Origin of the sequence: Parabacteroides goldsteinii, from assembly GCF_020091425.1 — a bacterium.
Taxonomy (GTDB): Bacteria; Bacteroidota; Bacteroidia; order Bacteroidales; family Tannerellaceae; genus Parabacteroides; species Parabacteroides goldsteinii.
The window spans coordinates 2,479,872-2,537,542 of the sequence record NZ_CP081906.1 but is presented as its reverse complement, the minus strand read 5'-3'; the positions used below and the strand labels follow the sequence as shown (position 1 = coordinate 2,537,542).

The window sequence follows — 57,671 nt, the reverse complement described above, 5'->3', positions numbered from 1 at the left end:
CGCCTGCCAGGGGATAGAATGCGAACTTGTCGGCTACATGGAATAAATAATGCAGGTTTACATTGATATCCCACATGCTTACATAATCTTTTTTGAAGAAATAGGTAGCTGACGGCTCGATACGGAGAGCATCGGTAAAACTGTACTGAAACTTGGCTCCGACCCCAAAATTGCTGTAACCGCTTTTTGTGCCGTAAGACAGGTTAAGACCTGCTGCCATATCTCCTTTTTCCTGTGCCTGAATGGCAAATGCTGTAAAAAGAGTTAGCATCAAAAACAAAACTTTTCTTGAAATAGTCCTTTTCATAATGGAAGAAATTAGAAGTTTATCCTACTCGTAAGCTTTTCGGTTCCGCTGTTTTTAACTCGATAATTATGAGCACAAAGAGAACATAAAAGAACGAGAGCTCCTAATAATCGGAGCCCGGGTTAATTTGAATGCACTGCATTCGGACTAAAAAGTTTCGTTTTTCTGCGATTTGAGCCATTGGGCGGGAGATTTCCCTTCCGCTTTCTTAAAGGCAAGAAAGAATGTCGAACGGGAACGGAAGCCGCATTCTTCGTAAATGCTGTCTATCGTATAACCGGAAGTTTCGGGTGAAAGTAATAGCTGCCTGGCTTTTTCCACGCGCATCGCGTTTATAAGCTCAAAGAAGTTGCATTTCATATAGCTGTTGACGGCACGTGAAAGCATCTTTTGCGGGATACCGGTTTCTTTGGAAAGCATTGCCAGTGAGAGGTCGTTCCGGAGAAATGCTTGAGAGGTTTCCAGGTACTCGGTTACCCGTTTGCAGATTTCCTGCATTTGTATTTCATCCAATATGGGAGAGGGGGTATTCTCACTGTTGTTTTCTGTGGCCGACACTTCTTCGGTTGTGGAAAGTACGGCCGGATGTGCTATAGAGTTGTATGTCAAATAGCTCATAGCTATAACATTCAGTATTTGTATCAGCCAGGCGTCCGTCCGGGGCCATATCACGTAGCAGGTCATGACGATAACAAACAGGGCGGCAAACAGGTACATCAGTTTCGGTATCCACTCTTTTTGCAGGTATTCCGCATCAGACCAGTTTTCTTTGATATAGTGTCTCTTTTTATGAAGATAACGGAAAATGGCTGCAAAATAAAGGAACATCTGGAATAATATGATAAGCGTATTGAGATCGCCGACCCACATATCGTCGCCGCTCATTTCATATATAATATTATCCATCCGTTCTTGTGTAGACAGCGAAAGTACGATGATAACGGAAACGGCTGCAGGAATGAAGTGTAGCAGTTGTATCGGTCTGAAGCGAAAGTCCGTATCGAAATTTCTGAGAGTGAAAAGCCACAGTAGAGGCATCAACATTGTATTGACAGAGTAACTGATGGGAAACATGAACAGGGTGATCTCGTGCCAACCCAGCATACGGCTCATATTATAAATGTAGACCGGAACGTTTGGAAGTACGATAATGGCTGCCGCGTATCCGTTCTCTCCCCGGAAGCGGGTGGCAACCAACAAAATTATTGCCAATATGATCAGTATGGTAATGCAAGAGGAATTTATTGTCAATATGAATTCTGTGTATCCCATTATCTATTCTGTTTTTTGGGTTGATTTAAGCCATTGTTTGCTCTGTAATCATATTAGTCTTTACGTACAAAAATAATTATTTTTTTATGTAAAAGATATATTAAGCTTGATTTACAATAGATAAAAAATGAGGATACACCTGTGAAGGCATATCCTCATTCATATATTTTATTGTTTATGTTGCTTAATAAGCCCGTGCAAACAATACGCGTTGTGCGGAAGGTTTGCCGGTAACCATACACTTACCCGGTGTTTTATCGCCTTCCAATGGGATACAACGGATAGTTGCTTTGGTTTCGTTCTTGATCAGTTCTTCTGTTTCGGGAGTACCGTCCCAGTGAGCCATGATGAACAGGCCTTCTTCGATCTTTTCTTTGAACTCTTCGTAAGTATCGACAGTTACCGTGCAAGCTGTACGATGATCAAGAGCTTTCTGGAAAATGTTCTGCTGGATTTCTTCCAACAGATTCTGTACGTATTCTTCGATACCGTCGCAAGTGATGGTTTCTTTTTCCAGCGTATCGCGGCGCATTACCTCGATCGTGTTGTTTTCCAAGTCGCGTCCGCCCATAGCCAGACGTACGGGAACACCTTTCAGTTCGTATTCTGCGAACTTCCATCCCGGTTTTTTGTTGTCTGCATCGTCAAACTTAACGGAGATACCCATCTTCTTCAGTTTGGCAACGATACCGTTTACCTTTTCGCTGATCTGAGCTAACTGTTCATCGTTGCGGTAGATCGGAATAATCACAACCTGGATAGGAGCGAGGTGCGGAGGCAATACCAGACCATTATCATCCGAGTGAGACATGATCAGGGCACCGATCAGACGGGTTGAAACTCCCCATGAAGTAGCCCAGGCATAATCACTCTTGCCTTCTTTGTCGATGAAAGTAACATCGAAAGCCTTACCGAAGTTCTGTCCCAGGAAGTGGGAAGTACCTGCCTGCAAAGCCTTTCCGTCCTGCATCATCGCTTCAATAGTGTAGGTATCCAAAGCGCCTGCGAAACGTTCGCTGGCAGATTTTACACCTTTGATAACCGGCATTGCCATATAGTTTTCAGCAAAGTTTGCATATACTTCCTGCATCTTCTTTGCTTCGATTTCTGCTTCTTCACGGGTAGCGTGAGCCGTGTGACCTTCCTGCCACAGGAATTCTGCGGTACGGAGGAACAGGCGTGTACGCATTTCCCAGCGCATCACGTTTGCCCATTGGTTACATAGGATAGGCAGGTCGCGGTATGACTGAATCCAGTTACGGTATGTGTTCCAGATGATTGTTTCAGAAGTCGGACGAATGATCAGTTCTTCTTCCAGTTTAGCTGCCGGGTCGACAACTACACCTGTACCGTCATGGTTTGTTTTCAGACGATAATGTGTAACAACAGCGCATTCTTTGGCGAAACCTTCCACGTGTTCGGCTTCTTTGCTTAAGAATGATTTCGGGATCAACAGAGGGAAGTAAGCGTTTACGTGTCCTGTTTCCTTGAACATATCGTCGAGGATACGTTGCATCTTCTCCCAAATAGCGTATCCGTAAGGCTTGATAACCATACAGCCACGTACAGCAGAATTCTCTGCCAGATCCGCTTTAATAACCAAATCCTGGTACCACTGAGAGTAGTTTACACTTCTCTTAGTCAGTTCTTTCAGCTCTTTTGCCATTTTCTTTAATTCTATGTTGTTTTCAATGATTTTCGAATAATGTCGGGCAAAGGTACAAAATATTTAGATTGAGTTCCAATATGCAAGACTGATATTAGAATATATTCTGATACGGGTATAAATTTCCATAGAAGAATGACACTTTCCGAATGATTCTTCCTTCTATGGTAAAAAGTGTTTCTACCTATAGAAACAACAGTTTCTTCATAATGAAACAACTGTTTCTATAGGATGAAACAAACAAAGGCTGTCACCTTTTCAGGGACAGCCTTGGCGCTTATTTAGATAAGAGTATTTTCTTATTCTTATTTATACGGTTCGCCCTTTACAGCAGCGATACCCGGAAGAACTTTACCTTCGATAGCTTCCAGCAAAGCACCACCACCTGTAGATACATAAGAAACCTGATCTGCGATACCGAACTTGTTAACGCAGGCAACAGAGTCGCCACCACCAACAAGAGAGAATGCACCGTTCTTTGTAGCTTCAACGATAGCGTTACCTACTGCACGTGAACCGTCAGTGAAGTTATCGAATTCGAATACGCCTGTAGGACCGTTCCAAAGGATAGTCTTTGAGTTTTTGATAACGTCAGCGTAGATTTCGATAGTCTTAGGACCGATGTCAAGACCTTCCCATCCGTCAGGAATTTCGTTTACGTCAGCATATTTAGTGTTTGCGTCGTTACTGAAAGCGTCAGCAATCTTAGCGTCTACAGCCAATACCAGGTTTACACCTTTTTCTTTTGCTTTCTTCATCAGGTCAAGAGCCAGATCCAACTTATCGTCTTCAACGATAGAGTTACCGATCTTACCACCCATAGCCTTTGTGAAAGTATAAGTCATACCACCTGTTACGATCAGGTTATCTACCTTACCCAGCAGGTTTTCGATGATTTCGATTTTAGAAGAAACTTTAGAACCACCCATGATAGCAGTGAACGGACGAGTGATGTCGCTCATTACTTTATCGACAGCTTTTACTTCTTTTTCCATCAGGTAACCGAACATCTTATGGTCAGTATCGAAGTAGTCAGCGATCAGCGCTGTAGAAGCGTGAGCACGGTGAGCTGTACCGAATGCATCGTTTACATAGCAGTCTGCATAAGAAGCCAGTCTCTTTGTGAATTCTTTCTGGCTTTCTTTAACGGCTTTCTTGGCAGCTTTCTTTTCATCGTCTGTTGCGTCTTCAGCCAAACCTCTTGGTTTGCCTTCTTCTTCAGCATAGAAACGAAGGTTTTCCAGCAACAATGCTTCGCCCGGTTGCAATGCAGCAGCCTTAGCGCCGGCTTCTTCGCCGATACAGTCGTTAGCAAACTGAACTTCTACGCCCAGCAGTTCAGAAACGTGTTTCAGGATATGTTTCAAAGAATATTTATCTGTAACGCCTTTCGGACGGCCCAGGTGTGAACCGATAATTACACTGCCACCGTCTGCCAGGATCTTCTTAAGAGTAGGAAGAGCGGCACGGATACGAGTGTCGTCTGTGATGTTGAAGTTTTCGTCCAATGGAACGTTGAAGTCAACTCTTACAAATGCCTTTTTGCCGGCAAAATTGAAATTGTCAATTGATTGCATAACTCTTGTATTTAAATTTCTGTATAAAATGTCTTTCTTAGCGCTCGCAAACTTACATAAAAATATTTTATTTCAGTGTTACATTTACATAATAATTCGGTCTATTTAGCATCCGAATGACATCTTTTGGTTTTGTCTATATATAATGTATAGATGCTGAATAATCTGTTGTCGTAAACAGGAGAGGGCCTTAGGGTAAAAAGATGGGAGATCTTGTGTAATAGATTTTTTTTAACACTTTTAATAATTGCTAATAATCACAGTTTATATATTTGTCACCAGCTAATTAAGTAATCATTTTTGTATACTCTATAAAAATCATTATGAAAATGCAAATTAACTGTTTAAACCTACTATTGGTACTGTTATTGGGTGTTATCCCTTGTAAGATCCACGCTACGGACACAAAAGAGAGCGTGATGTTGTACACTCCCTACACAAAGATTTCTGTTCCACCGGGAGAGTCGATTGATTACAGTGTTGACGTCATCAACAAAAGTGACGAAGTGAAGAATGCGACGATTTCCGTGGAAGGAATGCCCCGGGGATGGAGTTATGAGGTGAAGTCTGGAGGTTTTACAATCAGTCAGTTGTCAGTTCTGCCGGATGAAAAGAAAAATTTCTCTTTAAAGGTCGAAGTGCCGGTGAAGGTGAATAAAGGTACTTATAATTTTACGGTCTCTGCCGACGGAATGGCGAAACTCCCGCTTACGATTACTGTCTCCAAGCAGGGAACTTACCAGACTGATTTCACGACTACACAGCCGAACATGGAGGGAAATTCCAAATCGACATTTACATTCAACGCAACGATCAAGAACCGTACAGCGGAGCAGCAACTCTATGCTTTGACAGCCGATGTACAGCGGGGATGGAATGTGGTATTCAAGCCGAATTATAAGCAGGCAACATCTGCACAGGTAGAACCTAATGCAACCCAGAATATAACTATCGACGTCAACCCGCCGGCTAATGTTGCAGCAGGAAGTTATAAAATTCCTGTTCATGCCTCTACGGGTTCCACTTCTGCCGATCTGGACCTGGAAGTGGTAGTTACCGGTTCTTATGAAATGGAATTGACTACTCCGAGAGGTTTGCTCAGTTCTGATATTACAGCCGGTGAGACGAAACGGATCGATTTGGTTGTGAAAAATACCGGTTCTGCCGAACTAAAAGATATAGAGCTTTCTGCCAGCAAACCGGTAGACTGGGAGGTTACTTTCGAACCGGCAAAACTGATGAAGCTGGGAGCCGGACAGACTACAAACGTTGTTGCTACGGTAAAGGCTTCTAAAAAAGCACTTCCCGGAGATTATGTAACAAAGATGACAGTCAAGACTCCGGAGGTAAATGCTACAACCGATTTTCGTATTTCCGTAAAAACTCCGATGATATGGGGCTGGGTTGGTGTTCTGATCATTGTTTTGGTATTGGGAGGCGTCTATTATCTGTTCCGCAAATATGGAAGGAGGTAAGCCATGGGTCAACCAGTTATTGAACTTACCGGACTGACAAAAAAGTATGGTGGTTTTACTGCGGTAAATGATTTGAACCTGACCATTAATAAAAAGGACATATTCGGATTACTGGGACCTAACGGAGCCGGAAAGTCTACAACGATCCTGATGATGCTGGGACTGACTGAGCCGACTTCGGGTTCTGTGAAAGTATGTGGCGTAGATTCTACTACGCACCCGATAGAAGTAAAACGGATAGTTGGCTATCTGCCGGAAGATGTCGGGTTTTATGACGACATGACCGGGATAGAAAATCTGGTATATACAGCTCAGCTGAACGGTATTCCGAAGAAGGATGCAAAGGAAAAAGCTGTTCAATTGCTTGAAAGAGTCGGTCTGATGAATGAAGGGAATAAGAAAGCCGGTAAATATTCGCGGGGTATGCGTCAGCGTTTAGGCTTGGCAGATGTCCTGATTAAAGATCCGGAAGTAATTATTTTGGACGAACCGACATCAGGAATAGACCCTGCCGGTGTCCGTGAGTTTATGGACCTGATTCATCAGCTGAGTCATGAAGAAGGGCTGACGGTGCTGTTCTCTTCCCATCATCTGGACCAGGTTCAGCAGGTCTGTAACCGTGTCGGTCTGTTCAGCAGTGGTAAACTGTTGGCCGACATTGAACTGACGGAGCAACAGAAGAAAGAGCACGGACTCGATGATATTTATAATCATTATTTCGAAGGAGGTAAAGGTCATGAATAGAATATATCATCCCTTTTGGGTAATTGTGAATAAAGAAGTCTCCGATCATGTGAGAAGCTGGCGTTTTATTATCATGATCGTCCTTATTGCATTGACTTGTATGGGGTCGTTATATACTGCTCTGACTAATATCGGAGACTCTATCAAGCCTAATGACCCAGACAATGCGTTCCTTTTCCTGAAACTGTTTACCGTTTCGGATGGAACTTTGCCTTCTTTTGTTGTCTTTATCAGTTTCCTGGGGCCTTTGCTGGGGATTGCGTTAGGATTCGATGCGATCAATTCTGAACAAAACAGAGGTACATTGAGTCGTATCCTGTCTCAACCTATCCATCGTGATTACCTGATTAATGCCAAATTCGTCGGGGCATTGATTGTTATTGGCATTATGTTGTTCTCCCTGGGATTTCTGGTGATGGGATTCGGATTGATAGCGATCGGTATTCCTCCGACGGCGGAAGAGTTTTTGCGGATGGTGTTTTTTATCATTGTCAGCATCTTCTATGTTGCTTTTTGGCTGAATCTGTCGATATTCTTTTCCATACAGTTCCGTCAGGCTGCGACATCCGCACTGGCTTGTGTGGCCATCTGGTTATTTTTCAGTGTGTTCTATAATATGATTATCAATCTGATAGGGAAAGCACTCAGTCCTTCCGGATTTGCCAGCGATTACCAGATAATCAGCTACCAGCGCTTTATGCTTAATCTGTTGCGCTTCGCGCCGAGCCAGTTGTTCAGTGATGCAACGACAACCTTGCTGATGCCTTCTGTCAGAAGTCTGGGACCGTTGACGATGGAACAGGTGCATGGGGCTATCCCCAGTCCGTTGCCTCTGGGCCAGAGCCTGATCGTTGTCTGGCCGCAGCTGACAGGGTTGATTGCAGCGACAGTTGTTTGTTTTGCCTTGTCTTACGTTTCTTTTATGAGAAGGGAAGTTCGTTCCCGTTAATCCGATTAATATCAGAAAAGGCTCTTACCTGTGTTGGGGATAAGAGCCTTTCTTTAATAATTATATCTTTGTTTATGCAGTTTCCAGTTTGAACCGCAGGCGTAACCGTCCGTCAGTATAATCGTAATTCAAGAGTTTAAACCGCCCTATTTCAGAAGTGTTGCTGACATGTGCACCAATACATGCACAGGCATCATAATCTCCGACACGAACAATACGTAATGTCTCACTCGCATCTTCCGGTAATTTACTGAGATCGACAATGGCTCCGGCTTCCGCTTTCGGAATAAATTCGATCGTTACAGGCAGATGCTGTTCTATTACTTCATTTATCCGGCGTTCTACTTCTGCCATCATTTCAGCGATAGGCGCTTCCGATAATTCATAATCGCACTTGCTCTTTTTCCTTTCTATATGGGCATTCTTCGAACGCGGACAACCAAACATGCGAACCATCGTCTGATTTAAAATATGTTCGGCTGTATGCATCGGTGGATATTCAGCCTTATTATGTTCGTTTAATTGAATTTCTTGTTCCATCTTAATTATTTTGATTGATGAGGTTTACTGCAACTTGTTTGAACTTGTGTGATTTTTACACAGGTTGATTTATTATTATTTCAACTCCAACTCCTTCCTCAGTAAACTATATACATTTATATCCGTGTATTCACCGGAAGAAAGTAATTCTCCGTCACGTTCCGTTCCTTCCAGTGTGAAGCCTAAACGTAGAGGAATGGCGTTGCTGGGTTGATTGCCCACGGCACATCGTATCTGGATGCGGTTGAAATCTTTTTCAAAGAACGCCCATTGGCAGAGATAATGGACGGCCCGTGTAATAACACCTTTTCCCCGAAACTCAGGAAGCAGCCAGTATCCTATTTCCGTACGATGGTTTGTTCGGTCTGAGAAATGAAAACCGATCAGACCACAGATCGCAAAGCCTTTTTCAATGATATATACGACATCCCGTTCTTTATAAGGCACTTTTAATGTAGATTCCAGGAATGACTGTTCATCCGCAACACTGTTTAAACCATCGACAAACGGTAACCAGATCCGTAAATCCTCACGATGTTTATCTATCGCTTCGTATATGATTTCTGCATCTTCATAAATAGCTTCCCGGATCGTATAACCCGGAATCCCGAAAGAAGAGGAGTGGGGGCGGATGCTTTTTTCAAACGCTTTGCGTTTATCTCCCCTGTAAGAAACTTCTCCAGAGTAACTGAATCCCAAAGAATCTATTAAGCGGAGCATATACTGATTGTCGAAATTGGTGTCGATGCGAAATGCATAGATGCCCTTGTTACGGCTTACTTCTTCCGCCTGCAACATAAAACGTTTCGCCAATCCTTGATGTTTCATCTCATCGGCTACGGCCAGTCGGTGAACCACCATGTAAGGAAGATCGTTTGTCCATTTACCGTCGATTTCTTTGTAGGCTGGCTCTCCGTCGAAAGAAATAACGCCATAAGTGACAGTTATATTTTCTTTATTGCAAAAGACATATCCGTTTCCCGATTGAATATCTTTGGCAATGTTTTCAAGTGCCGGATAATTCTCATCCCATTGATGGCTGTTCAACCGTCGCATTTGCGCTTTGGCTTGTCCGATGATTTCCCAGATACGTGCTATATCTGCTTCTTCTGCTTTCCGGAATAGTAAATCTGAATTGTCCATATTATATCATTATATTTCAGTGGATGCAAATATAATGATATATTTCGGGCAACAGGATATTTTTTGAAGAAGTGGCGCTCAGAAAGAAAAAGAGCCTGTCTATCCGGAGTAGGATAAAGACAGGCTCTTCCTGTTTGATTGATAATTAGAATTCGTAGTGGAAACCGAAAGTCAGGTCTTCAGAACTCAGGCTGATACCGGATGTACTGTTGGCATATTTATAATCATCGCGATAACCGGCGAATCCGTATTTAGCGACAAATGTCAGGTTCTTGCATATTTCAAGTGCAATACCCGGCTTGATACCGATTTCGAAACCGTTGACGCTATCGTAGCTTTCTCTTTTATAGGTAGAGATACCAACACCACCGTCCAGGAATAAACGGACAATACCTTTTTCGAAGAATGAAAAGCGGGCATAAGGAGCAAAATTAAACGCATTAGCTTTGTTCTCGTCCGATTTGAAATGTGTATAACCGATCTCTGCTGCAATAGCCCAGTTTTCGTTCAGGTTATAACCGACTTCTGGTGCAATAGAAAAATTGGTAACATCGGCATTCTTGTCGTGAGTAAGATTAAATGAACCACCTACATAAACCTGTGCATCAGCACTGATGATTGCCATAAATGCAACCACCAAAGTAAAAACTAACTTTTTCATCTTTGCTTGTATATTAAACGTTATATGTAAACGGGCGCAAAGATATACAAAAATAAACATATGTTGTACGGCATAAATATTTTATTGTTTGTCTTGCTAATTACAGAATATCCTTAACTTTGCCGCCGTAACAATTAACAAAAAGCATTATGTCAGTTGCAAAGAGGGATTTAGATGATACAAGAAAGGTGACGACACATCGCCTGATGGAAATGAAACAACGTGGAGAAAAAATTTCTATGTTGACGGCTTACGATTATTCTATGGCTAAACTGATCGATCAGGCTGGTATGGATGTTATTCTTGTCGGCGATTCAGCATCGAATGTAATGGCCGGTAATGTAACAACGCTTCCTATCACATTGGATCAGATGATTTACCATGGTAAATCGGTTATGAAAGCAGTACAGCGTTCGTTGGTTGTAGTCGACCTGCCTTTCGGTACATACCAGGGGAACTCCAAAGAGGCTTTGGCTTCCGCTATCCGTGTTATGAAAGAGACGCATGCCGACTGTATTAAACTGGAGGGAGGTAGTGAAATAAAAGAATCTATCGAACGTATCCTTTGTGCAGGTATTCCTGTGATGGGACACTTAGGTTTGACTCCGCAGTCTATTAATAAGTTTGGTACTTATACCGTCCGTGCCCGTGAAGAAGCAGAAGCACAGAAGTTGATTGACGACGCTCATTTGTTGGAAGAGATCGGATGTTTCGCCATCGTGCTGGAAAAGATTCCGGCAGAACTGGCTGCACGTGTTGCTTCCGAACTGAGCATACCTATTATCGGTATCGGTGCCGGTGGAGGTGTAGACGGTCAGGTTTTGGTTATGCACGATATGTTGGGAATCAATATGGGATTCTCTCCGCGTTTCCTTCGCAGATATGCCAATATCGGAGAAGAAATCACTCGTGCTGTCCAGGCATACATCGAAGATGTGAAGACACAGGACTTCCCGAATGAGAAGGAACAATATTAGAAATAATTGAATTATCAATTTATAGTGACGGGAGTAACTATTTCCCTTCTTGAGAGGGGAACCAGTTACAACCAGTTGCTATAAATATCTGATTAATTTATGAAATCTCATCTACTGATCGGAGCCGCATCGTCAGGAAGCGGTAAGACAACATTTACACTCGGTTTGCTTCGGGCGTTGAAGAATCGGTATGGAAAAGTCCAGCCGTTCAAATGTGGTCCGGACTATATCGACACGCGCCATCATAAAATGGCCGCCGGTTGTCCTTCCGTCAATTTGGATAGTTTCATGATGTCCGAACAACATATATGTGATTTGTATCGACGCTATACTTCGGTAGCCGATTATGCGGTAACCGAAGGCGTGATGGGCCTTTTTGACGGATACGATGCTATGCAGGGAAGTAGTGCTGAAATCGCGCGTACATTAAATATACCTGTCGTCCTGATCGTAAACGCAAAAAGTACAGCCTATTCCGTTGCCCCTTTGCTGTACGGTTTCAAAAACTTCTATAAAGAGATAAACATTGTCGGAGCCGTTTTCAATTTTGTAGCTTCCGAAACTCATTATTCCTTTTTGAAACAAGCCTGTGAAGATGCCGGTGTCGAAGCATTAGGATACCTTCCCAAACAGGCCGACGTAGAGATACCGAGCCGCCATTTGGGCTTAACCCTGGATGAGACATTTTGTTTTGATACATTTGCCGACCGTGTAGCCGCCCTGGTAGAGAAACATGTCGATATCGACAGGCTATTGGCATTGACCGCCTGCCAACCTGTTTCTAACTCTCATATGGTTCAGTTTGAACAAACGCTGCCTTCTCCTTTGAAAATCTCGATCGCTCGTGATACCGCCTTTAATTTTGCGTATGAGGAGAACATTCAATTGCTGCACAGGCTGGGAGAAGTTACCTTTTTCAGTCCGCTTCACGATTCCGTATTACCGGAATCCGATTTTGTATACTTGCCCGGAGGCTATCCCGAATTATACCTTCCCGGTTTATCATCAAACCGTTCCATGCTTCAATCTGTCCGCGATTATGCAGAAGCAGGAGGGAAGCTACTTGCCGAATGCGGAGGAATGATGTATTTATGCAATAAAATAAAATCGTCGGATGGGAGTAGTTTTCCGATGGTCGGTTTACTGAACCAGTCGGCTACTATGGAGCAAATGAAACTTCGTCTGGGATACCGTACATTATATTATAATGATTATGTAATGACCGGACACGAGTTCCATTATTCCCGTATTGAGCCTCAGAAAGAGGAACTGCCTTCCATCGCTACCGCCTGCACAGCCAAAGGAAGCCCTGTCGCTACCCCTTTATACAGATATAAGAACGTCTTAGCCGGATACACCCACCTTTATTGGGGCGATCCGTCAAGAAACCAATGGTTTATCGACTATCTGAACGGACTTATCTAGCCATTGCCAACACTTTCATCTCTTTCGGCATCTTTTCGATCGCATATCTTAACGAAGTACGCGGCATATCCGCTTTCTTAGCCATCACATAGTCGAATACATCTTTCTGATATGCTTCACTGGCAGCCTTCAACATCCATCCGTAGCCTTTTTGTACCAAATCATCCGTATCATAGAAAAGAGTATCGGCAATTTCAAATATATCTTTCAGGAAAAGGCCCTTTCTGGCAGGGATAATCAGTGTGACGGCAGCTGCCCGTTTCATCCACCGGTTCTCAGAATGCGCCCACTCTTTCAAACGGGAAATATAGTCCGGATACATCTCAACAAAAGTACCGACCGTATGATTACATAATGTATCGCAGGAAGCCCAATTGGATACATACTTGTCCACCCACTTTTCGAAAACGTCAAAATCCTCCGGTTCATACTGCGCATGAAGATAATAAGACCAATTACATGCAATATAAGATTCTTCCGAATATCCTGATTCCCACAAAGTTTCACAAAGAGTAAATATCTCTTTCTTAGGAAGTTCTTTGATTAATGCATAAAACTCCTTACTGATCTTATTAACCGTGGGGATTCTCACACCGTGGTACAAAATTTTTTCCTTAAAGAAACCCTGGGCATTCTGCCGGGTCTTTTCGTCGATATTGTCAACCAGTGCCTGGCGTACTTGTTCAATGACTGTTTTCATAAGAGGATATGATATATTTACTACAAACATACATATTTTTCTTATATATGCTCGTTTTAATAAAATAATCCTTATTTTCGTGTAAACTAATAATTCAATGCCATGGTCAATACTATTTTTCTTGGAATCGCAGTTGTTGCTTCCGCCATATTTCTGATACAGTTCATCATGTCTATCTTCTTTGGAGACCTGGATACGGACACGGATATTGATGTCGATCTCAGTAGCGCAGTATCTTTTAAAGGATTAACCCACTTCTGCATCGGTTTCGGATGGTATATGTATATTGCCAAAAGTACGGCCATCTCTACTTTCCTGATCGGCATCCTGATCGGGTTGCTCTTCGTTTTTATCCTATGGTTTCTCTATAAGAAAGCCTATCAGCTTCAAAAAGAAAACAAACCGGAAAAGACAGAAGCCCTGGTGGGCCGGGAATGTACGATCTATGCACACGACGGAGTTCGCTATATCGTTCAGGTCGCCCAGAACGGAGCCTTGCGTGAGGTGGAAGTCCGTTCTCTGGAAGGAAAAAAGTACCAGACCGGCGACCGTACGTTGATCTGCAAGGTTGAATCAGGAACAATTTATATACAATAAATAATAAACTCAACTATTAAATTATGACACAGGAAATGTTAATCATGGTAGCCATCCTGGTAGGGGTTATCATTCTTTCTTTTATCGGGATATTGTCCCGTTACCGTAAGTGTAAGAGCGACGAGGTGTTGGTAGTGTACGGTAAGACATCCGGAGAGAAATCAGCTAAACTCTATCACGGTGGAGCCGCTTTCGTATGGCCTATTATTCAGGGATACGAGTTCCTTTCCATGAAACCTCTTCAGATTGATTGTAAACTGACCGGTGCCTTGTCCGCGCAGAATATCCGTGTAGATGTTCCGACCACCATTACGGTAGCGATCAGTACCGACCCTGAAGTGATGCAGAATGCAGCCGAACGTCTGTTAGGTTTGCAGCCGGAAGACAAGCAGAACCTGATTACCGATGTTGTGTATGGCCAGATGCGTCTGGTTATTGCCGATATGACGATCGAAGAGTTGAACTCCGACCGTGATAAATTCCTTTCCAAGGTACGCGACAATATCGATACGGAACTACGTAAGTTCGGTCTTTACCTGATGAACATCAATATCAGCGATATCCGTGATGCCGCCAATTATATCGTCAACCTCGGTAAAGAAGCTGAAAGCAAAGCCCTGAACGAAGCACAGGCCAATATCGAAGAACAGGAAAAACTCGGTGCCATCAAGATTGCCAATCAGATTCGCGAACGTGAAACGACTGTTGCCGAAACACGCAAAGATCAGGATATCGCTATTGCAGAGACAAAGAAACAACAGGAAATATCAGTTGCCAATGCCGATAAAGAACGTATTGCCCAGGTTGCCGTTGCCAATGCCTCGAAAGAGTCGCAGGTAGCCAAAGCCGAAGCAGATAAGAATATCAATATAGAAAAAGCAAATACTGAAAAAGAAAGCCGTATCGCAGAACTAAATTCCGATATGGAAATCAAGAAGGCCGATGCCGGAAAGAAAGCCGCTGTCGGACGAAACGAAGCGAATAAAGAAGTAGCCAAGTCTGATGCCGAACTGGCAGTAACCCAGGCCGAAGCAAGCAAACAAGCCGGTGAAGCAGCAGCCCGTTCGGAAGCCTCTGTGCAAGCTGCCCGCGAAATCGCCCAGCGCGAAGTGGAAGAAGCAAAAGCCAAAAAGGTTGAATCAGCCCTGAAAGCACAAAAGATCGTTCCGGCAGAAATCGCCCGTCAGGAAGCCATTCTGCAAGCTGAAGCAGTGGCCGAAAAGATGATCCGCGAAGCCGAAGCGAAAGCAAAGGCAACTTTGGCCCAGGCCGAAGCCGAAGCCCGTGCCATCCAGATGAAACTGGAAGCCGAGGCCGAAGGTAAAAAGAAATCATTGTTGGCTGAAGCCGATGGTTTCAAGGCAATGGTTGAGGCAGCCGAATCGAACCCGGCTATCGCTATCCAGTATAAGATGGTAGACCAGTGGAAAGAAATTGCCGGCGAACAGGTGAAGGCATTCGAACACATGCAGCTCGGTGATATCACCGTCTTTGACGGTGGCCAGGGCACAACCGGTAATTTTCTGAACCAATTGGTTAAAACCGTTGCCCCGAGTCTCGGCGTATTGGATAAATTGCCTATCGGCGAAACCGTAAAAGGAATCATTCGTCCGGAAGAAAAAGACGAAAAGAAAGATACAACGAAGAAGTAATATGAGAATTTACACCAGGGGAGGAGATAAAGGCCGTACCGGTATCCACGGCGGCGAACGGGTTGATAAAGACGATATCCGTATCGAAGCCAACGGTACGCTTGACGAAGTGAATGCACAAATCGGTATCGTGCGGGCTTTATTACCTCCCGAACATGAATGGCAGGATGTCTTAGGTAAAATACAACGGGAGTTGATGGTTGTCATGTCGCACGTGGCAACCCCTTCGGCTATCCGTGATAAGAACCCTAACAGTTTATCGGAGGACCTTGTGTCCTTCTGTGAGCAACAAATAGATCTACTTACCGGACAGATGCAGGATAATGGTTTCTTTATCCTGCCTGGCGGTACCCTGATCTCCGCCCATTTGCAGTTGGCACGTACCATTGCCCGTCGAGCCGAACGTCGTTTATGGACATTATACCGGAAAGATCCGCTTCCGGAAGAAATCATGCAGTTCGTGAATCGCCTCTCAGACCTACTTTTCACTATGGCTCGTTACGAAATGTTTCAACAGGACCATGCTGAAGAACGTTGGAACTCTTTCCTCTATAAAAGAAAAAAGAAAGAGTAATCCATATCCGGCAATAGTTAAATTAAACTCTAAAATCTTGCAAATTCACGATTGAAAAGTGAATTTGCAAGATTTTTTTATTTTTCAGAAGTATATAACCTCTCTTTTTGAAGTTTGCCATCATCGGAACGTCCACTTTCCTTATGAAAATAAACCTATTTCTGGAAATCTCATCTTTTTAATTACTTATAAAAAACAGTGTATTATTGCCTTACTTATTGTATGAAATTAATGTTTTAGGTTTTGACTGAAAAATGACTTTATTCATATAAAGAATATGGCTTAAAGTGTGTGTTAATATGCAGTATACTAGATTTTTATATGTAATAGGTACTGACTAGAAAAAACGATCGTTTTAGCTAGTCATCCTGTTCGTGAGTACACTTTATGTGACTGACGAACCTTGTCATATCAAAAAACTAGTATTAATTAATGGCTTATTTATTGACAACCCTGTCTTTAGTCTTATCTATATTGCTCTCAGCCCTGATAATTCCGCGTATCCTGGTTGTCGCTTATCGAAAAAAACTATTTGATATACCTAATGAACGAAAAGTTCACGACGAAATAATTCCCCGTTTAGGTGGTATTTCATTTGTTCCTACAATCCTGTTTTCACTCTCTTTTGTGACCGGATTACGTTATCTGATCGGCTTCGAAATAGCCGAAAACAGGCTCCATTTTATCATTCCCGAATTTTTCTTCCTGATCTGTGGTCTCACGTTATTGTATTTATCCGGTATAAAAGACGATCTGGTCGGACTACGTTATCGGACAAAATTCTTTATACAAATCCTAGCCGCCTCCATGTTCCCTCTGGCGGGATTATGGATCAATAACTTATACGGGTTGGCAGGTATTCACGAATTGAGTCCGTATATAGGAATTCCTCTTACGATATTAATGACAGTCTTTATCATCAACGCCATCAACCTGATTGACGGTATCGATGGCCTGGCCTCCGGGTTAAGTATTATTGCCCTAAGTGTTTTAGGAAGTTTATATCTTTATTATAGCCAGTGGGTATATGCCATGTTTGCTTTTTCGGCATTGGGCACATTACTCCCATTTTTCTATTATAACGTCTTTGGGAAGGCGGACCGTTGTACGAAGATCTTTATGGGCGATACCGGTAGTTTGACATTAGGTTATATGCTGGCATTTCTTACGATCTCTTATGCAACAGTCAATCCGCAGATACATCCTTATTTCGAAGGAGCGATCATTGTTGCTTTTGCCCCGTTGATAGTACCGGCTTTCGATGTTTTTCGCGTCATGTTGATCCGCGCCCGAAATCATAAACCATTGTTTATCGCCGACCGGAATCATATTCATCATAAATGCCTGGATGCAGGTCTGACATGTAAAAAAGCAGTGGTATGCATCTTAGGACTGGCTTGTGTCTTATGTGTTTTGAATATGGCACTGATTAATACGATCAATAACAATCTGATTCTTTTTCTGGATATTTTGTTATGGTCTGTATTGATAGGCTGGTTGAATAAATCAATAAAAATAAAGAGGTGATATTTTGATTTTAATGGTTTATTTATATAGCTTTGTAAAAAATCAATAACGAAATGGCAAAACAATCGCATCCATATAAATCAAAAGAAAATATTCACTCTTCGAAGTTGGAGGAACCTTCTGCAGCTTATGTTTCTGCTGACTTGCGGGGCACTTATCTGGATATTGTTTCTGAAGATATGTTTAGAAGTGCCATATCCAAAGCTGTTTCTGATTTCGATAAAGGATTGGTCATATCCCATAACCAGATAGATGAATTAGTGAAGGTTCGAATGGGATGGAAATAGTTTGGTCATCTTTTGCTACCGAAGGACTTTTCTCTATATTAGAATATGTAGAGACTGATTTTGGAAGCCGTGTATCCCAACGTGTATATACTGATATAATGGGATATATTGAAACCTTAACTAAGTTTCCTAACTTGGGTATTCATGATGATATATTTTCTACTGAAACTTTAGAGGTTCGTTATCTGATTTGTAAGCAAAATATAATTTACTATTTGATCTATAAGGAGACAATATACCTTTTGTCGATAGCAAACTCCAACCAGTCCTCTGACCGTATACGTAAAGTGATAGCAGACTATTTACGATTATATAAATAAGTTTTCCAAGAGGTTGTGTCAAAACGCTGGCACAACCTTTTTTTATGCACAAAGCCCAGACTTTCACAAGCCCGGGCTTTGTTATTACCCAAAGTTTTTGTATCTTTAGGCATAAAGTTTTTCATTATGGCAAAGTTACATTTTCGTCCTTACATTCCCAACCAAACAGTTCTTTTTCCCGGAAGAATTGATGAAAACATAGCAGCGAACGATCCGGTTCGCATAGTTAATACTGTTGTTGATAATCTCAATCTTGACAATTTCAAGAAGCTTTATAAAGCAACCGGTCGTTGTCCTTATCATCCTAAAATGATGCTTAAGGTGATTATCTACGCCTACATGAACAATATCTATTCGTGCCGCAAAATAGAGAAGCTTCTCCTACGTGACATTCATTATATCTGGCTTTCCGGTAATGAACATCCGGATTTTATAACCATCAACCGTTTCCGTAATCGTGTAAAAGAAGAGATAAATAATGTATTCACGCAGTTGGTTCTTGTCCTTGTCGACAAAGGTTTCATCAGCCTTGACGTAGAGTATATTGACGGTACCAAGATTGAGTCCAGAGCCAACAAATATACTTTTGTCTGGCGCAAGACAGTCGAAAAGAACCGTACAAAGCTGATGGATAAGATCCGCATTCTCCTGGAGCAGGTGGATGAAGCCATAGCCCAAGAGAACTCCGCCAAAGACACACCCGTAGAGTTCACTCCCGCCATGCTCTCAGATATAGTGAATGAACTTAAAGAGGTGCTGGAACACCAGCCTGTAACAAAGGACAAGGAACAAAAGAAAGTCATCCGGGAAAAGAAGAAACAGGTCCGGGAACTTGAGGAGTACCGTGACAAGTTGATGGAATACGACAACCATCTTGACACTCTTGGAGAACGCAACTCCTATTCCAAGACCGATCCTGATGCCACCTTCATGCGCATGAAAGAGGACGCCATGAGAAACGGACAGACCAAGCCCGGATATAATCTGCAAATAGGTACCCAGAACCAATTCCTCATAGACTTCCGACTGTTTCCCAACCCAACCGATACACTGACCCTCATACCTTTCTTCCACTCCTTTGAGCAACGCTATAACCGCTTACCGACTGTCGGTGTGGCAGACTCCGGTTACGGCTCGGAAGAAAATTACCGGTTCATGCAAGATAATGGGATAGGAGCCTTTGTTAAGTACAACTACTTCCATAAAGAACAGCGTCCCCGTTATACCCCCAATCCATTCCATGCGGAGAGTCTCTATTACAATGCGGAAGAGGATTATTACGTTTGTCCTATGGGGCAGCACATGAACCGTATAGGAACCAGGCGTGACAAAACAGCTAGCGGATACATCACCGAAAGTGCCCGGTATAAAGCACAAAGATGTGAAGGGTGTCCTTTACGTGGCAGTTGCTTTAAAGCCCGGGGGAACCGTATTATAGAAGTCAACCACCGGTTAAACCAATACAAACGGCAGGCACGGGAAAGGTTACTCTCGAAAGAAGGCATCAGGCATAGGGGAAGGCGATGTATAGAACCGGAAGCAGTTTTTGGACAAATGAAACACAACATGGCATACAAAAGGTTCCGGCATGTGGGAGAAGACAAGGTTACAATGGACTTTGCCTTCTTTGCTATAGCTTTTAATATCAAAAAGATGTGTACAAAACTACTAAAAGCAGGAAAGAGAAGGAGTACACACACTATATTTATCTTTATCAGACCACGTGTGGCTCAACATACGACGAATATTAAGCCTTATTACCTAATTACTGAAAAAATAGTCGCATAGACAAAAAAAGAGGAACGACTATTTTTAAGATAAAAAAGGAGATGTGCCTTAGTTTTGACACATTTACCTTTGTAATCAAACAATAATGAATATAGCAATTGTAGGAACAGGCTATGTAGGCCTGGTCACGGGAACCTGCTTCTCTGAAATGGGAGTAGATGTCACCTGTGTGGACATAAATGAAGCAAAGATAAAAGCTTTGCAGGGAGGTGTAATGCCTATCTATGAACCCGGTTTGGAAAGCCTGGTCCTGAAGAATGTGGAAGCCGGTCGGTTACATTTTACGACCGATCTGACCGCTTGCCTGGATAATGTATCTATTGTTTTCAGTGCTGTCGGAACTCCTCCGGATGAAGATGGAAGTGCCGATCTGAGATATGTCCTGGATGTAGCACGCACTGTAGGGCGTTCTATTAATAAATATACGCTACTTGTAACAAAGAGTACTGTTCCGGTCGGAACGGCTCAAAAAGTAAAAGCTGTCATTCAGGAAGAACTGGATAAGCGTGGAGTGGCTATTCCCTTTGACGTGGCATCCAATCCTGAGTTTCTGAAAGAAGGTGCAGCCATTAAGGATTTTATGGCACCTGACCGGGTAGTTGTTGGTATTGAAAGCGACCATGCCCGTAAACTGATGGAACGTTTATACAGGCCTTTTGTATTGAATGGTTATCCTATTTTATTCATGGATATTCCTTCTGCGGAGATGACGAAATATGCAGCGAATGCTATGCTGGCTACCCGTATCAGCTTTATGAATGATATCGCTAACCTGTGTGAAATAGTTGGTGCTGATGTGGAATGTGTTCGTAAAGGTATTGGAAGTGATACTCGGATCGGAAAACATTTTTTGTATGCCGGCTGTGGTTATGGTGGCAGTTGTTTTCCAAAAGATGTGAAAGCATTGCTACATACCGGAAAAGAGAACGGTTATACGATGCGTGTTATAGAAGCTGTAGAAGAAGTGAATGAAACTCAGAAAAGCATTGTTTTTGAAAAAGTAAATAAACTCTTCAATAATGACCTGAAAGGCAAGATTGTTGCTATCTGGGGATTGGCATTTAAACCGGATACGGATGATATGCGTGAAGCTCCGGCATTAGTGGTTATTGATAAACTGATAAAAGCCGCAGCGATAGTAAAGGTATACGATCCGATCGCTATGGATGAATGTAAACGTCGAATAGGAAATCAGGTGGAATATGCCAAAGATATGTATGATGTAGTAGTTGATGCAGATGCATTATTGCTTATTACTGAATGGAAACAGTTTCGTTTACCAAGTTGGAAATGTATAAAGAGATTGATGCGAGGAAATATTATGATTGATGGGCGAAATATTTATGATATGAAAGAAATAGAAGAGGAATATTTTGTCTATTCGAGAATCGGACGGAAATGAAACGAATATTAGTAACGGGCGGAGCCGGTTTTATCGGTTCCCATCTATGTGAACGTTTGGTGGAAAAAGGTAACGATGTGATTTGCCTGGATAATTATTTTACCGGCAGTAAGGATAACATTCGCCACCTGTTGCAGTATGATAATTTTGAGTTGGTTCGTCACGATGTAACATCCCCCTATTATGCCGAGGTCGATGAGATCTATAACTTGGCATGTCCAGCATCACCTCCCCATTATCAGTATAATGCAATTAAGACAATGAAAACCTCCGTTTACGGAGCAATGAATATGTTGGGATTGGCTAAACGAACGAAAGCAAAGATTCTCCAGGCATCGACCAGTGAAGTGTATGGCGATCCGGCTATTCATCCACAGGTTGAATCTTATTGGGGAAATGTGAACCCGATCGGTATCCGCAGTTGTTACGATGAAGGCAAACGCGCAGCCGAGACATTGTTTATGGATTATCATCGACAGAATGGTGTACGGATTAAAATCATTCGGATATTTAATACATATGGCCCAAATATGAATCCGAATGATGGACGGGTTGTCTCTAATTTCATCATGCAAGCATTGCATGGAGTGGACACAACAATCTATGGAGATGGCCTTCAAACCCGTAGTTTTCAGTATGTGGATGATTTGATAGAAGGGATGATTCGCATGATGGCTACCGGAAATGATTTTATAGGCCCGGTAAATCTGGGAAATCCTGGAGAGTTTACAATGTTGGAACTGGCAGAAAAAGTGATTGAATTAACAAATTCAAAATCAAAGATTGTTTATTGCCCTCTACCAGGTGATGATCCGAAACAACGGAAGCCGGATATAGCATTGGCTAAAGAGAAATTGGATTGGCAGCCTACAATACGATTGGAGGAAGGGCTAAGGAGGACGATTGGGTATTTTGTGGGAAAAAAGTTTACGTTAAAAGGAAAAATGAATATTCCTAAATATGGATACCTATTGGAATATTCTTAAAAATTTGAGTTCGGATATGAAGTCAGAGCTAATATCCCGGCTTTCAAAATCATTGCTAAGCAAACAAGTTTTGTAAATATAGGAACTTCTATAAAAATTAATTTTGCTTTAAATCTGGTTAATACATTGCAGGTTTAATTTATATATTCTATCCACTGAATGAATACCTATTTGGATATTGTGTATGTTGATATGTGCGTAAATGCCATAACTAAAGTAGTTTCAGATTTTGAGGTTTGAATTCTGTATTGTTGTGGATTAGATGAAATAAATGAATTAGATGATGAACGTTCTGATAATAAAGAATTTATTTGCTAATGTTTATGGTGTAGTTGTTAATCTCGTATTTCAAATATTATTGGTACCATTATATATTAATTATTGGGGGAAATCTTTATACAGTGATTGGATTGTGATAACATCGTTAACAGCTTTCTTTTCGATAACAAATATTGGATTGAGTACTGTTACACAAAATGTATATTCAATTGAATACCTAAATAATAATATAAAGAAGTGTAATTCACTTATAGTTAATAATGTTTTGTTAGTTTCTCTTGTATTTATATTTTCATTGATTATAAGTGTTATTGTGTTATCAATTATTGATTTACCAATACTGTTGCATTTGTCGGAAATGAATAGATCTTTGGCTAATTTTATATTTGTTTCATTTTTGATATATGTCTATATATCAATGTATGGAGCTATTTTAGATTCTTTATTTCGTGCTAAATCAAAATATCATATAGCTACATTTATATCAATTACTTCCAGATTGATTGAAGTTTTGATAATTATTTTTTGCGTTAGCTGTAATGTGTCAATCTATTTTATGGTTTCATTGTATTTATTGCCAGGGTTATTTCTTTTGTTGTATAAATATAAATTGGCAAAGAGTTTTATTCAATTCTCTATTAATAAGAAATATTATGATTGGTCTTTGTTTAAACAATTAATAATTCCTTCTGTTTCGTTTATGTCTATTCCGGTTAGTTATTCAGTTTTAATACAAGGTTCTAATTTAATTGTAAATTATTTTTTTGGACCTAATGCTGTAATACTTTATACAACAACACGGACTTTGTCTAATTTTATAGCAACTCTTTTGAAGACAATTAAACATGCTATATGGCCTGAATTTACGATCGCTTTTGGTCGAGGGGATAGTAAGGAAATGAATAAACTATATAAAACATCAGCTGTCATATCAACATTTTTTGCCATATTAGTTAGTATTATTTTGTTTTTTTACGGTGATTGGATATATTCTATGTGGTTACATAATAGCGTTGTATTTGATGCATCGTTAATGCTTTCATTTGTATTAATCATAATTGTTCATTCTTTGTGGGAGTCAGGAAGTGTTGTTTTGGAATCTACAAATAATCATGTTGTATTAGGATTATTATTTGTTAGTTTATCTATAGTAACACAATTACTTGCATATATAGTTTTGACTAAATATAAGTATATTGATATATTACCTTATAGTCAATTATTGATGGAGATAATAATATTATATTATGTAATAGGGAAAATAAAGAAAGTGATTTATGGAAAAGAATATAAAAATTAATGTTGTATCTTTTGGGAGAAGATGGTTATTGGATGTTGCTAGAGAGTTAGAAAAGCAAGGATATGAAGTTGCTTTTTATACTGCAGTCCCATATAAGCGAATGAAGAAGTTTGGATTAAAAAAAGAATCTAGTAAGTCAATATTTTGGATAATGACCCCTTTTATTTTGTTAAGTAAAATGTTTCCTGTATTTGGAATGAAAGTAATGAATTCTGTTTTTGATTACTTTGTATCTTTATATATGCGTAATAGTGATATTTATATTTCAGATGTTAATATTCATAAGAAGAGATGTTTTCGTGTTGCGAAAAAGAAATCTAAATTTAGATTATTAGAATCAGGTTCTACTCATATATTAAATCAAAAAAAACTATTAGAGAATTATCTAATCTCGAAGAAAATTCCAAATGATAAAAGATATTGTATTAAAAAATCAGATTTAGAAGATGAATTGAATCAATATAAAGAATGTGATTATATATTAGTTCCTTCAAAGATTGTTAAACAAACATATGTAGAAAATAATTATCCTTTCAATAAATTGTTCTATAATCCTTATGGTGTTGATTTATCAAAATTCTATCCTTTGAAATTTTCAAAAAAAGAATTTGATATAATAATGACGGGTAGCTGGTGCTATAGAAAAGGATGTGATCTTATACAACAATTATGCTTAAAACAAAACTATTCATTTTTGCATATAGGAAAAATTATGGATATGCAATTTCCTGAAAGTGCAAATATGAAGCATATTGAAGCTGTAGATCAAAATACTTTAATAAAGTACTATGCTAAAGCAAAAATATTCGTTCTACCTTCTCGAGAAGAAGGTTTAGCTTTAGTTCAACCTCAGGCTATTGCATGTGGATTACCTGTTGTGTGTTCTAAATTTACAGGAGGGAAGGATATTGGAGAAGTAACAGATTTAAAGGAATGGATATTTGAGATGAAAGATTTTTCGTTAGCAGCTTTAGAAGAAGTATCAAAAGCTTTAATATTTTGTTCATTAAATAAAGTGTTTAATAGAGATCAATTAGATAATATTTCTTGGGAAGCATATGGTAGAAGATACTCAACGTTTATTGAACATCTATTTAAGAATTGTTAAATTATGAAAAAACCTTTGATTTCTGTTATTGTTCCTATTTATAATGTTGAATTATATTTGGAAAGATGTATTATAAGTATTATTTCTCAAACAATTCATGATATTGAAATAATTTTGATAGATGATGGATCTACAGATAAATCAGGTGTGATAGCTGATAGATATGCATTAAAAGATGATAGAATATTAGTTGTTCACAAACCCAATGGAGGATTGAGTGATACTAGAAATGCAGGAATAAAATTAGCAAAAGGAGAGTATTTGTCATTTATTGATTCTGACGATTGGATTGAGTCCACAATGTTGGAAAGCATGTATGAGAAAGCTTGTTTGTACAATGCCGATATAGTAGTTTGTGGTGTTTGTACAGAATTTGTAAATGAAAATCGCATTGCTGAATATAAATCAATTGATAGATTATATGTTGAAAATGATAATATAGGAGAATTGTTTTGGAAATTGTCCAAAAAGAATATTTCTAATTATATGTGGAATAAAATATATAAATCGTCTTTGCTGTCCAATAATTCATTGTGCGTTGAAAATTTAGTACCTATGGAAGATTTGTTTTTTAATCTTAAAGCTTTCAAATGTGCAAAATCAATATATGTGTCTAGTGGCTTGTTTTATCATTATATGCGCCGTGACAGTTTTACTCTTTTATCTTCTTATTATTCTAGACTTGGATGTGTATATGATAAGATGATAAATTCCTGGAATATGTTTTTTGATTATTTTAATCTTAAAGGTCGATTATATGACGAATACATTTTAAGGTTAAGAAGCTTAAGAGGTCTTGCAATAACACTAAATATTTATAAACAAAATTCTCCTTATTTGAATGATAAACAAAATAGATTGCTTATTATCAATAAAGAAATATATGGGGGTGAATTTTCTATTTCAAATACGATTAAATCGAAGAGTTTTATTGAGTCTATTTATTTGTATTCTGTAAGAAATTTTTCACCATATATGTTTGATATTGTGTTTATGAATTTGTTTAGATTGAGATATTCTTTTAGATTATTGTATTACAAAATACGCTCTAATTTAATAAAATATATGATATTATGATGATACGATTAATAGTATCTATTATAACTATAATTGTTTTTTCAAGGAATATATTTATTGAGATTGAATTTCCTGTTTATTTATATTATTCATGCTTTTTATTTGTATTTATTATATCTATATTGAAAGGTGGTATAAAAATAGATAGAACAATGCTATATTTTATCTTTTGGGCAATAGTTTCATTAGTGCTAAATAACGTTTCTCCTATGTTTAAAGCAGAAGAACGTTTGTTAAGTTTTGTTGTTGTGGTATCTTCGATTTCTTCCTTCTTAAATTCCTCTTTTTTATATAGTTATAAATTTCGTTTAATCAATCTTATGAATTTAGTAATTGTATATGTGGTAGTCATATCGTTTATTGGATATTTATTGTCTATTTCTAGTTTTACTGGTAGAAGTGGATTTAATGGATTGGTTAATCATTCTTTATTACTGGGCTATATGTCTGGTGTGTCTACAATAATCTGTTTTGTTAATTACTTGTTTTCAAAACAAAAGATAGATAAAATTAAATATCTATTCCTAATATTAATTAGTCTTTTAGTTTGTCTGATTAGTGCATCAAGAACTGCATTTGTTTCTATTATAATTTCTTTGTTTCTTATGATTTATGTTCATTACAAGAATAGAGTTATGTCTATATTTAAGGAATTGTATGTTTTTATTATAATTATATTTATATCTACTCCTTTGTGGATTAAATTTTCTCAGAATATATTGGAAAAACATATAGCTCGTTCAGAGGGAGGTAGTGCATTAAGTGGTAGAGATATTATGTGGTTGGATAGATTTGCAGACTTCCAAGAGAGCCCTTTTTATGGTGTTGGATTTGCTTCTATGAGCAATATGTTTTATAGTAAATTTTCAGATGATGGAGTGGTAGAACCCGGATCTTCATGGCTTTTTGTATTATCAACGATGGGTATTGTGGGACTTGTACTGTTTTCAATTATGATCTTTAAACCTATATGGTATGTACTTCATACTTCTTCCAATGGAGCGTTAAATTTGTTTGTATTAGGAATATTGTCTTATTGTGCATTGCATATGGGGACTGAAGGCTATGTTTTATCTTCTGGGGCCTTTTGCTTTGTTTATCTTTGGTTATGTATTGGGATTTCAAAATATGTGAAATAAATAATTAAAAATCATGTAGTTTAAATTGAATGAAAACAATCTTAATACTCTATTCCGCATTCATGCCTTACAATCTTATTGTAGTAAAGGAACTAATACAGATGGGTTGTACTGTCCATATAGTCAGATGGACGAAATGTAATACCCCCTATGTTCCTTCCGAATTACCGAATGTGAATTATTATGATCGTAATACATTTGCAAATGTACATTCTTTACTTCACAAAGTGCGAGAAATAAAGCCTGATTTGATTTGGGTTTCGGGTTGGATTGATAAATTATATTGCAGAGTAGTCGGTTTATATCGAAAGGAACATGATATACCGGTTGTCGTAGGGAGCGATACCCAGTGGCGGGGGGGAAAGCAATGGTTGAATGTTTTCTTTTCTCCTTTTAGACATAGGCGTTGGTTTAGCCATATTTTTGTGTCCGGTATTTGGCAGTATGAATATGCTCGTAAATTAGGATTTGATACTAATCATATTCTTATGCATAATTTATCGGCTGATGTATCAACATTTATGTCTGTTGATATTAACTTAAAGCAATATCATTATCCTCATAAACTTTTATTTATCGGACGTTTTGTTGACGTTAAAGGTTTATCTTTTCTTCTTGATGCGTGGAAATCTATTCCGGATAGAAAAGGTTGGACGCTTACTTTAGTAGGGAACGGCCCATTACGTGATACCTTGAATGGTTTTCCGGATGTGGAGATCAAAGATTTTATGTCACAAGAACAATTAGCGACCGAAATGCAAAACTCCGGAGCTTTTATCCTTCCTTCTATCTTCGAGCCATGGGCTTTGGTCCTGCATGAAGCTGCTGCGGGCGGATTACCTATTCTTGCTTCCAATTGTTGTGGGGCAGTTCCTTATTTTGTATTGGATAATTATAACGGGCGTTTGTTTACTCCGGGAAATATCTCATCCATTCGTGAGGCGATTCAATTATTGATTACTACCTCCGACGAAGATTTGATACGCATGTCATACAAAAGTCGTGAATTATCCAGACGCATTAATCCAGAGATTGTAGCACAAACATTATTAAGCGTAATATAATATGAATAGACTCCTTACTGTAATCCGTTGGATTATTCGACAACCTCTGAACAGAGGTAATAAGCAAAAAGCCCTAAAACGCTTTTTGCAATGGCAGCTAAATGTCCGTATAAATCCCTATCCAATAATTTTACCTTGGGTAAATGGGGTGAAGTTGATCGTAAAACGCGGAATGACTGGGGCTACCGGAAATTTGTATGCCGGTCTGCATGATTTTGAAGATATGTCATTCCTTTTGCATTTGTTGCGTGATGAAGATATGTTTATGGATATCGGCTCTAATATCGGTAGTTATACGATTCTTGCTTCAGGAGCGATCAGGTGTCGTAGTATTGCGATAGAACCGATTCCATCTACCTACGAACATTTGAAGAATAATATAGCTGTCAATCGGATGGAAGATCGCGTAGAAGCTCTTAATATAGGTCTGGGAAGTAAACATTCAACGTTATTATTTACTAATACTCAGGATACAGTAAATCATGTAGCAGTTGATGGAGAAAAAGATACAACCGAGGTTTCTGTACAGACGTTAGATGGAATCCTGAAAAGTTGTACTTGTCCTTTATTGATTAAAATAGATGTGGAAGGATTTGAAACAGAGGTTTTACTTGGTGGTAAGAATACGTTGAATAATCCGGATTTGAAAGCAGTCATTATAGAATTGAACGGATCGGGTGCACGATATGGCTACAAAGATGCAGACATACATGCTATGTTTATAACAGCAGGTTTTCGTCCTTATGCGTATGAGCCGTTCACTCGCCAATTGACAGAACTAAATGCATATTCGGACGAAAGTAATACGATTTATATTCGGGATGTGGATTTTGTAAAGAATAGAATATGGGTATCTGATGCATTTAAGGTTTTAGGTTTGGAAATATAAATATCATACTTATGGAAGATGCATTATTTTGGTTAAAGAACAATCTGTTTAGAAAAGCTGCAATGCGACAATATAAGAGAGCTATATTGTCGGATATATTATCTGATGAAGAATTGAACAATATCAATTGGATGAAGAGAAAGGCTATTGTAATGCATGCTTATAACCATTCCCTTTTCTATAAACACTTTTATGATGATCATCACTTTAATCCATCCATGTTACAAAAAGAGGCTGATTGGGATATAGTTCCAATATTGGAAAAGAAAGATGTTAGGACATTTCGTGAAGAGATAAAAGATAGTAGTATTTCCCAAAAACAAGTTGGAATTGCAACCACAGGAGGATCTACAGGAATGCCTTTGAAAGTCTATATAGACAAACGTTTTCATTTTGAAATATTGGGTTGGCGTGCTTTTCGTTGGTGGGGAGTTTCTCCAGCTGATCATGTTGGAATTATACATCGTTCCGTGCCATCCACTTTTTTAAGCAAATTGATAAATCGCTGTATGTGGTGGCCTACTCGCAGGGCATATTTAAATGCTTCTTCCATCATGGAAGAAGATATTAGAGTATTTGTGGATACTCTAATATCACAGCATACTAAATGGATTGTGGGATATGTTGGAGGTATAGAAAAAGTGGCCGATTATATTCTTGCAAATAACATTCAAATAAATTCTGTTCGTTTGGTTTGGTCTACATCTGCTCCTTTATTAGATTTTGTCCGTAAAAAAATAGAGAAGGCCTTTCAGTGTAAAGTAATGGATCAATATGGGTGTAATGAAGTAGCAAACATAGCGATTCAATGTCCATTATGTAATGGTCTTCATATTAATTCCGACTTTATCCATGTTGACATAGTGGACCAAGAGGATAGACTTTTGGAAGCAGGCAAATATGGTGAAATTTTAGTTACAAATCTAGAAAGTAGAGCTTTTCCGTTAATAAAATATAGATTAGGGGATAAGAGTAAATATATGTTGGAAAAATGTTCTTGTGGATTACCTTATCCTTTATTGGAATCAATAACAGGCAGGACTTCTGATTCTGTATGGACTCCCTCAGGTATTATTCTTGAAAGCATTTATCTTACCTCGATTTTTGATGATTATACTGACTATGTGCAAAATTTCAGAATTTTGCAAAAATCAGATTACTCTGTAATAATTGATATTGTTATTGATAAGGAACAACAATCTGAAATTGAGAATGTAATCCAAACAATTAAGAATATATTATTGTCGAAATCTAAAAATGAAATACCAATTATTATAAAGTGCGTTGATAAAATAGAAGATGATCGAGGTAAAAACAGATATATAATTAGTAAAGTAGCCTTGAATTTGAATAAATAATGAAGATCCTACACTCAATCCCATCCATGGGCGTATTATTCGGTGGTCCGGCTTTAAGCACATTGTTGTCTGTGCAAGGAGAAAGGTCAGTTGGGCTTTCTTCTGTTGTTTTGACATACGATGTAGATAAAAGAAAGGACCGTTTGATAGATTCTTCTTCGTTTATCTACTTGGTTGCACGTCCTAAAGAGAGGCGGTTTGCCTATTCATCCTCTTTTCGTAAGGCATTGGAAGATGAATCGGCTGATTTGTATCATATTCAAGGGATATGGCAATATCCGTCTGTCTGTACGGCTTCGTGGGCAAGAAAAGAAAATAAACCCTATGTGATTACTTTGCGGGGCATGCTGTATCCGCAGTGTTTTGAGAAGTCTGCATGGATAAAGAAATTATCGTTGTGGTTATACTTGAAATCTGATCTGCAAAGGGCGGCATGCTTGCATGCTACTTGTATGGAAGAGATGGAACATTTACGAAATATGGGTATTTATGCACCTGTTGCTGTTATACCTAATCCGATTCGGACTTCAGGCCTTCAGGATAATATTATTCTACCTGACGGATTGCGGATAGGCTATTTAGGACGTATCCATCCTCGTAAACGGGTAGAACGGATTTTTTATGCTTTAGATGCTTTGCAGGATAAGAATCTAGAGATTCTGGTTATCGGTGATGGAGATGCCGCGTATATACAGTTCTTACGGGAAGAAGCCAAACGCTTACATTTGGATCGTATGACTTTTACCGGCTTTTTAAGTGGTGAAGAGAAAGAGAAAGCATTGAAATCACTTTCCTATTTAGTTGTTCCCAGTGATTTTGAGAATTTTGGGAATATTGTTACAGAGGCATTGGTAAAAGGCATCCCTGTTATCGCCTCCAAAGGTACACCCTGGGAAGAGCTGAATACGCATCGTTGCGGTTGGTGGGTGGATAATGATGTGGATACTTTGGCGGCTACGATTAGGGAGGCCTTGAATACTTCCGAAGCCGAAAGGATCGCAATGGGTGAGCGGGGGAAACATCTGATTCAGGAGAATTATTCCGTAGAGATGGTTGCCGGAAAGCTGAAGCGATTGTATGAGTGGATACTGTATGGAGGCGAGAAGCCGGAGTTTGTTTATTTGAAATAACTGAATCCGAGTTTACCGAGCCATCAGTATACATCGGATTATTGGGAAATTATCCACTCAAGAAAGAAAAGATTCCGTTTTTCATCTGGTTACATATATATTGGTTTATACAACCGGAAATTACTCAATGAAAACAAATCTATCTAAATATGATAACTCTTGGTATGATCCAGGAGCTGGTCTTGTCAAAAGGACGCTTTGGTTTATAGTCAATGTAGTATTCTTTCAATGTCCTTTGAATCCATTTTCTTCTTTGAAAGTTTTTTTACTACGACTATTTGGAGCGAAAATAGGAAAAAACGTATGTATAAAGCCTTCTGTAAATATAAAATATCCATGGCGATTATTTGTGGGTAGTAATGTTTGGATAGGAGAAAGTGTATGGATTGATAATTTAGCTGATGTTGTGATAGAAGACAATGTTTGTATTTCACAAGGAGTAATGTTACTTTGTGGGAATCATAATTATAAAAAAGAAACATTTGATTTGATGATTGGTAAAATCATAATAAAGAAAGGAGCTTGGGTTGGAGCTCGTAGTATAGTTTGTTCCGGTATTATATTTAATGAAGGAGCAATATTAACAGTCGGTTCTGTTGCCAATAGAAACTTGGAAGAATATGCTATTTATCAAGGTATACCAGCAGTTAAGATTCGAAATAGAAATATCAATTAATGTAATCAAAAATCATTTATTCACCTTTTAGATATAGGTTGTGGAGATGGTTATTTTCTACATTAAATCAATTTATTTAATTCTAATTCAAAAATGAAAACAGCATTAGTCTGTGGCGCCGGTGAATTTATCGGTAGCCATATGGTGAAGTGCCTCAGAAAAGGGGGCTATTGGGTGAAAGGTGTCGACTTGAAATATCCGGAATTCGGACAGGTAGAATAGTGGATATTATTTGAAATGAAGATATATTGTATCTCTCAGGTTTACTGGCCTGACAATGTAGCTGTTGCTCAACATTTATATGATTTATTAAAATTATTATCAACCCGTGGGCATGAGGTAACCATCATCACCAGCCGTCACAATTACGAACATCCGGAGATTATCTACCCGGCTCGTGAGTGCTGTGAGCGGGTTCATATTCACCGTCTGCCGAACACTGGATTCGGCAAGCAAACGAAACTTGGGCGGCTGGTTGATTTTCTTAGTTTCAATTTTCTGATTGCCTGGAAATTACTTTTCATTGGCCGCAAATCGTGCGATGTGATGATTGGTCTGACCAGTCCGCCTTTGCTTTCGTATATCGGGATCAAGATTGCGCGGATGAAAAAGATGCGTTTTGTCTATTGGACGATGGATCTGCAACCGGAACTCTCTGTAGTGGCCGGATATATGAAAGAGGGTTCTTCGATGGCACAGACGATTCAGAAGCGGGGGGATTATATCTTTCGACATGCGGACAGGATAATCGTATTGGATAAGTATATGAAGGAGCATATTTGCCGCCGTCTTCATTTGGACAGGAAAGGGATCGATGTGATTCCGGTCTGGCCGGTGATGGAGTCGGTATATGAAAGGAAGCGGGAGGATAACCCGTTCCGTCAGGAGAATGGTTTCGGTGACCGTATCGTGATCATGTATTCCGGCAATCATTCGGTGATGCATCCGTTGACGACGCTGTTGGAGACTGCTGTCCGGCTGAGTGATGACAAGCGTTTCCTGTTTGTTCATATCGGTGGCGGAGTACGTTTGCAGGAAGTCCGCGAATATAAGGAAGAGTATGGATTGGATAATGTCATGATCCTTCCTTACCAGCCGCGTGAACGGATTCATTTGTCGTTGGGTTCGGCCGATATCCAGGTTGTTTCGTTGGGAGAGGGATGTGTCGGATATACGCATCCGAATAAGGTCTATGGGGCTATGTTTATCGGCAAACCGATTCTCTATATCGGTCCGGAGAAGTCGCATATCAGTGATATCCTGAATGTCTGTAAAGGAAACATGGCTGTCTGTCATGATGAATCGGAACTGTTGGCGGAAAAACTTTTTGCTTTTGCAGAACTTTCAGAAAGTCAAAAGAACGCAATCGGATTGTGTAACAAAACTTTTGCCGAACAGCATTTTCATCCAGATGTATTATTAGATCAGATGATACGGGTGGTAGAGTCGGTTGGGGAATTATGAATAATCCATTCGAAAAATTAGTTAAGATGTCTCCAGAGGAACTGCTGAGTGCAACAAAAAAGATGTTGGAGGATAAGGAAGCATGGAAAGAATGCGTCCAAAAGAAAGAATCTTTTTCAACCCTGGAGAATAGAGGTATGAAATTGATGAAAGTTAAATAAGTTATTTTATATCAAACTATAAACCTTAATTATTATGTTTCCTATTATTAATATTGATGAAATTAATCTGTCTGCACCTTATTTCGTATATGCATCATTTATTTGTAGGAAAGATCATCCTTCATTGAAAATCATGCTAGCAACATTTATTGATTTTCAAAAAAAGAATTCAAAGACTTTTGAAGGAGGGGATAGTGATAAGGTCATAGGTTGGGTCGGTGATAGGGTCGGTGATAAATTGTCTGAAACGCAGAAAAGAATATTGAACTTAATGCAACAAAATCCGTCCGTATCGGCTCAAAGTTTGTCAGAAGAAATAGGTATTTCAAAGAGAAAGATAGAAGAGAATATCCGGACTTTGAGGGAAAGAAGTAAAATTGTGCGAGTCGGAAATGCTAAATCCGGTCATTGGGAGGTTTTGGATTAACTAATACACAAAAAGTCTGTTATCCCCTCCATTTCAGAGAAGATAACAGATTTCAAACGATCAAACCTCCGTCTCTTCATCTTTCCATTCCTCTTCCGGATAATACTGGTCGATGATAATGAAAAACAGATGATATTTACATAAGATATGACGTATCCAGCGTTCGCTCACCAATAGCATCTCACTGATTCGGGAGATGTCCCGGTCGGTAATCCCGGAGACATCCATGCTTTCGGCATGTTTTCGGTAAGCCTTCAACAGACAGTCATAGATGGCATATCCGGTCGCTTTGTTGCGGCGGATCATGCGTTGGTAATTTTCTTCGTAACTCATGCTGTGAATAATTTGTACAGACCGCCGATCAGTCCCGCCGCCATCAGGCTGTAACCGGCAATGTCTATGGGTTCAACACGTTGTTTGGTTCCCCAGTCGCCCTGGTTGAGAGCGAGAGTATCGCTCCGATAGCCGTCAGCGTCACTTCCGTCTGCTCCATCAGCAGAGACAGTAGGGTGATCGCCATCAGGAAGAGGACGAGGATAGGGATGGGGACAAGGGCAGTCACCGGCTGCCGACTTTTGCCTGCGGGGAAAGATGATCCGGGCAAGGCTGGTGAGGAAGTTGAAAATGGTTTCAAGAACATTCATGTTAATTGAAAATTATAAATTGAAAATTAATGGTCACTGATTAATGGAATTATCGTACCTTTGTCAAATAACCAAATAAAAAGTATTGTCTTATGAAAAAATTGAAAGAATACTCAATTAAGAATGAAGTACCTTCGGTTAAGGAACCGGAGATAACATATCAACGAAGCGATTCTTCAGAAACATATCCTGTTATACTTTTGGAAGAAGCGTTAAAGACTGGAATGTACTTGGAAGAATCCAGACGGTTAATCCTTGAACGAATTCATAAAGACTTTCATAGATAATTGTCATCTGTCATGAAAGTCGTTGTTAAATGGAGAAACTGGGGAGCCTTATGTTTATGTCCATGATGCTTGTCATAGCTATTTGTATAAAGAATAAATTAATTGACTATCATCCTTTCGATCGTCCGGCAAATCGACACCAGCATCCTCTGATAAGCAGCACGGTTGTCACCATTCACTTCGCTGATGTATTTACTGTAAGCAATCTCTTTGGCATAAGCCGAAGGATGGGCACTGAGTGAAGCGGCCACCGGATAAGCGGTGTGGATCAGACGGGCGAAGTCCATAAAACTGTCTTCCGCTGATTCGTAGGTGCGGAACCATAAGGAAGTATGGCCGCTGTTTTCTGAAAGATCGGTCTTTTCGCCTTTCCAGAAAGCGTTGGGACGTCCGTAGGCGGTGATGCCGAAGAAGTTATGATGCTCCTTTGCCAGTGTACTTTCTCCCCAGCCGGTTTCGATGGCCGATTGGGCAAGGATGACGATCGGATTGATTCCGAAACATTCCCCCGCCTTTTGGGCGGGGAAAAGATACTGTTTAATGTATTCCTGTTTTACCATAGTGAATGATTGTTTAATTAGCACATTGGCAAATTATTTTACTCGATTTCCGGACGGTCACTGCCACCGCCCTGGCCTTCTTCCGGTTTGCTTTCCGTACCGGGGATATTGTATTTTTCGAAACTGGCATTACGGATGGTATCCGTCAACATCGTACCTGGATAGAAAACGATATGTGCCCGGTGGAACAGAGAGGTATTGAAATCCTTTTCCGTAGAAGATCCTTTGCTGCCGGCAACCATCCGGAAGCTGCCGAAATCGCCCAGATGGATCGATTCTCCGTCGGCCAGCGATTCATTCATGACGGACAAGAGTCCGTCGAGTACCAGCAGGATATCACCGCGGCTGGCAGTGCTGTATTTGCTGATACGGCTGCAAATACGGTTCAGGCCGACCTTTTTGGTGATGCTGGTCTGTGCATAGTAAAGTTCGGCCCCTTCGGCCGCATCCTTACTCATGTCTCTTCTTTTGACAAGTCTGAATTTTAATGGCATGGGAAATAATTATTTAATGTGGATAATATGCCAATGTGCCAATGAAAAAACTTTTCCGGCATTTTGGCAGTTAGTTGGTTATCGATAACATTACAAAGGTAATTACTGCGGAAAAGTGCCTGCCGGATAGAAGCAGATAGCGGTGGTTAGGTGAGAATAAAGGTGGTTATTATTTATCGGAAAAAGAGCTGATAACCGCCGTTGAAAGGTAGGTGTTTTAACGGCAAAACATATATGGTTTGCGAACGAAACATATATGTTTTGTAAAAGGAAAAAGAGGGTATTTCACAAGAATAGAGACCGGAATTACGATTTAAAATCAGAAAATTATGAATACAAATAAAATAAATCGTATAGTGAATAATTTAATTGAAGTTTTAAAAAAACAATCAGGGCGATAACTGGAAATCATTTGTCGTTGGAGTCTTTGTCAAATTGGCTTGAAACGCAGCCGGATAAAGGACGCTATGTGATGTTGTTGGCGTGGCTCCTGGGAGAACCTGCTATAAAGCAACATACAACCTGGGAGGTGTTAAGAAAACGTTTTAATAAACATCATCGGGATGATATTCTGGAATATTGCGAAATTGATGCCTGCCGTTTGTTGATCGAACGTATCGTGGTGAACGATCCGGATTTATTTATTGCTTATATCTCGGCCATGCTCCGTTGCAAAATAATAGACGGAACGTATGAAAAGACAGCTGACCGTATCGACCTTGTTTTTCGTACCGGCAGGGAAATCAGTACCATTTGCAACCATCTGAGCGAAGCGGATGATGTGTATTTTGACATTTGTGAAGCGGTTAGAGAGACGAAAAAGAAGTACAAGAAAAATTGAAGTGACAGGAATATTGTTTAAACGGTTGTAATCGAGGAATTTATAATTGAGAAATGCCCTCAAGATATATTTTTCAAGGCGAGTAGTAATGGCTAAATTTGTATCAGAACGTTAGGGTATTATTTCATTTGCGAAAAAATGATGGAAATTACGAATTATAAATTCTAAATAAGAAAGATAGTTCTAACTATATTAAAAGAGAGGCATCCGGATACGTATAGAGTCTACATACGGTACTGCTTCTGGATTATGACTATCAAGTTTTAGCGCAAATAGTAATCTCATAACGGGGCAAATATTAATTTTCTTTAAATGTGATTATTATGAGCGTAAAACAAACGAAAGAAAACCCGGAGGCATTGTGGATGGGAAAGTCTTTTATGAAGATGCCTCGAAAAGTGTTGGCGCTGTCGGTCAGTGCCAGTAAGAAAGAACGTCACCTAGCCCGTATCTACATGGCATTGGCAACGATGAGTTATTTCAAACCCGGATTTATGAAACTGGGACGTATCCAATACGTTTGCCATGTAGGGGAATATTTTTGTACTTATCAGTTCCTGGCTGATCGTACTGATATCAGTGTCGGTTCGGTGGGGTATTATCTGAGAAAGTTGGCTCGTGAACGATTGATCGAATATGGTCCTGTGGCGGGAGGCACAAAAATCAAGATTTGTAATTATAATTATTTTTCGGGACAGATAACGGAGAATACAGATAACAACGGGAACGATATTTCTGCCGCTCAGGCAATGGCTGCTGCCGAACGGGCGATGGGAGGTCGCAGTAAACAATTTTCACCCAAAGGAAAGGGAGGCGAAGCATGAAAGAAGATGTTGACGAACAGAAAGATCTGACTTTAGCAGAGGTGGAGAGCACGTTGGTGTGTTGCCTGCTGACCAGTGTGGATGCTCCGGGCCTGGTGTCGACATTGCTGCATAAGGAAATGTTTTCGGATGCAGCGCTGGGATTTGTTTTCCAGGCGGTAATGAATTTGTATGAACAGGGTGTGCAACCGGATATGGTGTCGGTCGAAACGGAGATGCGGCGGATGGATGAAGCTCGCTGGAAGGAGCTGAACGGATTGTCGTTCCTGCTGACGGCGATGCTGAATGTGCGCCATGGCGGAAATGTGCAGCATTATGCTCAGGAGATAAAGCGCCAGTATATGTTACGTTGCCTGGCACAGTTGTTTGTCCTGCTGAATATTAAGAGCAGTTGTTTTGATGCTGACCTGGAGGCCGTTATTTCGGAAGCGGAAGATTCGCTGCTGAAACTGCGGGGGGAAGTGGCCGGCAGTGAACCGATACGTCCGGTGGGTGTCCTGGCTGCCGAAGCGGTTGCCTGGCACCGGGAGCGGTTGGATGGTTCGTACGACCGGAATCGCATACGGAGCGGGTTGGCTGAGTTCGATTATGTCACCGGTGGTTTTCATAAAGGGGAACTTTCTGTCTTGGCGGGTCATTCGAGCGATGGTAAGACTGCTGTCGCCCTGCATATTGCTGTCCAGGCGGCCCGTGCCGGGAAACATGTCTGCCTTTTCAGTCTGGAGATGTCGAACCTGCAAATGCTGAACCGCATCCTGGCGGGTGTGACGGATGTCGATCCGGACCATCTGCGTATCTCGGGACTGACGGTCCACGAACTGGAGGTGCTCGAAAAGGCCGGAAAGCAGTTGGAGCATCTGCCGTTGTATATTGATTACAAGGCTTGTAACACCCTGTCGGATATCCGTTCGAAGGTCATGCTGAAAAGCAAGAAGGGCGAATGTGATTTCGTGATCCTCGACTACCTGCATCTGCTGAGCAGTATCCGTCAGAAAAACGAAACGCAGGAACAGGTAGTGGGACGTAACATAACGGCCCTGAAACAGTTGGCTCTGGATGCCGACTGCCCGATGCTTGTCGTTTCGCAGGTGAACCGTGCCAGCGACCAGCGTGTCGACAAGGCGCATATTCCGGTGATGAGCGACCTGCGTGATTCGGGAACCATCGAACAGGTGGCTGATTGTGTATTTTTTGTCTATCGCCCGGAGCGTTACGGTATCGTCAAGGACGAACGTACAGGGGAAGACCTTAAAGGAGTAGGCAAACTCTATATCGTTAAAAACCGAAACGGTGCGACCGGCATTGCCCGTTTCCGTTATAATGCTTCGTACACTAAAATAACGGATTATTAATACCCGGAACGAAATGGCACAATATAATATCGATCAGATAAAACGGTCGGTCCGCCTGGAAGAGGTGGCCGGACTTTACGTCAAACTGTCACGTCGGGGGAAGTTGTTTATCGGACTTTGTCCGTTCCATGCTGACCATCATCCGTCGTTGACCGTCGATCCGCAAAAGCAGACTTTCACCTGTTATGCCTGTGGCGAACATGGGGATGTGATTGCTTTTGTACAGAAAGCGGAGAAATGTAGTTTTGCGGAAGCGGTGGAGAAGTTGTCGCCGGTGACATCGTTGCCAATGACACACCCCCTGCCCCCTCTCGAGAGGGGAAAAGTTACTCCCGGCGCTATAAACGAAAAAACGGAATGTCCGATGGTATCTCCTTCCCCTCTTGAGAGGGGGCAGGGGGTGTGTTATCTTACCGTCCAAAAGAACAATCAATTTCTCCAGGCCCTCTTGCCTTATGCTTGCGGTGATTCGGACTTGACGCCTGCTTATCTGGATTTTGAGGTGGGTGTTTCGCCGGGTATGGTGCCGAAGGAATGGTATAAGATGCGGAACCATGTCATTTTCCCGCTCCGTGATGAGATGGGAGGGTTGATAGGTTTTGCCGCGCGGAAACAACCGGACGGGGATCCGGATGAACCGAAATATAGAAACACGTCGGTGGAAGAGGGGTATCGGAAAAGTGAGAACCTGTATGCCTTGAATCTGGCGAAAGAGGCGATCCGGCAGGATGGTTTTGCATTTGTGGTGGAGGGGTATAAGGATGCCATAGCCATGCATGCGGCGGGTTTCAGGAATACAGTAGCTTTGTGTGGGACGGCTATGTGTGACGGACATGTCGCGTTGCTGAAAAAATATACTTCGCAGGTGACTGTCTTGCTGGACGGGGATCGGGCGGGTGAGAAGGGGTCGACTGAAGCTGTAGCGATTCTTCGCCGGGAAGGTCTCTGGGCTGTCAAGGGACAATTGCCTGCGGGTGAAGATCCGGATTCGCTCTTTCGCCTTTGGGGAAAGGAGGCTTTTGTCTCTTTTATCCGCGGGTTACGGAAACAATTGCTGTCATCGGAAGAGGTCGCCTTATTCAACCGGATAAGCAGACAGGTGCAACTACTGCTGCAAAAGCATAATGCCGGGGAACGAAAAGTTTTGCTCAGTGATTTGACAAAGATGTTTGCTTATCGGACAGGTTTGTCGCTTCGTGACGGCCATCCGGCTACATTAGATTGGAGGTGGCTATGAAAGAGGATCAGAAAAATAAGAAGCCGGATAGGGACGAAGAGGAGGAGAAATGGAAGAACCGTAGTTTCGGTTGGCTTGAACTAGGTATCCTGTACAGTCCGATGATAACACCGGCGGCAGCTTCCCGCCGTTTGAAAGCCTGGGTATTGGCAAACAAGGTCCTGGTCTCTCTTTTGAAAACCGCCGGTTGGAATCGCAAGCAACGTGTCATGACACCGAAACAGGTGGAATGTATAGTAGAAATATTGGGAAGACCTTAATGATAGTAATATGCCAATATGGTAATGTGTCAATCAAAAACAAATGAAATTAATATCAAACTTACTTCTTTGGGGAGGCATTTTAGTGCTTCCCCTTAACTCTTATGCTCAGTTATCGAAAGGGCTGAGTTACCGGGCGGAAACCGGTGTCAGCTTTAGCGGGGGAGAGCATACTCCTTTCTGGCTGACGGCAAACAAGCAGGGACTTTCGTCCATTGAAAAAAATAATGGGTATCTGCGTGCCGGGGTCTTCCGGGAGTTGGAAAACGATAAACGCTTCTCGTATGCTTTCGGAGCGGATTTGGCTGTAGCTTATAATTTTACATCGACTTTTGTGGTGCAACAATTGTATGCGGATCTGAAATACCGTTGCCTGGGATTGAGTATCGGAAGCAAGGAGCGGCATAGCGAGTTCAATAATCCGTTGCTGAGTAGCGGCGGCTTGACATTTTCGGGAAATGCGCGTCCGGTTCCGCAGGTTCGTATCGGTATTCCTGAATATACGCTTGTTCCGGGGACAAAAGGTTGGTTGGCTTTCAAAGGACATATGGCTTATGGTCTGTTTACGGATGACGGCTGGCAAAAAGACTTTGTGGCTCCGGGAGGTAAACATACGGAACATGTACTGTATCATTCTAAGGATTTGTATGTGAAGATCGGTAACCGGGAGAAGTTTCCTTTGATCTTTGAAGGAGGTCTTGAGATGGCTGCCCAGTTTGGGGGGAATGCGTTAAGAGGAAGTGAAAAGATTGATATGCCAAACGGGATAAAGGATTTCTTTAAGGTGTTTATTCCGAGCGGAGGGAGTAGTGACACTCCGCTTGGGGAACAGACGAATATTTATGGAAACCATTTAGGAAGTTGGAATTTTTCTTTAACGTGGTATGCACCAAAAGATTGGAAAATCCGTCCTTATTACGAACATTATTTTGAAGATCATTCGCAGATGTTTGGTGAATATGGCTGGAAAGACTGTCTGGCAGGAGTGGAAATAACGTTTCCCAAGAATCGGGTGATCGGTAGTTTGGTTTACGAATATATCTCAACGAAGGACCAGTCCGGTCCTGTTTATTGGGATCATACATCGGAGATACCTGAACAGGTGAGTGGTTCGGATAATTATTATAATCATGGCATTTATACCGGTTGGCAGCATTGGGGAATGGGAATCGGGAATCCGCTAGTCATGTCTCCGATCTATAATGCAGATGGTGATATAAGTTTTAAAAGTTCGCGTATGCAAGGACATCATTTCGGGATCATGGGTACTCCTGTCAACGATTTGCGATATCGTATTTTATTCTCGTTTACCCGTAATTGGGGAACTTATAGCTTACCTTTTTATGAGATCAAAAAGAATGGAAATGTATTGGTGGAATTAACTTATACGCCCCATCAATTAAAAGGCTGGGATTTTACAGGATCGCTAGGTGTTGACAGAGGCGGGATGTTGGGTAAAAGTGCCGGTGGAATGCTAACAATCAGAAAAACAGGATGGATACGATGAGTTCTATGAATACGATGAAAAGATATATAATAGCGGTGTTGCTGACCCTGATAGTCAGTTCCTGCGGAAAAATGCCGATCAACGGAGACCTGGATGGTCGCTGGCAGATCATGAAAATAGCATATGCGTCGGGAGAGGAAGAGATGCCGGAGCGGGCTTACTACAGTGTTGCTTTGCATACAATCAATCTGATGAAGGTTGATGTAACCAGTCAGACCGGTAATATGGAATATACCGGAGATTCATTGTTTGTAGTCATGCCGGTCAGTAAAGTTGAAGATTTATTACCATTCGGGATAAACGGAACGGAGCAACGTTTCGGAGTCAAAGAATTAACATCAAAGCATCTGGTCCTGCAATCGGATTATGCCCGATTGGAGTTTAGGAAGTTTTGATTCAGAATTTATCAGATATGAGTGTTTGTTTATAGCAACTGGTTGTAACTGCCTCCCCTCTCGAGAGGGGAGCCAGTTACAACCAGTCACTAAACCGATAGTTCAATTATTTCTAAAATCGAAATAACAACAAAACAAATAACAATATGAATAACGTAATCAGAAATGTATTACTGGGGGGATTACTGTGCTTGTCGGTTCCGCTTGCGGCACAGGTACCCCAGGATTTGATTGACAAGGCGAAAGCCGCCGGTATGACGGATGACCAGATCCGTCAGGAGATGAATAAACGAATGGGGCAGTCCGGAGCGGAACAGACTGCACGTACGGCATCGGATGTTGTGGTAACAGACCGTACGGTCACGGTTCCGGATGGAAAAGGGATACCTCCTTTGGATGCTCAGCGGGAAGCCAATCGTCCGGCGGGAGATTTAAGTGGTACGGTGTTCGGCCGTGAAATATTCTCGAACAAGAACCTGTCCTTTGAACCGGATCTGAATGTACCGACTCCCAAAGGATATGTCTTATCTGCCGGAGACGAATTGCTGATCAATGTCTGGGGAGATTCGGAATTGAACCTGAAACTGAAAGTTTCTCCTGAAGGAACAATTCTTATCCCTAACCTGGGTCCGGTATCTGTGAGCGGACTGACTATTGAAACAGCCGAAAGCCGTATCCGACAGGAACTGGGGCGGATCATGTCTACTTTGTCGGGAGATACAGATGGAGCCAATACGTTCGTATCAGTCAGTCTGAGCCAGATACGCAGCATCAAGGTTAATATTGTAGGTGAAGTCGTTGCTCCGGGAACCTATACACTTCCATCGTTTGCAACTTTGTTTAATGCATTGTATGCAGCAGGAGGTGTAAATGAGATCGGTTCGCTTCGCGGAATAAAAGTATACCGCAACAGTAAGGAAGTCGCTAAACTGGATGTATATGATTATCTCCTGAATGGCAAGTACAATACGAATATCCGTCTGGAAGAAAATGATATGGTGATCGTTTCCCCTTATGACCAGCTGGCTGTGGTTCGTGGAAAAGTAAAACGTAACCGCATTTTCGAAATGAAAAAAGGCGAAACACTCTCACAACTGTTGAACATGGCCGGAGGCTTTACCGGGGATGCTTATAAGAAAGATGTCCGTGTTAAACGAAAAGCCGGAAGCCGCTATCAGATAGCTACTGTTACGGAAGATAAATATCCTACTTTTGCGATGATGGATGGCGATTCTTTGTTGGTGGATTCTGTGATCCCCTTCTACGAAAACCGTCTGACAGTGACAGGGGCGGTCTGGCGTCCGGGAGAATATGAGTTGAATGGGGCGGTACATACCGTAAAAGAATTGGTCAACCAGGCAGCGGGTTTGAAAGGGGATGAGTTTGCCGGTCGTGCCCAGATCACCCGTTTGAATCCGGATTTCACAACGACTGTTATAGCCGTAGACATTCGTGGCATTCTCAGTGGCACATCTCCGGATATAGAACTTAAACCGGAAGACCAATTGAACATTCCATCCCTGTTTGACCTTCGCGAACCTTATACGATCAAAGTAAGTGGAGCGGTAAATTACATTGATACGGTTCTTCCTTACCGGAACAACTTAACCGTTGAAGATGCCATTATGATGGCCGGCGGATTAAAGGAATCGGCTGCAACGGTCAATGTGGAAGTAGCCCGAAGGATTAAGGATACAAAGACTTACGAGAATACCAACCGTACGGCCGAAGTATTCAATTTTGCATTGAACGATAATTTAGGCTTGATCTCTACGGATGGAAAGAAAAGCGATACGGTCTTTACATTGGAACCGTTCGATGAAGTGTATGTGCGTTTCTCACCGGGTTATCAGGAACAACAGGTGGTAAAGGTAAATGGTGAAATCACTTTCTCCGGTGATTATGTTCTGGCCGAAAAGAACTCCCGTCTGAGTGATATCATCACTAAAGCCGGAGGAATAACTCCTGATGCCTATGTAAAAGGAGCAAGTCTGAAACGCCAGTTGACAGAAGATGAGATGCGCCGCCTGGAAACTCTGCTGCAACTGAGTTCCAATAAACAGAGCCGCGATTCGGTTGCCTTGTCACTGGAAAACATTAAGGATTATTCAGTAGGCATCGACCTGGAAAAGGCTTTGGCAAATCCGGGGAGTGCCCACGATGTGGTATTGCGTGACGGAGATGCGCTTTATATCCCACAATTACAAAGTACGGTTAAAATAAACGGCGCCGTAACTTATCCAAACAGCGTAACCTATACGAAAGGGATGTCCGTGGGAGATTGTTTATCGCAAGCCGGTGGCTATAATGATATTGCCCGGAAATATCCGATCGTAATCTATATGAACGGAAAGGTGGCAACGACAAAGAAAAGCTTTATCTTCTTCAAACGTTATCCGAAGGTAGAGCCCGGATGTGAAATTGTCGTTCCGACCAAGACACAGCGTGATCGTAAAACCAGTCTGGCGGAGGTACTGAGCATAGCTAGTTCAACCACTTCGATGGCAGCCATGGTTACCTCTATCATTAATACAATGAAATAATTTTCAATTTTCAATCTTCAATTTTCAATCTTCAATTTTCAATTAACAAAGTGGATATGAATCAAATGAATACCCCTGAGACAGACAATGTGCAGGAGATAGACTTGGTAGAATTGGCTAAACGGCTATGGGGGGAACGTAAGTTCCTGTTCAAATGCTGCGGAATCGCGATAGTTGTAGGATTGGTGGTCGCTTTCAGCATACCAAAAGAATATAGTACAACGGTAAAGTTGGCACCCGAAACGTCTGATCCATCCAAAAAGATGGGGAACTTGGGTGGATTGGCAGCCATGGCAGGGATTAACCTGAACAGTTCTTCGGGAGCGGATGCCATCTCTCCGGACCTGTATCCGGATGTGGTGCAGAGTATTCCTTTTCTGTTGGAGTTGTTTCCGGTACAGGTTGAGAGTGAAAAAGGAGATTACTCATCGACATTGTACGCATATATGAATGAGGATCAGAAAAGTGCGTGGTGGAGTTATGTAGTACAGGCTCCGTTCAAACTGTTGGGTGTTGTGAAAGATTTATTCTCAAAGGAAGAGGAAAAGAACAGTATGGAGTTATCTTCTTTTCATCTAACAAAAGAGCAGTCTGATGTGATAGAGGATTTGCAGGAGCGCATTTCTGCCTCTGTAGATAAAAAGACATTGGTAATCACTGTCTCCGTTCAGATGCAGGACCCATTGATCTCAGCGAATATCACTCAAATTGTATTGGAAAAACTTCAGGGATACATCACAAATTACCGAACCCAGAAGGTAAAGCAGGACCTTGAATTCACAGAGAAAGTATTCAGCGAAGCCCGTGAGTCCTACTACAAAGCACAACATGCCTATGCGGCTTTTGAGGATGCCAACAAGAATATTATCTCTGCCAGCTACCGTACGGAACAGGAACGTTTAAAGAATGAAATGACATTGACCTTCAATGTTTATAATACATTGGCTCAGAAGTTGGAACAGGATAAACTCCGTGTACAGGAACAGACACCGGTATATACAATAATACAACCCGCCACGGTTCCCTTAAAAGCAGCTTCTCCCAAGAAACCGCTGATCCTGATTGGATTTGTATTCCTTGCCATATTCGGTGGAATCGGTTATCTGTTTATCAAAGACCTTTTCAATACAGATTCTTATGCTTAAATCTTTTGTATTGAAGTTTTCTTGCCTTTTACAATATAGCTACAATTTTCCTGATATTGGCAAGTCTTTCAGCAAAGGATTTATCGGATTTTGCTACTTGTAAGTTGTAGTCGGATTGTATTTTGAGCAATGGTTCGGGATCAATACCTAAGGCGGCTTCAAACAAAAGCGCATATTCTGTTGAAATGGCGCGCTTACCGTTTAATATTTCATTAAGCAACGTAGGAGAAATGCCCATTTGGGCAGCAAGCTTTCTTTGTGGAATGCCCCGATATTCAATTTCATCTTTCAATATTTCACCCGGGTGTATCGGTTCGGCCGGGGTCAGATTGTTAGCTATCATTTTGGGATCAACGCCTTTCAATGTAATCATAACGGCTTTTATTTGTAATGGTTTGACAATTCGATTATATTACATACGGTAACAATTGGCTCTTCCATTGATTCTTTTATGGTAAATTCGATTCGGTATTTATCATTTACCCTTATAGATGAAAGTCCCTTTTTATCTCCTATCAGCATTTCATAATTTAGTGAATTGTATTTTGCTAGAGATGTAATATCTGGTACGCTTTTCATCAATTGAACACATTTGTGATAGCGTCTTACAATATCAGGTTGATAACGATGTTTTTTGTCATTCGTTGTTCCTTTTTCGTAAAGCTCCTGCAAATATGCTTCTTCAAATGTAACAACCATATTGTTTCGTATTTTATGCAAAGATAACATTTTCTTTTAGTATTCACAAATATGTGAATTTAAATTCTCAATGTCACTCTGCGATCTTTATCATTCTTATCATTATTTTGTCACTGAAGAATCCGGCTGTCTGCTGGTAGGATTTAGGGAGGATTCCGTTACTTTCATTGTGAAAGAGGTATGGAATAAGGAACCTGTCGGTTTGCCGGAAGTGGACAGGCTGTATACTGAAATGCAGCGAATCGGAGAAATGTGCGGCTGCAACCAGTTCCGGATCTTGGCTCATGGCGGTTATCTGCCGGAGGCACTTTCCTTTGAACTGCACGGACTGACAGTCTCGGATGAAAGCTATCTGAGAAGTCTGGAGACGGGAAAGCATATTGAACTCTTTTCACATAATGAAGCGGCTTACCGGGCCATAGAGGAAGGATTCAAAACAAACAGGATCGGAGCCGTTGTACAGGCTACCGGTACAGGGAAATCCTACCTGATTGCCCGCTATATCGTCAGTCATTCGGAAGATGATATAGTGGTTATCGCTCCCAACGTTACGATTATCGCTGAGATCAAAAAAGCTATCGGCAGGACAATGCTGCATGTGACCTACCGGACTTTCCAGGCATTAGTTCTGAATCGCGGAACAGTCGGTGAACTCAAAGCGGATCATATTATTATCGACGAGTTCCATCATTTCGGAGCGGAGGTATGGGGAAAGGCTGTACAGGAAGTAATAGATAACAATCCGGAGGCCCGTGTACTGGGAATGTCGGCCACTCCAATACGTCCCGAAGAAATGCTCGATACGGTAGAGGTCTATTTCAAGGGAAACCTGTTCCATGAACTGTCTTTGTCTATGGCCTGGTATTATAAGATACTGCCTGTTCCGGTTTTGGTGCAGAGCGTATTCGATCTGAATAACCAGCTGGATAAGGTACAGCGTATGCTGAACAGGAGCGACTGTACATCTGAAAGGCGCAAGCGTATTCAGGATAAAATAGATTTTGCCCGACTGGATTTTCGCGGCTCGTTGAGTGCATCGGAACTGATCCGGCGTTATCTTCCGAAAGAGGTAAAGAAAATGCTTGTTTTCTGTAAAGACAAGGAAGACCTTCAGCATATGATTCCCGAAGTATCGAACTGGCTCGGGCAGGCAGGCTTTGAAACGGAAACATTCGAGATTCATAACGGGCTGAGTAACCGGGAGAATGAAAAGACGTTGCGTCGTTTCCGTAAGGAAACGGGAAAACTGCATGTCCTTTTCTCTATAAATATGTTGATCGAAGGATTGCATGTGGAAGGAGTAGATGCCGCCATGTTCCTGCGTCGGACGGAGTCGTATGTGGTTGCCTTGCAACAGTTGGGCCGTTGCCTGAAAGCCGGTTCGGATCGGCATCCGGTAGTGCTTGACTTTGTCAATAACCTTTCGGGGCGTTCTGTTTATGAGGCTATGTCAAGGGAGTTGGTTTATCATCCGGCGATTCGTGCCCCAAAGAGCTTTAAAGGCTTTATGGAGTTTGAGGTAACTGGATTCCTGTCCGATATCCGTGCCCGTGTGGATGATATGCTGGCGGAACTGGATGCATGGCCTGTGATGTATGAGCGACTGATCGAATATAAAGAACGTGAAGGGCGCTGGCCGCAGGCAGCCGAAGGAAAGTTGGGAAACTGGTGCAACACCCAGCGGATTGCCCGGAAGAAAGGGACGTTGTCGGAAGATTATATCTCACAGCTGGACCGGATCGGTTTTGAATGGGAGGTACAGGACAGTCGCTGGATGAACTGCTTTGAAGAACTGAAAACATTTATAACCGTAGAACACCGTTGTCCCAAACGCGGCGAAAACAAACTGAATACCTGGTGCAACACCCAACGGCAGGCACGAAAGAAAGGTATCCTTTCCAATGAAAGGATCCGGTTGCTCGATTCGATCGGCTTCTGGTGGGAACAGGATCTGGATTCGCTCTGGGCGGAGAACTGGCAGCAGGTACTTACTTACTACAAAAAACACAACCGCTGGCCCAAAAGCAATGAAGGTAAAGCCGGCAGCTGGTGTAACACCCAGCGTAAGAACCGGAAACAAGGTTTACTTTCGGCTGAACGCATCGCCCGGATGGATGCCGAAGGTTTTATCTGGACTATCGATGATGTCTGGATGGAAAACTATGAAAAACTACAACAATTCTTCTCTGAAAATAACCGCTGGCCAACCGCCCGTGAGAACAAGCTGGGCAGTTGGTGCTTCGTTCAGCGCAGAGCCTTGAAAAAAGGCGAACTCTCCTCTGATCGTAGGAGTCTGCTGGATAAGATTTCTTTCCCCTGGAGTTTGAGGTAAATTTTCAATAATACTTTCCTATTAGTCAATGGCGACATCCTGCCATTCCCCTTTCACCAATTCACGGGTAGATTTAAACCCGATCTCTTTCAGCAATTTGAATGCCTTTTCCCGTCCGTCGTTTACCAGGTCAGGATAATGGCAGTCGGAATTAACCATCACGGGGATGTTCATCTCTTTCAGTAATCCGAGGTACTCTTTCCGGGGAAATAGCTGTTGCTTCTTTTCCAGATTTTTGGTGTTTATTTCAACCATCAATCCTTTTTCAGCTATCAGGTCGAGGGTTGCTCTGAACGGTTCCTGATACCAGGCTGCGTCAAAAGAGAAACCTTCGCATTTGTGCCCGTTCATATATATTTTATCCATATGGCCGACAATATCGATACCGCCGGCTTCTATCATTTTCAGTGTCGAATCATAATAACGGGTTACCAACTTGCGGATATCTCCTTCAAAATAACGTTCTACCGATGCTTTATAATCAGCGAAGGAACCGTCGATACAGACCATATTCTCTTCACTCAGATGTTCTGAGATAGGAAGGAAATGGATGGAGCCGATGCGGTAGTCCAACGGAAGTTCCTGGAAATAAGGGATGGATGGGTTGTAGGTTTCATCCAGATAGTCAATTTCCAGGGCTGTATATATTTCTAACCGGTCGCTGTATTTCTTTTTCAGCCGGTCTATTTCAGCCAGGTATTCGGGCATGTCGTTTTTCGACATGTTCCAGAAGGTCTCGAAGGGCAGGGGGGAGTGTGATGAAAATCCATACGCCCGGAAGCCATGGGATATAGCGAACTTTACAAAGTCTTCAGGCGTACTGCGCCCATCACAGAATGTACAATGACTGTGATAATTACTAAGTTGCATAAATATTCTATTGTCGATTGTTTTAGGAATACAAAGATAGAAAATCTTTCTGAACATATTGACCGGGACTGTTGTTTAATAGTTGAGAGATTGTTAAACAGGTGATAATTTATAAGAGATATGAACAGACGAGAAAGATTGGAACTGGAGGTTTCGAATATCCAGTCGAAGGTAGATAATGCTCCGAAAGATATTCCTTCCCATATTTTAGATTCGTGGAGGAAAGATATAGTCAGTCTGGAGTTTGAGTTGAACAACCTTGTCGATGGCGAGGAAGATAATAATTATTGATAGGCATATTTATAGGTTAATAGATTGTTTTAGGAAGAAAAGAAGCGGCAACATCGGGATGTTCCGCTTCTTTTTTTCAATCTTTTATTTGATGACATTCAGCTCTTTACCAACTTTGATAAATGCTGCAATGGCTTTATCCAGATGTTCTTTTTCGTGGCCGGCAGACAACTGAACGCGGATACGGGCCTGGTCTTTCGGAACTACCGGATAGTAGAATCCTGTTACATAAATGCCTTCTTCCTGCATTTTTGCAGCAAAGTCCTGAGACAACTTGGCATCATACAACATCACGGCGCAGATAGCAGACTGTGTCGGTTTGATATCGAAACCGGCAGCCAGCATCTTATCGCGGAAGTAAGAAACGTTGTTCATCAACTTAGTATGCAGTGCGTCGCTTTCTTTCAGAATCTTGAACATTTCCAGACTGGCTCCGACGATAGCCGGTGCTACTGAGTTAGAGAACAGATAAGGACGTGAACGCTGGCGGAGCATGTCGATAATTTCTTTTTTACCTGTAGTGAAACCACCCATGGCGCCACCGAATGCTTTACCTAATGTACCTGTGAAAATATCTATTTTTCCATATACATTATATTGTTCTGCCACACCGTGACCTGTCGGACCGGCTACACCGGCTGAGTGAGATTCGTCGACCATGACCAGTGCATCGTATTTTTCTGCCAGTTCGCAGATCTTGTCCATCGGGGCAACGTTACCGTCCATAGAGAAGACACCGTCTGTGGCGATGATGCGATGACGCTGTGCCTGAGCTTCCTGCAAGCAACGTTCCAGGTCAGCCATATCGGCGTTGGCGTAGCGATAACGTTTTGCTTTACACAAACGTACACCGTCAATGATGGAGGCGTGGTTCAACGCATCGGAGATGATGGCATCTTCTTCGCCGAACAACGGCTCGAACAAACCACCGTTTGCATCGAAACAGGCGGCATACAGAATCGTATCTTCTGTTTTGAAATAATCGGAAATAGCGGCTTCCAATTCTTTGTGCAAATCCTGTGTTCCGCAGATGAAACGAACGGATGACATACCGTATCCGTGAGAATCCATGGCATCTTTAGCTGCTTTAATCAGACGCTGGTTGTCTGACAGACCAAGGTAATTGTTGGCACAGAAGTTTAAAACATTACTTCCGGCATTTACTTTAATGTCGGCTCTTTGTGGCGTAGTGATAATACGCTCGTTTTTGTACAATCCGGCTGCTTTAATGTTAGCCAGTTCCTGTGTAAGGAAATCTTTCAGTTTACCGTACATAACTTTGTTTTTTGTTAGTATTTTTGAATCAAGTAGACTATTTAGTTAACAATTGATAGTTGAAAAGTAACAGTTAGTTCGTTTTTGTTACAAAGGGCTGTCAACAGTTAATAGTCAACTCTCAACTGGTGAAGCAAAGGTCATATTTTTTTTTGAATATTAGCATGAAAAAACACAAGAAAATCGTGCGGGAACAATTTTATTCTCTATACCTTTGCCGCAGAAAAAACTTAAAAGAACAATAAAAACGCAATGAAGAATGTATTAATTATCGGTTCTACCGGTCAGATCGGCTCAGAGTTAACCATGGAGTTGAGAAAACGTTATGATGGCGACATCGTAGCAGGTTATATATCCGGAGCAGAACCCAAAGGTGAACTATTGGAATCAGGACCTTCTGCACTTGTTGACATAACAAACGAACAGCAGATCGCCGAGACAGTGTCTAAATATAAGATTGACACAATCTATAATCTGGCTGCATTGTTGTCTGCCGTTGCTGAAGCAAAGCCTCAGTTAGCCTGGAAGATCGGTATGGGTGGATTATTCAACGTACTGGAAGTAGCACGTGAAATGAAATGTGCCGTATTTACTCCGAGTTCTATCGGTGTATTCGGTAATAACACTCCGAAAGACAAGACTCCGCAGGATACGATCCGTAACCCGCGTACGATGTATGGTGTGACTAAAGTTTCCGGCGAGTTGTTGAGCGACTATTATAATATCCGTTTCGGTGTAGATACACGTTCGGTTCGCTTCCCGGGATTGATTTCTTACGTAACTCCTCCGGGTGGTGGTACAACTGACTATGCAGTGGATATTTATTATTCGGCCGTAAAGGGTGAGAAGTTTGAATGTCCGATCGCTGCCGGTACATTTATGGATATGATGTATATGCCGGATGCATTACATGCCGCTATCCAGATTATGGAAGCCGATCCTACACGTCTGCAACACCGCAACTCATTCAATATTGCTTCTATGAGTTTCGATCCGGAAATTATAGCAAACAATATCCGTAAATATATTCCTGACTTCCAGATGGAATACAAGGTTGATCCGTTGCGTCAGGCGATCGCTGATTCATGGCCTAACTCGCTGGACGATACTTGTGCCCGTGAAGAATGGGATTGGAAGCCGACTTACGATCTGGATACAATGACTAAAGACATGATCGCAAAACTGAAAGAACGTTTCGGTAAATAACAAATATAAGAGGTTTGTTGATGGGAGGGGATATCCGGTTTAGGGTGTCCCCTTTATTTTTAAGTGGGGTGGGTAATAAAGTTTCCTGTAAAGGATGCTTCATTTTATATGTTTTAGAGCATGTTTTAGCTAAACAATGTTAATGTGATGCATTTTTCTTGCAAATATTATGCTGAATAACATAAAACCCCTATATTTGCACTGTGTTTTTCATATGTAAATAAATTGCGCTCCCTATCTCAAGAGAGCCGTTTAAACCATTAATAAATTGATTTTTTTAGAGTTCAGACAAAACAAAAGAGAGCACTTGTATAGATACAAATGCGGTTGGCTATTATCTTTGGGCATTTTATAATTTTACAACAGCTAAGAAAAAAAATTTCATACACGCGTTAAAGGACTCGCAGTCTTGACCGCTTAGCAGTTGAGATCAGTTTCATGAGCGACCTCTTGCTGTTTCTTACGACAACAAGCCAGTAAAAATCGACCTTCTCTATGTTTTTAACCTACTTCTGGGATTGGACCATCATCACGGCTGATTTTAACTTTATAGCCAAGTGCTTCCAGCTCTTTCTTCAAGTAATTTTTCCGTTTCTGCTCCATCCTTTGGTTGAGATATTCCGCACCGAGTTCCTTATACTCACAAGCCTCTTTCAGTACATGCCATACCGATTTCAGGATCGAGTGTCCTACTGCTACTAAAGCCCTCTTTTTCCCTCGACGGGCGGCTAAACGGTGATAACGTGCACTGTAAAAGGTGTTCTTGGTACGGGTGGCTGCCCACGCAGCCTCCGTGATTACGGCTTTCAACTGTTTGTTGCCATGGGTGGTTCTACCACTTTTTTTTTACCTGCGCTCTCGTTATTGCCAGGACAGACACCGGCCCACGAAGCCAGGTGCTTTTCGGTTGGAAAGGCTTCCATATCCACACCTATCTCTGCTATCAGGTCTTCAACCGTTTTCCGGCTAAGTCCGGGGATCTTCTGCAAGAGTTCCATCACATTCTCATAAGGAGATAAAACCTCTTTTATACGGCAGGTAAGGTCAGCTATGATGGCTTTCGTCTGTTCCATATCTTTACGGATGGTCTGCAACATATAGATGTGATGCGGTTCTATAAAGCCTTCACAAGCCTGATAAAGAAGTTCCGGACTGGCTTCAAGTTTTTTATGATAGATGCAAGTTATGTCATCCATTGTTACATGACCCTTATCGATCAACATATCTATCAGCTTGTTCGCCACGACTCCGTCCAGGCTGCACACCACGCTGGAAAGTTTGATGTTACAATCTTCCAGGATACGAACAATACGGTTTTTCTCAGAAGATACATGCTGGATCAACTTGTTACGGTAACGGGTTAAATCACGAAGCTCACGTTGTTCACGCTCCGGGATATAACTCGGTTTCAACAAACCTGCTAAAAGCAGTTTGCAAATCCAGGCACTATCCTTTTTATCCGTTTTGTGCCCGGGAACATACTTGATGTGCCGTGCGTTCACGATCCAGACTTTCATATCAGGACATTCAAGAATCTTATAGACCGGCTTCCAGTAAACACCGGTACTTTCCATGGCTACATGCGTAATGCCACTGGATAATAACCATTCTTTTAATTCTGTCAAAGAACTACTGAAGGTCTTGTAACTGCGGGTTTCAGTTTTGAGACCTTCGCCACTTATCGTAGCAACTACCATGTCCTTGTGGACATCTATTCCACAACCCCGGAGGATGACTTGTTCAAAAGGTACTGTTTTCATTGCATTCGTTTTTTCGAGTGAATGACACTAAAGTAAACAATACCCCCCTATTTACATGCTCTTGGACGAAATTTATTTCATGGATGTTTCATGGTATTAGATTTAAGGTTAACAATGAAGATTGGCTGTCCGTGATGGATAGCCTTTTTTTTGTTTATATGTGTCTGGATTTGCTATTTCGTAGAAACCATGTTACTGTATTTTTTCGGGTATCCTGAGAGGATTGCCAGTAAAGCGCCGAATCCCAATAAATAAGGATAGTATAGGTACTGCATAATCTCGAGAGGGGAGACCTGGCCTAATCCTGAAGCCATTAGCAACTGTGCCCCGTAGGGGATGATTCCCTGAATGAAACAAGAGAAAATATCCAGAATACTTGCGCTGCGGCGTGGGTCGACTTTGAAACGGTCTGCAATATCTTTTGCGATCGGTCCCGCCATGATTAGGGCAATCGTATTGTTTGCCGTACAGAGATTGGCAAAGCTGACCAATGCGGCGATACTCATTTCCGCTCCTTTGGAGGAATGGATGCGGGAAGTCAGTTTGAGGATGATCCAGTCGATACCTCCATTGTAACGAATCATTTCCAACATGCCTCCTGCCAGTAAAGTGACGATAATCAGTTCACCCATATTGGTTATACCGAGTCCCATTGAAGCTGTCCAGCCCCATATGTCGAAACCTCCTGTCAGCAATCCGACAATGCCGGAGAGCAGGATACCGATAAATAAGACCAGCATTACATTGACTCCGCAAATGGCGGCGACAAGGACTACCAGGTAAGGAACCACCTTTGTCCATTCGATCGCTCCGGCTGTGTAATTGCTGTCGATACCGCTTCCAACCAATACATATATTATACCTGTAATAATAGCGATGGGGAGAGCGATACGGATGTTCACTTTAAACTTATCATTCATGTTACATCCCTGTGTTCGGGTGGCAACGATCGTAGTGTCGGATATGAAAGACAGATTGTCGCCGAACATGGCCCCGCTTACAACCACTCCGAGCATCAGGGCATCGGGCATTCCCGTCTTATCGGCAATACCTACTGCCACTGGGGCGAGGGCGACGATTGTACCTACGGAGGTTCCGACTGAAATAGATATAAAGCAGGCAGCCAGGAATATACCGGCAGCCAACAGGTTTCCGGGCAGGATCGACATCGCCAGATTGACGGTTGCATCTACGGCTCTCATTGCTTTGGCTGTCTGGGCAAACGCCCCGGCGAGAATAAAGATCAGTACCATCAGCATGATATTGCTGTTGGCAGCTCCGCGGCAGAATTGTTCGATACGGTTGGACAGTTTTCCTCCCTTGGATATGGCGATAGCAACGACAGATGATATAACAAACGCTACGGTGATAGGCATCTTATAAAAATCGCCTGCCAATATCGATACGACCAGATAGGTGAGCAGGAATACCAGTAAAGGTATGAGTGCCCAGGCATTAGGCGTATGATTTAAAGGAGAGTTAGAAGGAGAATCGCAACGCAATACGCACCCCTCCTTTCTTTATATTCGGTTCATCCAGATAGGTAAGCCGTCGATAATAATCTATACGAAGAATCTTGAAGATGTTTTCCAGACCGACGCTTGCTTCCATATAGGGTGTTTTGCCCAAAGGACGTGTTCCGTCGGGCAGGAGGAACAGATTCGGTGTCAAGGCCGGATTGTTTTTATCCGTCAGTCCTCCGTAGATACCGTTGAAAGAGATTACTTCACGTAACCTTAGCCATTTGATACCCGGGATACGGTTTAATATCCAACCTTTTAAATAATAAGTTGCATTGAATGAAACATATTGGTCTGTCACAAACTCCAGGGCATTCATCATGTGGAATGCTTCCGGCTGGATAGTAATTGACTGGTTGGTATTCGGCAGGATCAGCAGCGGGAAAGGTACTTTGTTCCAGACTTTTCCGGCTTTCAACTGTGTATCGATATGCCCGAACGAGGATAACCAGATACGTTTTTCCGCACTGACTTCCGTATGATTGTAGTTATATTCTCCACCCAGTACCCCTTTGAGACCCAGCTGATGTGACAGTTTGAAGATAGGAGCATCCTTCGACAGGTTGAAGACCGATTCTTTTCCGGAGCGTCCGTCGTAAGAGCGTTCACCGGGAGCGAAACGGAGTTGTGTTCCGATTTCAGAGGTTGTAATATCCTTTTTTTGAATCAATGTGCCGTCTGCTTCTTTCTCGATATACTTGAGCGTTCCGGCAGCCTGGTTATTCTGGTTATATACCCATGATCTCCACGTAAGGCCGTTCAGCCATTCCTTTTCGTACTGGAACATGGATTTGCGGATATACTGCATTTTAGTTACCGGTTCGCCTACTTTCCAGGCAACAAAGATGTTATCCTTGCTGGTGAAAAGGAAATCCTGTCCGGGGGTATATACGTCATATTCCTGGATAAAGGATAAATTATTGACCGGACTTTCTCCTTCGTGGTATAGTTTTTTGTTGAAGCTATGTGTCAGTTTTACATTGTATTT

Annotated in this window: 59 protein-coding genes (2 of these 59 cut by a window edge); 39 read left to right on the top strand and 20 right to left on the bottom strand. The window is 41.5% G+C overall.

From position 1 onward, the window contains the following. From K6V26_RS11620 to K6V26_RS11605, 4 genes are all read right to left on the bottom strand, one after another. Positions 1 to 307, bottom strand: the 5' portion of a protein-coding gene (locus K6V26_RS11620) for a porin family protein (RefSeq protein ID WP_224265409.1). The gene continues 215 nt to the left of window position 1, outside the view; only the first 307 of its 522 coding nucleotides appear in the window; its start codon is at positions 305 to 307; its stop codon lies off the left edge, out of view. Between the two features lie 147 nt (positions 308 to 454). Further along, positions 455 to 1,579, bottom strand: coding sequence for an AraC family transcriptional regulator (locus K6V26_RS11615; RefSeq protein ID WP_046147313.1), 1,125 nt, complete (start codon positions 1,577 to 1,579; stop codon positions 455 to 457). Between the two features lie 184 nt (positions 1,580 to 1,763). After that, positions 1,764 to 3,245 (bottom strand): proline--tRNA ligase, encoded by a 1,482-nt coding sequence (proS, locus tag K6V26_RS11610; protein ID WP_046147312.1) that lies wholly within the window; start codon positions 3,243 to 3,245, stop codon positions 1,764 to 1,766. 305 nt (positions 3,246 to 3,550) lie between these two features. Continuing rightward, the gene (locus K6V26_RS11605; protein WP_007656041.1) at positions 3,551 to 4,822 is read right to left on the bottom strand and encodes a phosphoglycerate kinase; all 1,272 of its coding nucleotides are present in this window, start codon (positions 4,820 to 4,822) and stop codon (positions 3,551 to 3,553) included. A 323-nt stretch (positions 4,823 to 5,145) separates the two neighbouring features. Here K6V26_RS11605 and K6V26_RS11600 point away from each other — a divergent pair, with 323 nt between their 5' ends. From K6V26_RS11600 to K6V26_RS11590, 3 genes are read left to right on the top strand one after another with little or no spacing between them, the layout of a single operon-like run. After that, entirely contained in the window at positions 5,146 to 6,297 is a 1,152-nt protein-coding gene (locus K6V26_RS11600) for a COG1470 family protein (RefSeq protein WP_044246210.1), read from the top strand. Positions 6,298 to 6,300: 3 nt separating this feature from the next. Next, on the top strand, positions 6,301 to 7,041 hold the full coding sequence (locus K6V26_RS11595) for an ABC transporter ATP-binding protein (protein WP_007656044.1): 741 nt from the start codon (positions 6,301 to 6,303) through the stop codon (positions 7,039 to 7,041). Beyond that, entirely contained in the window at positions 7,034 to 7,990 is a 957-nt protein-coding gene (locus tag K6V26_RS11590; protein WP_007656046.1) for an ABC transporter permease, read from the top strand. The genes K6V26_RS11595 and K6V26_RS11590 overlap by 8 nt, the downstream gene beginning before the upstream one ends. A 72-nt stretch (positions 7,991 to 8,062) precedes the next feature. On the opposite strand, the gene K6V26_RS11585 is transcribed toward K6V26_RS11590, so the two are convergent. The 3 genes from K6V26_RS11585 to K6V26_RS11575 form a co-directional block, all read right to left on the bottom strand. Next, complete coding sequence (locus tag K6V26_RS11585) at positions 8,063 to 8,530, bottom strand: alanyl-tRNA editing protein (protein WP_224265408.1); 468 nt, start codon at positions 8,528 to 8,530, stop codon at positions 8,063 to 8,065. Positions 8,531 to 8,605: 75 nt separating this feature from the next. Next, positions 8,606 to 9,673: a GNAT family N-acetyltransferase gene (locus K6V26_RS11580; RefSeq protein WP_224265407.1), complete on the bottom strand. Its 1,068-nt coding sequence runs from the start codon at positions 9,671 to 9,673 to the stop codon at positions 8,606 to 8,608. Positions 9,674 to 9,818: 145 nt separating this feature from the next. Next, positions 9,819 to 10,334 carry an outer membrane beta-barrel protein gene (locus K6V26_RS11575; RefSeq protein ID WP_129696749.1) on the bottom strand — a complete coding sequence of 172 codons (516 nt, stop codon included), beginning with the start codon at positions 10,332 to 10,334 and terminating at the stop codon, positions 9,819 to 9,821. Between the two features lie 149 nt (positions 10,335 to 10,483). Here K6V26_RS11575 and panB point away from each other — a divergent pair, with 149 nt between their 5' ends. Both panB and K6V26_RS11565 read left to right on the top strand, forming a co-directional pair. Beyond that, on the top strand, positions 10,484 to 11,311 hold the full coding sequence (panB, locus tag K6V26_RS11570) for a 3-methyl-2-oxobutanoate hydroxymethyltransferase (protein ID WP_048316368.1): 828 nt from the start codon (positions 10,484 to 10,486) through the stop codon (positions 11,309 to 11,311). A 99-nt stretch (positions 11,312 to 11,410) separates the two neighbouring features. After that, entirely contained in the window at positions 11,411 to 12,736 is a 1,326-nt protein-coding gene (locus tag K6V26_RS11565; protein WP_195586318.1) for a cobyrinate a,c-diamide synthase, read from the top strand. Here the strand turns inward: K6V26_RS11565 and K6V26_RS11560 are convergent. Beyond that, entirely contained in the window at positions 12,729 to 13,436 is a 708-nt protein-coding gene (locus tag K6V26_RS11560; RefSeq protein WP_173012319.1) for a DNA alkylation repair protein, read from the bottom strand. The two genes, K6V26_RS11565 and K6V26_RS11560, sit on opposite strands and share 8 nt — an antisense overlap. 102 nt (positions 13,437 to 13,538) lie before the next feature. Here K6V26_RS11560 and K6V26_RS11555 point away from each other — a divergent pair, with 102 nt between their 5' ends. The 21 genes from K6V26_RS11555 to K6V26_RS11465 all read left to right on the top strand — a co-directional run bounded on the left by K6V26_RS11555 (position 13,539) and on the right by K6V26_RS11465 (position 34,641). Next, positions 13,539 to 14,033 (top strand): hypothetical protein, encoded by a 495-nt coding sequence (locus K6V26_RS11555; protein ID WP_007656066.1) that lies wholly within the window; start codon positions 13,539 to 13,541, stop codon positions 14,031 to 14,033. A 23-nt stretch (positions 14,034 to 14,056) separates the two neighbouring features. Beyond that, entirely contained in the window at positions 14,057 to 15,685 is a 1,629-nt protein-coding gene (locus K6V26_RS11550) for a flotillin family protein (protein WP_007656068.1), read from the top strand. Position 15,686: 1 nt separating this feature from the next. Further along, on the top strand, positions 15,687 to 16,259 hold the full coding sequence (locus K6V26_RS11545; RefSeq protein WP_007656071.1) for a cob(I)yrinic acid a,c-diamide adenosyltransferase: 573 nt from the start codon (positions 15,687 to 15,689) through the stop codon (positions 16,257 to 16,259). 432 nt (positions 16,260 to 16,691) lie between these two features. Further along, a complete protein-coding gene (locus K6V26_RS11540) occupies positions 16,692 to 17,786 on the top strand; it encodes an MraY family glycosyltransferase (protein ID WP_195586317.1) in 1,095 nt (364 codons plus the stop codon). Positions 17,787 to 17,839: 53 nt separating this feature from the next. Beyond that, complete coding sequence (locus K6V26_RS11535) at positions 17,840 to 18,073, top strand: hypothetical protein (RefSeq protein WP_195586316.1); 234 nt, start codon at positions 17,840 to 17,842, stop codon at positions 18,071 to 18,073. A gap of 446 nt (positions 18,074 to 18,519) precedes the next feature. After that, a complete protein-coding gene (locus K6V26_RS11530; protein ID WP_224263243.1) occupies positions 18,520 to 20,181 on the top strand; it encodes an IS1182 family transposase in 1,662 nt (553 codons plus the stop codon). 85 nt (positions 20,182 to 20,266) lie between these two features. Next, a complete protein-coding gene (locus K6V26_RS11525; RefSeq protein WP_224265406.1) occupies positions 20,267 to 21,583 on the top strand; it encodes a UDP-glucose dehydrogenase family protein in 1,317 nt (438 codons plus the stop codon). Then, a complete protein-coding gene (locus tag K6V26_RS11520; RefSeq protein ID WP_224265405.1) occupies positions 21,580 to 22,569 on the top strand; it encodes a UDP-glucuronic acid decarboxylase family protein in 990 nt (329 codons plus the stop codon). The genes K6V26_RS11525 and K6V26_RS11520 overlap by 4 nt, the downstream gene beginning before the upstream one ends. A 280-nt stretch (positions 22,570 to 22,849) precedes the next feature. Next, complete coding sequence (locus tag K6V26_RS11515) at positions 22,850 to 24,148, top strand: lipopolysaccharide biosynthesis protein (RefSeq protein ID WP_224265404.1); 1,299 nt, start codon at positions 22,850 to 22,852, stop codon at positions 24,146 to 24,148. Further along, positions 24,126 to 25,256: a glycosyltransferase family 4 protein gene (locus K6V26_RS11510; protein WP_224265403.1), complete on the top strand. Its 1,131-nt coding sequence runs from the start codon at positions 24,126 to 24,128 to the stop codon at positions 25,254 to 25,256. Before K6V26_RS11515 ends, K6V26_RS11510 begins: the two co-directional genes overlap by 23 nt. Before the next feature lie 3 nt (positions 25,257 to 25,259). After that, positions 25,260 to 26,333 carry a glycosyltransferase family 2 protein gene (locus K6V26_RS11505; protein ID WP_224265402.1) on the top strand — a complete coding sequence of 358 codons (1,074 nt, stop codon included), beginning with the start codon at positions 25,260 to 25,262 and terminating at the stop codon, positions 26,331 to 26,333. Further along, positions 26,330 to 27,472 (top strand): O-antigen ligase family protein, encoded by a 1,143-nt coding sequence (locus tag K6V26_RS11500; protein ID WP_224265401.1) that lies wholly within the window; start codon positions 26,330 to 26,332, stop codon positions 27,470 to 27,472. Before K6V26_RS11505 ends, K6V26_RS11500 begins: the two co-directional genes overlap by 4 nt. 29 nt (positions 27,473 to 27,501) lie before the next feature. Then, positions 27,502 to 28,536, top strand: a complete 1,035-nt coding sequence (locus K6V26_RS11495) for a glycosyltransferase family 4 protein (RefSeq protein WP_010802844.1) — start codon at positions 27,502 to 27,504, stop codon at positions 28,534 to 28,536. A 1-nt stretch (position 28,537) separates the two neighbouring features. Further along, the gene (locus tag K6V26_RS11490; RefSeq protein ID WP_224265400.1) at positions 28,538 to 29,425 is read left to right on the top strand and encodes an FkbM family methyltransferase; all 888 of its coding nucleotides are present in this window, start codon (positions 28,538 to 28,540) and stop codon (positions 29,423 to 29,425) included. 11 nt (positions 29,426 to 29,436) lie between these two features. Continuing rightward, positions 29,437 to 30,783, top strand: coding sequence for a phenylacetate--CoA ligase family protein (locus tag K6V26_RS11485; protein ID WP_224265399.1), 1,347 nt, complete (start codon positions 29,437 to 29,439; stop codon positions 30,781 to 30,783). Then, on the top strand, positions 30,783 to 31,913 hold the full coding sequence (locus tag K6V26_RS11480) for a glycosyltransferase (protein ID WP_224265398.1): 1,131 nt from the start codon (positions 30,783 to 30,785) through the stop codon (positions 31,911 to 31,913). The genes K6V26_RS11485 and K6V26_RS11480 overlap by 1 nt, the downstream gene beginning before the upstream one ends. A 127-nt stretch (positions 31,914 to 32,040) precedes the next feature. Further along, a complete protein-coding gene (locus K6V26_RS11475; RefSeq protein ID WP_224265397.1) occupies positions 32,041 to 32,589 on the top strand; it encodes a WcaF family extracellular polysaccharide biosynthesis acetyltransferase in 549 nt (182 codons plus the stop codon). A gap of 93 nt (positions 32,590 to 32,682) precedes the next feature. Further along, entirely contained in the window at positions 32,683 to 32,811 is a 129-nt protein-coding gene (locus K6V26_RS28550; protein ID WP_010802849.1) for a hypothetical protein, read from the top strand. A gap of 15 nt (positions 32,812 to 32,826) precedes the next feature. Continuing rightward, complete coding sequence (locus tag K6V26_RS11470) at positions 32,827 to 34,053, top strand: glycosyltransferase family 4 protein (RefSeq protein ID WP_224265396.1); 1,227 nt, start codon at positions 32,827 to 32,829, stop codon at positions 34,051 to 34,053. Between the two features lie 26 nt (positions 34,054 to 34,079). After that, entirely contained in the window at positions 34,080 to 34,214 is a 135-nt protein-coding gene (locus K6V26_RS28545) for a hypothetical protein (protein WP_262905166.1), read from the top strand. Positions 34,215 to 34,248: 34 nt separating this feature from the next. After that, positions 34,249 to 34,641: a winged helix-turn-helix domain-containing protein gene (locus K6V26_RS11465; protein WP_224265395.1), complete on the top strand. Its 393-nt coding sequence runs from the start codon at positions 34,249 to 34,251 to the stop codon at positions 34,639 to 34,641. Between the two features lie 60 nt (positions 34,642 to 34,701). Here K6V26_RS11465 and K6V26_RS11460 read toward each other — a convergent pair whose 3' ends face one another. Beyond that, positions 34,702 to 34,974 (bottom strand): hypothetical protein, encoded by a 273-nt coding sequence (locus K6V26_RS11460; protein ID WP_224265394.1) that lies wholly within the window; start codon positions 34,972 to 34,974, stop codon positions 34,702 to 34,704. Further along, a complete protein-coding gene (locus K6V26_RS11455; RefSeq protein ID WP_224265393.1) occupies positions 34,971 to 35,285 on the bottom strand; it encodes a hypothetical protein in 315 nt (104 codons plus the stop codon). Before K6V26_RS11455 ends, K6V26_RS11460 begins: the two co-directional genes overlap by 4 nt. Before the next feature lie 92 nt (positions 35,286 to 35,377). Here K6V26_RS11455 and K6V26_RS11450 point away from each other — a divergent pair, with 92 nt between their 5' ends. Then, positions 35,378 to 35,572 (top strand): hypothetical protein, encoded by a 195-nt coding sequence (locus K6V26_RS11450; RefSeq protein ID WP_224265392.1) that lies wholly within the window; start codon positions 35,378 to 35,380, stop codon positions 35,570 to 35,572. Between the two features lie 98 nt (positions 35,573 to 35,670). On the opposite strand, the gene K6V26_RS11445 is transcribed toward K6V26_RS11450, so the two are convergent. Further along, positions 35,671 to 36,132, bottom strand: a complete 462-nt coding sequence (locus K6V26_RS11445; RefSeq protein ID WP_224265391.1) for a glucosaminidase domain-containing protein — start codon at positions 36,130 to 36,132, stop codon at positions 35,671 to 35,673. 38 nt (positions 36,133 to 36,170) lie between these two features. After that, on the bottom strand, positions 36,171 to 36,626 hold the full coding sequence (locus K6V26_RS11440; RefSeq protein WP_224265390.1) for an HU family DNA-binding protein: 456 nt from the start codon (positions 36,624 to 36,626) through the stop codon (positions 36,171 to 36,173). Between the two features lie 427 nt (positions 36,627 to 37,053). Here K6V26_RS11440 and K6V26_RS11435 point away from each other — a divergent pair, with 427 nt between their 5' ends. From K6V26_RS11435 to K6V26_RS11395, 9 genes are all read left to right on the top strand, one after another. Then, complete coding sequence (locus K6V26_RS11435) at positions 37,054 to 37,467, top strand: hypothetical protein (protein WP_147452901.1); 414 nt, start codon at positions 37,054 to 37,056, stop codon at positions 37,465 to 37,467. Between the two features lie 323 nt (positions 37,468 to 37,790). Next, positions 37,791 to 38,291: a hypothetical protein gene (locus K6V26_RS11430; RefSeq protein WP_224265389.1), complete on the top strand. Its 501-nt coding sequence runs from the start codon at positions 37,791 to 37,793 to the stop codon at positions 38,289 to 38,291. Then, positions 38,288 to 39,643, top strand: a complete 1,356-nt coding sequence (locus K6V26_RS11425) for a replicative DNA helicase (RefSeq protein WP_224265388.1) — start codon at positions 38,288 to 38,290, stop codon at positions 39,641 to 39,643. The genes K6V26_RS11430 and K6V26_RS11425 overlap by 4 nt, the downstream gene beginning before the upstream one ends. A gap of 13 nt (positions 39,644 to 39,656) precedes the next feature. Then, positions 39,657 to 40,880 carry a CHC2 zinc finger domain-containing protein gene (locus tag K6V26_RS11420; RefSeq protein ID WP_224265387.1) on the top strand — a complete coding sequence of 408 codons (1,224 nt, stop codon included), beginning with the start codon at positions 39,657 to 39,659 and terminating at the stop codon, positions 40,878 to 40,880. Continuing rightward, complete coding sequence (locus K6V26_RS11415) at positions 40,877 to 41,140, top strand: DUF4248 domain-containing protein (RefSeq protein WP_224265386.1); 264 nt, start codon at positions 40,877 to 40,879, stop codon at positions 41,138 to 41,140. Before K6V26_RS11420 ends, K6V26_RS11415 begins: the two co-directional genes overlap by 4 nt. A 43-nt stretch (positions 41,141 to 41,183) precedes the next feature. Then, complete coding sequence (locus K6V26_RS11410) at positions 41,184 to 42,647, top strand: capsule assembly Wzi family protein (protein WP_224265385.1); 1,464 nt, start codon at positions 41,184 to 41,186, stop codon at positions 42,645 to 42,647. Beyond that, positions 42,635 to 43,042, top strand: coding sequence for a lipocalin-like domain-containing protein (locus K6V26_RS11405; RefSeq protein WP_224265384.1), 408 nt, complete (start codon positions 42,635 to 42,637; stop codon positions 43,040 to 43,042). Before K6V26_RS11410 ends, K6V26_RS11405 begins: the two co-directional genes overlap by 13 nt. Before the next feature lie 146 nt (positions 43,043 to 43,188). Next, positions 43,189 to 45,585: an SLBB domain-containing protein gene (locus K6V26_RS11400; protein WP_224265383.1), complete on the top strand. Its 2,397-nt coding sequence runs from the start codon at positions 43,189 to 43,191 to the stop codon at positions 45,583 to 45,585. Positions 45,586 to 45,641: 56 nt separating this feature from the next. Further along, complete coding sequence (locus K6V26_RS11395) at positions 45,642 to 46,730, top strand: Wzz/FepE/Etk N-terminal domain-containing protein (protein WP_224265382.1); 1,089 nt, start codon at positions 45,642 to 45,644, stop codon at positions 46,728 to 46,730. A 28-nt stretch (positions 46,731 to 46,758) separates the two neighbouring features. On the opposite strand, the gene K6V26_RS11390 is transcribed toward K6V26_RS11395, so the two are convergent. Next, the gene (locus K6V26_RS11390) at positions 46,759 to 47,103 is read right to left on the bottom strand and encodes a HigA family addiction module antitoxin (RefSeq protein WP_224265381.1); all 345 of its coding nucleotides are present in this window, start codon (positions 47,101 to 47,103) and stop codon (positions 46,759 to 46,761) included. Between the two features lie 8 nt (positions 47,104 to 47,111). Then, positions 47,112 to 47,429 carry a type II toxin-antitoxin system RelE/ParE family toxin gene (locus tag K6V26_RS11385; RefSeq protein ID WP_224265380.1) on the bottom strand — a complete coding sequence of 106 codons (318 nt, stop codon included), beginning with the start codon at positions 47,427 to 47,429 and terminating at the stop codon, positions 47,112 to 47,114. Between the two features lie 70 nt (positions 47,430 to 47,499). Here K6V26_RS11385 and K6V26_RS11380 point away from each other — a divergent pair, with 70 nt between their 5' ends. Next, positions 47,500 to 49,761 (top strand): Helicase associated domain protein, encoded by a 2,262-nt coding sequence (locus tag K6V26_RS11380; protein WP_224265379.1) that lies wholly within the window; start codon positions 47,500 to 47,502, stop codon positions 49,759 to 49,761. Between the two features lie 21 nt (positions 49,762 to 49,782). Here K6V26_RS11380 and K6V26_RS11375 read toward each other — a convergent pair whose 3' ends face one another. Next, positions 49,783 to 50,631 (bottom strand): histidinol-phosphatase, encoded by an 849-nt coding sequence (locus K6V26_RS11375; protein ID WP_224265378.1) that lies wholly within the window; start codon positions 50,629 to 50,631, stop codon positions 49,783 to 49,785. A 120-nt stretch (positions 50,632 to 50,751) separates the two neighbouring features. Here K6V26_RS11375 and K6V26_RS11370 point away from each other — a divergent pair, with 120 nt between their 5' ends. After that, complete coding sequence (locus tag K6V26_RS11370) at positions 50,752 to 50,922, top strand: hypothetical protein (protein ID WP_224265377.1); 171 nt, start codon at positions 50,752 to 50,754, stop codon at positions 50,920 to 50,922. A gap of 84 nt (positions 50,923 to 51,006) precedes the next feature. On the opposite strand, the gene kbl is transcribed toward K6V26_RS11370, so the two are convergent. Further along, entirely contained in the window at positions 51,007 to 52,197 is a 1,191-nt protein-coding gene (gene kbl / locus K6V26_RS11365) for a glycine C-acetyltransferase (protein WP_186961826.1), read from the bottom strand. Between the two features lie 252 nt (positions 52,198 to 52,449). Here kbl and K6V26_RS11360 point away from each other — a divergent pair, with 252 nt between their 5' ends. Continuing rightward, positions 52,450 to 53,403: an NAD-dependent epimerase/dehydratase family protein gene (locus K6V26_RS11360; protein ID WP_007656131.1), complete on the top strand. Its 954-nt coding sequence runs from the start codon at positions 52,450 to 52,452 to the stop codon at positions 53,401 to 53,403. A 501-nt stretch (positions 53,404 to 53,904) separates the two neighbouring features. Here the strand turns inward: K6V26_RS11360 and K6V26_RS11355 are convergent. The 4 genes from K6V26_RS11355 to K6V26_RS11340 all read right to left on the bottom strand — a co-directional run. Continuing rightward, positions 53,905 to 54,213, bottom strand: a complete 309-nt coding sequence (locus K6V26_RS11355; protein ID WP_007657317.1) for a hypothetical protein — start codon at positions 54,211 to 54,213, stop codon at positions 53,905 to 53,907. After that, the gene (locus tag K6V26_RS11350; RefSeq protein WP_010800681.1) at positions 54,210 to 55,163 is read right to left on the bottom strand and encodes an IS110 family RNA-guided transposase; all 954 of its coding nucleotides are present in this window, start codon (positions 55,161 to 55,163) and stop codon (positions 54,210 to 54,212) included. Before K6V26_RS11350 ends, K6V26_RS11355 begins: the two co-directional genes overlap by 4 nt. A 173-nt stretch (positions 55,164 to 55,336) precedes the next feature. Then, positions 55,337 to 56,665 (bottom strand): Na+/H+ antiporter NhaC family protein, encoded by a 1,329-nt coding sequence (locus K6V26_RS11345; protein ID WP_224265376.1) that lies wholly within the window; start codon positions 56,663 to 56,665, stop codon positions 55,337 to 55,339. Beyond that, positions 56,643 to 57,671 carry the 3' end of a DUF5686 and carboxypeptidase-like regulatory domain-containing protein gene (locus K6V26_RS11340; RefSeq protein ID WP_224265375.1) on the bottom strand. The gene runs 1,563 nt beyond the window's last position, so the window shows 1,029 of its 2,592 coding nt (coding positions 1,564–2,592); the start codon falls outside the window, past its right edge; it ends in the stop codon at positions 56,643 to 56,645. The genes K6V26_RS11345 and K6V26_RS11340 overlap by 23 nt, the downstream gene beginning before the upstream one ends.

Excerpts from the sequence above, each read along its gene's own strand:
- K6V26_RS11615 (WP_046147313.1), bottom strand. The coding sequence starts at position 1,579 with ATGGGATACACAGAATTCATATTGACAATAAATTCCTCTTGCATTACC.
- proS (WP_046147312.1), bottom strand. The coding sequence starts at position 3,245 with ATGGCAAAAGAGCTGAAAGAACTGACTAAGAGAAGTGTAAACTACTCT.
- K6V26_RS11605 (WP_007656041.1), bottom strand. The coding sequence starts at position 4,822 with ATGCAATCAATTGACAATTTCAATTTTGCCGGCAAAAAGGCATTTGTA.
- K6V26_RS11600 (WP_044246210.1), top strand. The coding sequence starts at position 5,146 with ATGAAAATGCAAATTAACTGTTTAAACCTACTATTGGTACTGTTATTG.
- K6V26_RS11595 (WP_007656044.1), top strand. The coding sequence starts at position 6,301 with ATGGGTCAACCAGTTATTGAACTTACCGGACTGACAAAAAAGTATGGT.
- K6V26_RS11590 (WP_007656046.1), top strand. The coding sequence starts at position 7,034 with ATGAATAGAATATATCATCCCTTTTGGGTAATTGTGAATAAAGAAGTC.
- K6V26_RS11585 (WP_224265408.1), bottom strand. The coding sequence starts at position 8,530 with ATGGAACAAGAAATTCAATTAAACGAACATAATAAGGCTGAATATCCA.
- K6V26_RS11580 (WP_224265407.1), bottom strand. The coding sequence starts at position 9,673 with ATGGACAATTCAGATTTACTATTCCGGAAAGCAGAAGAAGCAGATATA.
- K6V26_RS11575 (WP_129696749.1), bottom strand. The coding sequence starts at position 10,334 with ATGAAAAAGTTAGTTTTTACTTTGGTGGTTGCATTTATGGCAATCATC.
- panB (WP_048316368.1), top strand. The coding sequence starts at position 10,484 with ATGTCAGTTGCAAAGAGGGATTTAGATGATACAAGAAAGGTGACGACA.
- K6V26_RS11565 (WP_195586318.1), top strand. The coding sequence starts at position 11,411 with ATGAAATCTCATCTACTGATCGGAGCCGCATCGTCAGGAAGCGGTAAG.
- K6V26_RS11560 (WP_173012319.1), bottom strand. The coding sequence starts at position 13,436 with ATGAAAACAGTCATTGAACAAGTACGCCAGGCACTGGTTGACAATATC.
- K6V26_RS11555 (WP_007656066.1), top strand. The coding sequence starts at position 13,539 with ATGGTCAATACTATTTTTCTTGGAATCGCAGTTGTTGCTTCCGCCATA.
- K6V26_RS11550 (WP_007656068.1), top strand. The coding sequence starts at position 14,057 with ATGACACAGGAAATGTTAATCATGGTAGCCATCCTGGTAGGGGTTATC.
- K6V26_RS11545 (WP_007656071.1), top strand. The coding sequence starts at position 15,687 with ATGAGAATTTACACCAGGGGAGGAGATAAAGGCCGTACCGGTATCCAC.
- K6V26_RS11540 (WP_195586317.1), top strand. The coding sequence starts at position 16,692 with ATGGCTTATTTATTGACAACCCTGTCTTTAGTCTTATCTATATTGCTC.
- K6V26_RS11535 (WP_195586316.1), top strand. The coding sequence starts at position 17,840 with ATGGCAAAACAATCGCATCCATATAAATCAAAAGAAAATATTCACTCT.
- K6V26_RS11530 (WP_224263243.1), top strand. The coding sequence starts at position 18,520 with ATGGCAAAGTTACATTTTCGTCCTTACATTCCCAACCAAACAGTTCTT.
- K6V26_RS11525 (WP_224265406.1), top strand. The coding sequence starts at position 20,267 with ATGAATATAGCAATTGTAGGAACAGGCTATGTAGGCCTGGTCACGGGA.
- K6V26_RS11520 (WP_224265405.1), top strand. The coding sequence starts at position 21,580 with ATGAAACGAATATTAGTAACGGGCGGAGCCGGTTTTATCGGTTCCCAT.
- K6V26_RS11515 (WP_224265404.1), top strand. The coding sequence starts at position 22,850 with ATGATGAACGTTCTGATAATAAAGAATTTATTTGCTAATGTTTATGGT.
- K6V26_RS11510 (WP_224265403.1), top strand. The coding sequence starts at position 24,126 with ATGGAAAAGAATATAAAAATTAATGTTGTATCTTTTGGGAGAAGATGG.
- K6V26_RS11505 (WP_224265402.1), top strand. The coding sequence starts at position 25,260 with ATGAAAAAACCTTTGATTTCTGTTATTGTTCCTATTTATAATGTTGAA.
- K6V26_RS11500 (WP_224265401.1), top strand. The coding sequence starts at position 26,330 with ATGATGATACGATTAATAGTATCTATTATAACTATAATTGTTTTTTCA.
- K6V26_RS11495 (WP_010802844.1), top strand. The coding sequence starts at position 27,502 with ATGAAAACAATCTTAATACTCTATTCCGCATTCATGCCTTACAATCTT.
- K6V26_RS11490 (WP_224265400.1), top strand. The coding sequence starts at position 28,538 with ATGAATAGACTCCTTACTGTAATCCGTTGGATTATTCGACAACCTCTG.
- K6V26_RS11485 (WP_224265399.1), top strand. The coding sequence starts at position 29,437 with ATGGAAGATGCATTATTTTGGTTAAAGAACAATCTGTTTAGAAAAGCT.
- K6V26_RS11480 (WP_224265398.1), top strand. The coding sequence starts at position 30,783 with ATGAAGATCCTACACTCAATCCCATCCATGGGCGTATTATTCGGTGGT.
- K6V26_RS11475 (WP_224265397.1), top strand. The coding sequence starts at position 32,041 with ATGAAAACAAATCTATCTAAATATGATAACTCTTGGTATGATCCAGGA.
- K6V26_RS28550 (WP_010802849.1), top strand. The coding sequence starts at position 32,683 with ATGAAAACAGCATTAGTCTGTGGCGCCGGTGAATTTATCGGTAGCCAT.
- K6V26_RS11470 (WP_224265396.1), top strand. The coding sequence starts at position 32,827 with ATGAAGATATATTGTATCTCTCAGGTTTACTGGCCTGACAATGTAGCT.
- K6V26_RS28545 (WP_262905166.1), top strand. The coding sequence starts at position 34,080 with ATGTCTCCAGAGGAACTGCTGAGTGCAACAAAAAAGATGTTGGAGGAT.
- K6V26_RS11465 (WP_224265395.1), top strand. The coding sequence starts at position 34,249 with ATGTTTCCTATTATTAATATTGATGAAATTAATCTGTCTGCACCTTAT.
- K6V26_RS11460 (WP_224265394.1), bottom strand. The coding sequence starts at position 34,974 with ATGAGTTACGAAGAAAATTACCAACGCATGATCCGCCGCAACAAAGCG.
- K6V26_RS11455 (WP_224265393.1), bottom strand. The coding sequence starts at position 35,285 with ATGAATGTTCTTGAAACCATTTTCAACTTCCTCACCAGCCTTGCCCGG.
- K6V26_RS11450 (WP_224265392.1), top strand. The coding sequence starts at position 35,378 with ATGAAAAAATTGAAAGAATACTCAATTAAGAATGAAGTACCTTCGGTT.
- K6V26_RS11445 (WP_224265391.1), bottom strand. The coding sequence starts at position 36,132 with ATGGTAAAACAGGAATACATTAAACAGTATCTTTTCCCCGCCCAAAAG.
- K6V26_RS11440 (WP_224265390.1), bottom strand. The coding sequence starts at position 36,626 with ATGCCATTAAAATTCAGACTTGTCAAAAGAAGAGACATGAGTAAGGAT.
- K6V26_RS11430 (WP_224265389.1), top strand. The coding sequence starts at position 37,791 with ATGAGCGTAAAACAAACGAAAGAAAACCCGGAGGCATTGTGGATGGGA.
- K6V26_RS11425 (WP_224265388.1), top strand. The coding sequence starts at position 38,288 with ATGAAAGAAGATGTTGACGAACAGAAAGATCTGACTTTAGCAGAGGTG.
- K6V26_RS11420 (WP_224265387.1), top strand. The coding sequence starts at position 39,657 with ATGGCACAATATAATATCGATCAGATAAAACGGTCGGTCCGCCTGGAA.
- K6V26_RS11415 (WP_224265386.1), top strand. The coding sequence starts at position 40,877 with ATGAAAGAGGATCAGAAAAATAAGAAGCCGGATAGGGACGAAGAGGAG.
- K6V26_RS11410 (WP_224265385.1), top strand. The coding sequence starts at position 41,184 with ATGAAATTAATATCAAACTTACTTCTTTGGGGAGGCATTTTAGTGCTT.
- K6V26_RS11405 (WP_224265384.1), top strand. The coding sequence starts at position 42,635 with ATGGATACGATGAGTTCTATGAATACGATGAAAAGATATATAATAGCG.
- K6V26_RS11400 (WP_224265383.1), top strand. The coding sequence starts at position 43,189 with ATGAATAACGTAATCAGAAATGTATTACTGGGGGGATTACTGTGCTTG.
- K6V26_RS11395 (WP_224265382.1), top strand. The coding sequence starts at position 45,642 with ATGAATCAAATGAATACCCCTGAGACAGACAATGTGCAGGAGATAGAC.
- K6V26_RS11390 (WP_224265381.1), bottom strand. The coding sequence starts at position 47,103 with ATGATTACATTGAAAGGCGTTGATCCCAAAATGATAGCTAACAATCTG.
- K6V26_RS11385 (WP_224265380.1), bottom strand. The coding sequence starts at position 47,429 with ATGGTTGTTACATTTGAAGAAGCATATTTGCAGGAGCTTTACGAAAAA.
- K6V26_RS11380 (WP_224265379.1), top strand. The coding sequence starts at position 47,500 with ATGTCACTCTGCGATCTTTATCATTCTTATCATTATTTTGTCACTGAA.
- K6V26_RS11375 (WP_224265378.1), bottom strand. The coding sequence starts at position 50,631 with ATGCAACTTAGTAATTATCACAGTCATTGTACATTCTGTGATGGGCGC.
- K6V26_RS11370 (WP_224265377.1), top strand. The coding sequence starts at position 50,752 with ATGAACAGACGAGAAAGATTGGAACTGGAGGTTTCGAATATCCAGTCG.
- kbl (WP_186961826.1), bottom strand. The coding sequence starts at position 52,197 with ATGTACGGTAAACTGAAAGATTTCCTTACACAGGAACTGGCTAACATT.
- K6V26_RS11360 (WP_007656131.1), top strand. The coding sequence starts at position 52,450 with ATGAAGAATGTATTAATTATCGGTTCTACCGGTCAGATCGGCTCAGAG.
- K6V26_RS11350 (WP_010800681.1), bottom strand. The coding sequence starts at position 55,163 with ATGAAAACAGTACCTTTTGAACAAGTCATCCTCCGGGGTTGTGGAATA.